Below are 57,671 nucleotides of genomic sequence, written 5' to 3'. Positions count from 1 at the left end.
CACCAGCGAGAAGCTGGGCGGTAGCAGCCCGCGGTTGGCCAGGTCGTAAATGGCGGGCATGACCTTCTTGCGCGCCAAATCGCCGGTGACACCGAAAATGACCATCCCGCACGGCCCCGCGATGCGCGGCAGCCGCTTGTCGCGCTTGTCCCGTAACGGGTTATGCCATTGTTGCGCGGTGCGGGCTGGGCTCATTTGGAGGCGGAACCCAGCTGCTTCTGCGTTTCCTCCAGCAGCTCGGTCCACGAATCCACGAACTTCTCCACGCCCTCGTCCTCCAACACCCTGAAGACGTCGGTCAAGTCGATGCCGATCTGGTCCAGCTTGTCGAACACCGCCTGGGCATCCCCGGCGGTGCCGGTGACCGTGTCGCCCTTGATGTCGCCGTGGTCGGCGACCGCGTCAATCGTCTTCTCCGGCATGGTGTTCACCGTGTTGGGCGCCACCAGCTCGGTGACATAGAGGGTGTCGGAGTAGTCGGGGTTCTTGACTCCGGTCGACGCCCAGAGCGGGCGCTGCACCCGGGCCCCGTCGGCCTTGAGCGCCTGGTAACGCTCGCCGCCCTCGAACACCTCCCGGTAGGCCGCGTAGGCCAAGCGGGCGTTAGCGACCCCGGCCTTGCCGAGCAGCGCCTTGGCATCGTCGGACCCGATCTTTTCCAGCCGCTTGTCGACCTCGGTGTCCACCCGGGACACGAAAAACGATGCGACGGAATGGATCTTGGACAGATCATGTCCCGCCTCACGCGCCTTCTCCAGGCCGGCCAGGTAGGCGTCCATCACCTGGCGGTGCCGCTCGACGGAGAAGATCAATGTGACGTTGACCGAAATGCCTTCCGCCAGAACGGCGGTGATCGCCGGAATGCCGGCCTTGGTCGCCGGAATCTTGATGAACAGGTTCGGCCGGTCGACGATCTTCCACAGCTCGACGGCCTGCGCGGTGGTCTTCTCGGTCTCGGCGGCCAGCCGCGGGTCGACCTCGATGGACACCCGTCCGTCGACGCCGTCGGAGGCCTCCCACTCCCGCTTGAGCACGTCGCACGCGTTGCGGACGTCGTCGGTGGTGACGGTGCGGATGGTGGCATCGACGTCGGCGCCGCGCTCGGCCAGTTCGGCGATCTGGCCTTCGTAGGAATCGCCCTCCGCCAACGCCTTCTGGAAGATCGACGGGTTGGTGGTCACGCCGACGACGCTCTTGGTGTCGATCAGCTCCTGCAGGTTGCCCGACTCCAGTCGCTGACGCGACAGGTCATCGAGCCAGACGGATACGCCGGCGGCGGACAGCGCCGCCAGATTCGGGTTCTGAGCGGTCATGTGAATTACCCTTTCCTCAGTTATCCACTACTTGTTCCGCGGCGGCAGCGACGGCTTCGGCAGTGAAGCCGAATTCACGGAATAAGGTCTTGTAGTCGGCGGATTCGCCGTAGTGCTCGATCGAAACGATCTTCCCGGTGTCACCGACCAGCTTGTGCCAGCTCTGCGCGACGCCGGCCTCGACGGCCACCCGGGCCGACACCGACGGGGGCAGCACGCTGTCGCGGTAGTCGTCGGGCTGGGACTCGAACCATTCGACGCACGGCATGGAGACCACCCGCGCGACAATGTCCTTGTCCGCCAACAACTTCTGCGCCTCGACGGCGAGCTGGACCTCCGAGCCGGTCGCGATCAGAACCACGTCGGGGTCCTGGCCGGCCTCCTCACCGTCGGAGGCCAGGATGTAACCGCCTCGGGCGACACCGTCGGCGCTGGTGCCCTCGAGCACCGGCACGCCCTGGCGGGTCAGGATCAGCCCCACCGGGCCGCTGCCGTTGCCTCGGGCCAGGATCGTGCGCCAGGCATGCGCGGTCTCGTTGGCGTCGGCCGGGCGCACCACCGACAGCTTGGGGATGGCGCGCAACGCCGCGAGGTGCTCGATCGGTTGGTGGGTGGGCCCGTCCTCGCCGAGCCCGATGGAATCGTGCGTCCACACGTAGATGGTGTCGATGTCCATCAGTGAGGCCAGCCGCACCGCGGGGCGCATGTAGTCGGAGAACTGCAGGAACGTGCCGCCGTACGCGCGGGTGGGGCCGTGCAGCACGATGCCGGACAGGATCGCGCCCATCGCGTGCTCGCGAACACCGAAGTGCAGTGTGCGCCCATACCAGTCGGCGGTGTAGTCCTTCGTCGAAATGGACGGCGGGCCAAAGGATTTGACGTCATCCATGGTGGTGTTGTTGCTGCCCGCCAGGTCGGCCGAGCCGCCCCACAGCTCGGGCAGTTTCGGCCCCAGCGCGGAGAGCACCTTGCCGGAGGCCGCGCGGGTGGCCAGGTCCTTGGAGCCCGGCTCCCAGTGCGGGATGTCGGCATCCCAGCCGTCGGGCAGTTCCTCGGCGGTCAACCGGTCCAGCAGCGCTTTGCGGTCGGGCTCGCGCTGCACCCAGGCGTCGAAATCCGCCTGCCACTTCTCGTGCGCCTCCTTGCCGCGGTCGACCAGCTTGCGGGCGTGGGCGATCACCTCGTCGCGCACCTCGAAGTTCTTGTCCGGGTCGAAGCCGAGGATCTTCTTGACGGCGGCGACCTCCTCGTCGCCCAGCGCCGCGCCGTGCGCCTTGCCGGTGTTCATCAGCTTCGGCGCGGGATAGCCGATGATGGTGCGCAACTCGATGAACGACGGCCGGTCGGTGACGGCCTTGGCGGCCGCGATGGCCTCCTCGATGGCGACGACGTTCTCGCCGCCCTCGACCTTCTGCACGTGCCAGCCGTAGGCCTCGTAGCGCGCGGCGGTGTCCTCGCACAACGCGATGTTGGTGTCGTCCTCGATCGAAATCTGGTTGTGGTCGTAGAAAACGATCAGGTTGCCCAGTTGCTGGACGGCCGCCAGCGACGAGGCTTCCGAGGTGACGCCCTCTTCGATGTCGCCGTCGGAGGCGATCACGTAGATGAAGTGGTCGAACGGGCTGTTGCCCGGGGCGGCGTCGGGGTCGAACAGGCCGCGTTCGTAGCGGGCGGCCATCGCCATGCCCACCGCGGATGCCAGGCCCTGCCCGAGCGGGCCGGTGGTGATCTCGACGCCCTTGGTGTGCCGGAACTCCGGGTGCCCGGGGGTCTTGGATCCCCAGGTGCGCAGCGACTCGATGTCGGAGAGCTCCAAGCCGAAGCCGCCCAGGTACAGCTGCAGGTACAGCGTCAGGCTGCTGTGCCCGCAGGACAGGACGAACCGGTCGCGGCCCAGCCAGTGGGCGTCGCTGGGGTCGTGGCGCATGGTCCGCTGGAACAGCGTGTACGCCAGGGGGGCCAGGCTCATCGCCGTCCCGGGGTGGCCGTTGCCGACCTTCTGCACCGCGTCGGCGGCCAGCACCCGAACAGTGTCGACGGCAGCCGAGTCGAGTTCGGACCAGTCGTCCGGGAGATGCGGTTGGGTCAGCGTGGAGATCTCTTCGAGTGTCGTCACAGACTCAGTCCTTGGGTCATCGAGCTGATCAATCCCACCCTAGTGCGGGAGGGCCGGCTCTTGCAGAGCAGGATTTCGGGTACCCGCGGCCGGCAGGTGTGAAAATTACGCGTCCGTCGAAAGCCATTAACATTCAGTTCGGAAATCTGGGAAAAGTCTGCGGGAACCGACCCACGGGCGAGGCATCGCCGCTACTCGGTCTACCATCGTCTGTAGTAGATGCTGCGCGCCGCTGCGACCCCGAGGAGTTATTGCGTGAGCGTTCGCGGGCGCGCCGCGCCGAGCCGATTGCCAAGCCGGGTACAAGGCACGGTGCTGGCTTATCTGGCGCTGACCAAGCCGCGGGTCGTCGAGCTGCTGCTCGTGACCGCGATCCCGGCGATGCTGCTCGCCCAGCGCGGGACGGTCAATCCGCTGCTGATCGTGAACACGCTGATCGGCGGAATGCTGGCCGCCGGCGGCGCGAACACGCTGAACTGTGTGGCCGACGCGGATATCGACAAGGTGATGAAGCGCACCGCGCGCCGGCCGCTGGCGCGGGCCGCGGTGCCCACCCGCAACGCCCTGGTGTTCGGGCTGGTGCTGACGGTCGGGTCGTTCTTCTGGCTGTGGTGGACGACGAACCTGCTGTCGGGGCTGCTGGCCCTGGCGACGATCGCGTTCTATGTGTTCGTCTACACCCTGCTGCTCAAGCGCCGCACCTCGCAGAACGTCGTCTGGGGCGGCGCGGCCGGCTGCATGCCGGTGATGATCGGCTGGTCGGCAGTGACGAACACCATCGGCTGGCCGGCCCTGGTGATGTTCGCCATCATTTTCTTCTGGACGCCGCCGCACACCTGGGCGCTGGCGATGCGCTACAAGGACGACTACAAAGCGGCGGGCGTCCCGATGCTGCCGGCCGTTGCGACCGAGCGCCAGGTGACCAAGCAGATCCTGATCTACACCTGGCTGACGGTGCTGGCCACCCTGGCGCTGGCGCTGGCGACCGGCTGGCTGTACGCGGCGGTCGCCGCGGTCGCCGGGGTGTGGTTCCTGGCCATGGCGCATCAGCTGTACGCGGGGGTGCGCGCCGGTGAGCCGGTCAAGCCGCTGCGGCTGTTCCTGCAATCGAACAACTACCTGGCGGTGGTGTTCTGTGCATTGGCGATCGACTCGGCCATCGGGCTGCCGCACCTGTTCTAGCCGCCAGGCGAGTTACGGCACCAGCACGATCGAGCCCGTCGTCTTGCGGCCCTGCAGATCCCGGTGGGCGCGGGCCGCGTCGGCCAGCGGGTAGCGCCCGCCGACCTCGACGGTGATGTCGCCGCCGGCGATCGCGGCGAACAATTCCTCCGCCCGCCAGCTGAATTCCTGCCCGGTGCGGACGAAATGCGCCAGCGACGGCCGGGTCAAAAACACCGAGCCGGCCGGATTGAGGCGCTGCGGATCGAACGGCGGGACGGGCCCGCTGGCCGCGCCGAACAACGCGAGCGTGCCCCGCACGGCCAGGCTGGCCAAGCTGGCGTCGAACGTGGTCGCGCCCACGCCGTCGTACACCGCGGCCACCCCGGCGCCGTCGGTCAACGCGCGGATCCGCTCGCCGAACTCGTCGGCGTCGTCGGGGTAGGACAGCACCTCGTCGGCGCCGGCGTTCGCCGACATTCGCGCCTTCTCCGGGGTCGAGACCGTCGTGATCACCCGCGCGCCGAGCAGGCGCGCCCACTGCGTCAGGATCAGGCCGACCCCGCCCGCGCCCGCATGCACCAGCACCGTGTCGCCCGCCTGCACCGGATACACCGACTTCAACAGGTAGTGGGCGGTCAGGCCCTTCAGCAGCGCCGAGGCCGCCACGTCGGCGGGGACGCCGTCGGGCACCGGGGCGGTGAAAGAGGCTGGGGCGGTGGCATATTCGGCGTAACCGCCGGACGCCGCGGCGGTCACCACCCGGTCGCCCGCGGTGACACCGTCGACGCCCTCGCCGGTGTCTACCACCGTGCCGCTCATCTCCTGGCCGAGGATGAACGGCACCTGGCGCGGATACTGCCCCGAGCGGAAATACGTGTCGATGTAGTTGACGCCGATGGCCTCGGCCTTGATCAGCACCTCACCCGGGCCGGGCGAGGGTTGTGGAGTATCGACGTAGCGCAGTACCTCGGGGCCGCCGGTTTCGCCGACTTCGATTGCGTGCATGTGCTTATCATGCCCGGGCATGAAGCTCGCTCGTCCGGACGTCTTCCATCCCCGCATCGTGCTGGCGGGGCGCGGCGGCGACCCCGACGACGCCGGGCTGGTGCCCGCCCTGCGCCGCCGGGGCCTGCACGCGCGCTGGCTGCCCTGGGACGATCCGGAAACCGCCCAGGCCGACCTGGTCATCCTGCGGGCCATCCCGGTCGAGCCGGACCGGCGTGACGAATTCCTGGCCTGGACCCGGCGGACGCGCCACCTGCTCAACCCGCCCGACGCGGTCGCCTGGAATATCGATGAGCGGTATTTGCGCGACCTCGAGGACGACGGGGTCCCGACGGACCCCGGCGCGACGGCGCGGTCGGCCTTGATCTTTCTGGGCGGGGAGCAATCGCACGCCTGGCCGGGCGAGCCGGAGTTCGAATCCTGGGATCTCGGCTACGCGGCGCTCGCGGCGGCCGCCCGCCGCGCCGGGATCGGCGCCCGGGAGCTGCTGTACGCGCGCGCCGACGTAGCCGGTACCCGGCTGGTGGGACTGGATCTCGTTGCGCCGCAGCTGGGTTGGCGCCGCCTGGACGCCGCCACCCGCGAGCTCGCCCAGCGCCGGTTCGCCGTGGAGGTCGAATCAGGCTGCGAGCGGCTCGGGCTCGGCCCGTTCTCGCATGGAGGCCCATAGCGCCGCGGTGGCCGCGGTGCATGCGGCCGCCCCCGCGACGTGCAGGGCGACCAGCGCGGCGGGGACACCGGTGTAGTACTGGGCGGTGCCGACGGCGGCCTGCGCGCACAGCAGGACGAGCAGCACCCCGAGCCGCCGCAGCACCGGGCGGGTGGCGCGCACCGCCAGCAGCCCGAAGCCCAGCCCCACGACCAGCGCCAGGTAGGCGACCAGCAGCGACGAGTGCACGTGCACCAGGGTGGCGACTTCGACCTTGAGTCGCGGCACGGTCCGGGTGGCGCTGCGGTCACCCGCATGCGGGCCGGCGGCCGTCACCAGCGTGCCGGTGACCAGCACCGCGGCCAGGTTCACGCCGGAGAGCGCGGTCAATGCGCGCAGCGGCGTAGGGATCAGCACGCGCACGGCTGCCTCGTCGGGCTCGCCGATCTTGACGTAGAGCAGCACCGCGAGCCACACCATCGTCATCGACGTCAGCAGGTGGATGGCCACCGTCCACCACAGCAGCCCGGTGCGCACGGTGATCCCGCCGATGACCGCCTGCACGACGGTCGACACCGGCATCAGCCACGCATAGACCAGGACCTCGCGGCGACGCCGGGCCCGGGTCACCGCGAGCACGGCCAGCGCCGCGGTGATCACCACGGCGAAGGTGACCATCCGGTTGCCGAATTCGACGGCCTGGTGGATGCGTGGCACCTCGGCGTGGGCCACCGGGACGAAGCTGCCCGGAAAGCACTGCGGCCAGGTGGGGCAGCCCAGCCCCGAGGCGGTGACGCGCACGATCGCGCCGGTGATGGCGATGCCGCCCTGGGTCAGGATGACGGCCATGGCGATCAGCCGCTGGACGCCCAGACTGGGATTGGGGAGCAGGTCCACCAGCCGCAATAGCGTTCGTCCGAGCACGGCCCGATCCTAAGGCACCGACAACTACATGCCGTAGTACGCCCGGCGTCGCCGAGCACCCGTCAGGTGAACCGGAACCAGCGCAGCGCGCTCAGCGCGCCCAGCGCGCCCCACGCCGCCAGGACGATCACCCCGAACCAGTCCACCGACATCGTCATCGCCTGCGACAGCGCCTCGGTGAGCGCGCCCGACGGGGTCAGCCGGGCCGCCCATTTCACCGCCGTCGGAATCATGTCGGTTTCCACGGTCAGCGCGCCCAGGCCGGCGAAGACGAACCACATCAGGTTGGCGACCGCGAGCACGATCTCGGCCCGCAGCGTCCCGCCGAGCAGCAGGCCGAGGGCCGCGAACACCGCGGTGCCCAACGCGATGACCCCCGCGCCCAACGCCAACGCGATCAGGGCGGGTCGCCAACCGAGCGCAAAACCGATGGCGCCCAACAGGATTGCCTGCAAGAACACCACCGTGACGACGGCCAGGGACTTGCCCGCGATGATGCCCCACACCGGAAGCGGGGTGGCCCCGAGCCGCTTGAGCGCGCCGTAGCGACGATCGAAGGCGACGGCGATCGCCTGCCCGGTGAACGCGGTCGAGATCACCGCCAGCGCCATGATGACCGGGGTGAAGGTGGCGGCGCGGTGCTGGCCGAACGAGCCGAGCGGCAGCAGCGTGAGCCCGACCAGCAGCGTGATCGGGATGAACATGGTCAGCAGCAGCTGTTCGCCGTTGCGCAGCAGCAGCTTGAGCTCCAGGCCGAACTGCGCGGCGAGCATTCTCGGCACCGCGCTGGGCCGCGGGTCGGGGGCGAAAGTGCCCGCGGGGAACGGTGATTCGCTCATGGCCGCAACTTCCTGCCGGTGAGGTCGAGGAACACGTCCTCGAGGCTGCGTTGCTCGACGCGCATGTCGGTGGCCAGCACGTCGATCCGGGCACACCACGCCGTGACCGTCGCCAGCACCTGCGGGTCGACCGGGCCCTCGACCAGGTACTCGCCCGGCGTCACCTCCGTGGCCTTGTAATCCTCGGGCAGCGCGGCGGACAACAGCGACAGGTCGAGCCGCGGCGGCGCGCTGAACCGCAACTGGTCCTTGGCCCCGCTGCGCATCAGCTCCGTGGGCGTGCCCGAGGCCACCGTCGCCCCGCGGTCGATGATCACGATCCGGTCGGCGAGCTCCTCGGCCTCCTTGAGCTGGTGGGTGGTCAGCAGCACCGTCACGCCGTCGCGGCGCAGCGCGTCGATCAGCTCCCACACCAGCAGCCGGGCGTGGGCGTCCATGCCCGCGGTGGGCTCGTCGAGGAACACCAGTTCGGGCCGCCCGACCAGCGCGCACGCCAGCGCGAGCCGTTGCTGCTGCCCGCCGGAGAGCCGCCGGTAGGTGGTGCGCGCCGCGTCGGTGAGGCCCAGCGTGTCCAGCAGCCACGCCGGGTCCAGCGGGTCGGCGGCGTAGGCGGCCACCAGGTCGAGCATCTCGCCGGCGCGGGCCGCGGGGTAGCCGCCGCCGCCCTGCAGCATCACGCCGATCCGCGCGCGCAGCCGCGCGTTGTCCGCGATCGGGTCCAGGCCGAGCACCTCGATGGTGCCGGCGTCCGAGCGCACGAAGCCCTCGCACATCTCGACCGTCGTGGTCTTACCGGCGCCGTTGGGGCCGAGCAGGGCCAGCACCTCGGCGGCGTGCACTTCCAGGTCGAGATCGGAGACGGCCTCCACGACAGCCCCGCCGGATCCGTAGTGCTTGCTCACGCCGCGCAGTCGCACGACTACTTCAGGAACGTCCGAGCTCACGGGCGCCGCTCCTGCTCATAGGCGCCGCTCATGCGGCGCGCGGCTGGGTCGTCGGCGCGGCTCACGTGGAATCAGCGTAGGCGTCATGCGCCGGCGCCGGCCGCGGGGTCTCGGCAGGCTGCGCGGGCGACGCCGGGTCGACGGGTTCGGCGCCGGCGGGTTCCCGCGGCTGCGCCGGCGGGCTCCGCCACGGCAACCGGGTGTAGGTCACCGCGATGAGCAGCACCACGATGACGGTGCTGGCCAACGTGGCGTCCACGATCTGGAACAGCGCGAACCGGTCGCCGTTCGCGGTCGGGCCGAAGATGCCGACGACGAGGCTGATGACGATCGCCGCCAGCCGGAAGCCGGTGCGGGTGGCCCAGCAGGCCAGCGGGATGATCGCCCACAGCAGATACCAGGGCTGCACGACGGGAAACAGCAGCACGCAGATGCCCAGCGCGACGCCGAGGCCGCCGATCGGGTGCAGCCTGCCGCGGAAGACGGCCAGCAGCAGCCACGCCACCATGACCGTGATGATCAGCACGCCGATCGCACGGGTCAGCCCCAGCACCGCGGTGGTGTGATCGCCCAGGCCCAGCAGGATGCCCACCTGCCCGGTGCCGAGCGCCAGCAGCGTCGGCGGCGACATCCAGCTGCGCACCACGTTGGCGGTGCCCAGCGTGTAGATCCAGCCGAAGCCGAGCCCGCTGGCCCAGCCGACGACGGCCATCACCGCCAGCGACAGCGCCGCCATGCCCCCGCCCGTCAACAGCAGGGCACGCAGGTTTCCTCCCCGCCGGTAGGCCAGCGCGACCGTGACGAAGCCCAGCGCCAGCAGCGACGGCAGCTTCACCTGCGACGACAGCGTGATCAGGACGGCGCCGACCAGCAGCATGCCCAGCGATTCCCAGTCGGGACCCGGCTTGAAGGAGTGGGGCAGCAGGCGTGGGGCTTTGACGTCTGAGACACCGCGCAGCGCGAATTCGGCGCCGGCCAGCATCAGGCCCAGCATCAGCGCTTCGTTGTGTACGCCGGCCACCAGATGCATGATCAGCAGCGGGTTGGCCGCGCCCAGCCACAGCGCGCTGACCTCGGCGACGCCGCAGCGCCGGGCCAGCCGCGGTGTCGCCCACACGATCAGTCCGACGCCGAGCAGCTCCACCAGCCGGTGACACAGCACCGCGGCGACGATGTTCTCCCCGGTGATCGCCGAAATGCCGCGCCCCATCCACAGAAACAGCGGGCCGTAGGGGGCGGGCGTCTCGCGCCACAGGGTCGGCACCGAGAGGGTGAAGATGTGGGACAGGCCCAGGCCCGAGGCCGGGCCGACCCGGTACGGGTCGAGTCCCTCCAGGGAGATCTGGCTCTGCGCCAGATAGGAGTAGACGTCCTTGCTGTACATCGGGGGGGCGATCAGCAGCGGCAGCACCCACAGCAGCAGGGTGCGGTCCAGGTCGCCGCGCGACATCCGCCGGTTGCCCAGCGCGAATCGGCCGAGCATCAGCCAGGCCAGCGCCATCATGACCGCGCCCGTCGTCGTCATCGTCAACGACACCGTCTGGATGCGCGACGGCAGGTTGAGCAGCCGCACCCCGAACGTCGGGTCCTGCACGACGGGCCGGGCGCCGGCGCCCAGCGCGCCGATCGCCATCAGCATCGTGCCGCTGGCGCCGAACAGGCGGATGCGTCGCAGCGCGCTGAGCTCGGTATCGTTCAGCGGCGAACCCACCGCTTGCTCGTCGCCGTGCAGACTCGCGATCGACGAGCTCAGCGTGTGGTGGCGGGCTGACATCTTCAGCAGCGTAGCCGCCGGGTCCGAACCCGCGGCGATCGCTCGTGTGACCAGCACGACCCTAAGACAGGGGACCCTTGCTAGACCGATCGTCGGAATTGCGTCACACTGGTGTTGTGAAAATCCGAACCAGCCCCGATGGTGCCGCCGCGCCCGACGTCGGCGCTGCCACGGGTCTCACAGCGGATCGTCACACCCGCCGCGCCATCGTGCGCCTGCTGCTGGAATCCGGAACGATCACCGCCGGCGAGATCGGTGACCGGCTGGGCCTGGCGGCCGCCGGGGTGCGCCGGCACCTCGACGCCCTGATCGAGGCGGGCGATGCCGAGGCCACGGCGCCCGCGGCATGGCAGCAGTCGGGACGCGGGCGTCCCGCGAAGCGGTACCGGTTGACCGCCGGCGGGCGGGCCAAGCTCGACCACGCCTACGACGACTTGGCGGCGGCGGCGATGCGGCAGCTTCGCGAGATCGGCGGCGAAGAGGCGGTTCAGGCGTTCGCCCGGCAGCGGATCGACGCCATCTTGACCGAAGTCACCGCGGCCGACAGCACGGCGGACGACGACGTCGAGGCGGCCGCGGAACGGATCGCCACCGCGTTGACCAAGGCCGGCTACGTCGCCAGCACCACACAGGTCGGCGGGCCGATTCACGGCGTGCAGATCTGCCAGCACCACTGCCCGGTCTCCCACGTCGCCGAGGAATTCCCCGAGTTGTGCGAGGCCGAACAGCAGGCGATGGCCGAGGTGCTGGGCACCCATGTCCAGCGTTTGGCGACGATCGTCAACGGCGACTGCGCCTGCACCACGCACGTCCCCCTGACGCAGAGCCAGGCTTCAAGCACGGCGCCCAGCCCGCGCCACATGACCGACACCACGAGCATCAAAGGAGCGTCTCGATGACACTCACACCCGAGGCCAGCAAGACGGCTACCGCGCCGCTGACCCAGGAAGAGGCGATCGCCTCCCTGGGGCGGTACGGCTACGGCTGGGCCGACTCCGACGTCGCAGGCGCCAGCGCCCAGCGCGGGCTGTCCGAGGCGGTGGTCCGCGACATCTCCGCGAAGAAGAGCGAGCCCGAGTGGATGCTGCAGGCCCGGCTCAAGGCGCTGCGCATCTTCGAGCGCAAGCCGATGCCGACGTGGGGCTCGAACCTCGACGGCATCGACTTCGAGAACATCAAGTACTTCGTGCGCTCCACCGAAAAGCAGGCCGCGACGTGGGACGACCTGCCCGAGGACATCCGCAACACCTACGACCGGCTGGGCATCCCCGAGGCGGAGAAGCAGCGCCTGGTCGGCGGCGTGGCGGCGCAGTACGAGTCCGAGGTCGTCTACCACCAGATCCGCGAAGACCTCGAGGCCCAGGGCGTCATCTTCGTCGACACCGACACCGGTCTGCGCGAGCACCCCGAGATCTTCCAGGAGTACTTCGGCACCGTGATCCCGGCGGGGGACAACAAGTTCTCCGCACTCAACACCGCGGTGTGGAGCGGCGGCTCGTTCATCTACGTCCCGCCGGGCGTGCACGTCGACATCCCGCTGCAGGCCTACTTCCGCATCAACACCGAGAACATGGGCCAGTTCGAGCGGACGCTGATCATCGCCGACGAAGGTTCGTACGTGCACTACGTCGAGGGCTGCACCGCGCCGATCTACAAATCGGACTCGCTGCACTCGGCCGTCGTCGAGATCGTCGTGAAACCGCATGCGCGCGTTCGCTACACCACCATCCAGAACTGGTCGAACAACGTGTACAACCTGGTCACCAAGCGCGCCCGCGCCGAGGCCGGCGCCACCATGGAGTGGGTCGACGGCAACATCGGATCCAAGGTCACCATGAAGTACCCGGCGGTCTGGATGACCGGCGAGTACGCCAAGGGCGAGGTGCTCTCGGTGGCGTTCGCCGGCGAAGACCAGCACCAGGACACCGGCGCCAAGATGCTGCACCTGGCGCCCAACACGTCGAGCAACATTGTGTCCAAGTCGGTCGCCCGCGGCGGGGGCCGCGCCTCGTACCGCGGCCTCGTGCAGGTGAACAAGGGCGCCCACGGATCGCGTTCGAGCGTGAAATGCGATGCGCTGCTGGTCGATACGATCAGCCGCAGCGATACCTACCCGTACGTCGACATCCGCGAGGACGACGTCACGATGGGGCACGAGGCCACCGTGTCCAAGGTCAGCGAGGACCAGCTCTTCTACCTGATGAGCCGCGGCCTGACCGAGGACGAGGCGATGGCGATGGTGGTGCGCGGCTTCGTCGAACCGATCGCCAAAGAGCTGCCGATGGAGTACGCGCTGGAGCTCAACCGCCTGATCGAACTCCAGATGGAAGGCGCGGTCGGCTAGTGACGAATCTGACCGAAGCGGTTGAGGGATCGACCCTTACCGCCTTGAACAAGGGGGAGCTGTTCTCCTCCTTCGACGTGGACGCGTTCGAGGTCCCGCACGGCCGCGACGAAATCTGGCGCTTCACCCCGTTGCGCCGGCTGCGCGGCCTGCACGACGGTTCGGCACATGCCACCGGCAAGGCGCAGATCACCGTCACCGACCAGCCGGGTGTACGCACCGAAACCGCCGGCCGGGGCGACGAGCGGCTGGGCCAGGGCGGAGTTCCCGCCGATCGCGTTGCGGCCCAGGCCTTCTCGTCGTTCAACTCCGCGACGGTGGTGACCGTGGCGCGTGACACCGAGGTCGCCAAGCCCATCGAGATCGTCGTGAACGGGCCGGGCGAGGGCGCGGTCGCCTACGGGCATCTGCAGATCCGCGTCGAAGAACTCGCGCGGGCCATCGTGGTCGTCGACCTGCGCGGCAGCGGGACGTACGCCGACAACGTCGAGATCATCGTTTCAGATTCGGCGGCGCTCGGAGTCATCTGGATCGCCGACTGGGCCGACGACATGGTCAACGTCAGCGCGCATCACGCACGGCTGGGCAAGGATTCGGTGCTCGGCCACGTCAACGTGACGCTCGGGGGAGACCTGGTCCGCACGTCGACGACGGTGCGGTTCACCGCCGCCGGCGGCGACGCTCAACTGCTCGGCACCTATTTCGCCGACGACGGCCAGCACATCGAATCCCGGCTGCTCGTCGACCACGCGCACCCCAATTGCCGCTCGGACGTGCTGTACAAGGGTGCGCTGCAAGCGGATCCGGAATCCGACCGTCCGGACGCACACGCCGTCTGGGTGGGCGACGTGCTGATCCGCGCCGAGGCGACCGGCACCGACACCTTCGAAACCAACCGCAATCTGATCCTCACCGACGGCGCCCGCGCCGATTCGGTGCCCAACCTCGAGATCGAGACCGGTGAGATCGTCGGCGCCGGACACGCCAGTGCCACAGGGCGATTCGACGACGAGCAGGTGTTCTACCTACGAGCCCGCGGCATCCCCGAAGACCAGGCCCGACGGTTGATCGTGCGCGGCTTCTTCGCCGAGATCATCCAGAAGATCGCCGTGCCCGCCGTGCGTGAGCGCCTGGCCGAGGCTATCGAACACGAGCTTGAGCTGACCGAAGGAAACAAGAACTGATGACCACACTCGAAATCAAGGACTTACACGTCAGCGTCGCGCGCACCAACGAAGCCGACGCCATCGGAATCCTCAAGGGCGTCGACCTCACGGTGAAGTCCGGGGAGACGCACGCGTTGATGGGTCCCAACGGGTCTGGCAAGTCCACCCTGTCCTATGCCATCGCCGGGCACCCGAAGTACGAGGTGACGTCCGGATCGATCACGCTGGACGGCCAGGACGTGCTGGCGATGAGCGTCGACGAACGCGCCCGGGCCGGCCTGTTCCTCGCGATGCAGTACCCGATCGAGGTCACCGGGGTGTCCATGTCGAACTTCCTGCGCTCGGCCGCCACCGCCGTGCGCGGTGAGGCGCCGAAGCTGCGGCACTGGGTCAAGGAAGTCAAGGCCGCGATGGACGACCTGGGGATCGATCCGGCGTTCTCCGAACGCAGTGTGAACGAAGGCTTTTCCGGTGGTGAGAAGAAGCGCCACGAGATTCTTCAGCTGTCGCTGCTCAAGCCCAAGATCGCCATCCTGGACGAGACCGACTCCGGCCTGGACGTCGACGCGCTGCGGGTGGTCAGTGAGGGGGTGAACCGCTACGCCGAAGCCGAGCATGGCGGCGTCCTGCTGATCACGCACTACACCCGCATCCTGCGCTACATCCAGCCGCAGTTCGTCCACGTGTTCGTCGGCGGGCGCATCGTCGAAGCCGGCGGCCCCGAATTGGCCGACCAGCTCGAGGAGCACGGATACGAGCGCTTCGTGCAGGCGGCGTCTGCGAAGGCCTGACATGACTCGGCGTGATGCGGCGGCTTCCGCTCTCGATCTCGCGGCGATCCGCGCCGACTTCCCGATCCTCAAGCGCGTCATGCGCGGCGGAAATCAGTTGGCGTATCTGGATTCCGGGGCGACGGCCCAGCGTCCGCTGCAGGTGCTCGACGCCGAACGCGAGTTCCTGCTCACGTCCAACGGCGGCGTGCATCGCGGGGCGCATCAGCTGATGGAGGAGGCGACCGACGCCTACGAGCAGGGCCGCGCCGATGTCGCGGCTTTCGTCGGCGCCGGCTCCGAGGAGCTGATTTTCACCAAGAACGCCACCGAGGCGCTCAACCTGGTCTCCTATGTGCTGGGCGACAACCGGTTCGAGCGTGCGGTCGGCCCCGGCGACGTCATCGTCACCACCGAGCTCGAGCACCACGCCAACCTGGTGCCCTGGCAGGAACTGGCCCGCCGCACCGGTGCCACGCTGCAATGGTACGGGATCTCCGGCGGAGAAAGAGATGCGGGCCGCATCGACCTGGACTCGCTGAAGCTCGACGAACGCGTCAAAGTGGTTGCCTTCAGCCACCACTCGAACGTCACCGGAGCGCTCGCGCCGGTGGGCGAACTGGTCTCCCGCGCCAAAGCCGTCGGCGCGCTCACCGTGCTGGACGCCTGCCAGTCGGTGCCGCACCGCCCGGTCGACTTCCACGAGCTCGACGTCGACTTCGCCGCCTTCTCCGGGCATAAAATGCTGGGTCCCAACGGGATTGGCGTGCTGTACGGACGCGGGGAGCTGTTGTCGGCGATGCCGCCATTCCTCACCGGCGGCTCCATGATCGAGAACGTGGCCATGGACGCCTCGACTTACGCCGCGCCCCCGCAGCGTTTCGAGGCCGGCACCCCGATGACCTCCCAGGTGGTCGGGCTGGCCGCGGCCGCCCGTTATCTGGACGGCATCGGCATGGACGCCGTCGAGGCACACGAACGTGAGCTGGTCGCCGCCGCCATCGAGGGCCTGTCCGGGATCGAGGGCGTGCGGATCATCGGGCCCACCACACTGGAAAACCGTGGTTCTCCGGTGTCATTCGTCGTCGACGGCGTGCACGCGCACGACGTCGGGCAGGTGCTCGACGATGACGGCGTCGCGGTGCGCGTGGGACACCACTGCGCGCTGCCGCTGCATCGCCGGTTCGGTCTGGCGGCCACCGCCCGGGCGTCCTTCGCGGTGTACAACACCGCCGAGGAGGTCGAGCGGTTGGTGACGGGCGTGCGCCGCGCGCTGGATTTCTTCGTCGGCGATCGCAAGCGCGGCGAAGCCGGGCGCAGCGGGTCGTCGCCATGGGTTGGGAGAGAATGACCTTGCGCCTCGAACAGATGTATCAGGACGTGATCCTCGATCACTACAAGCACCCGCAGCACCGCGGGCTGCGGGAGCCGTTCGGCGCCGAGGTCTTTCACGTCAACCCGGTCTGCGGTGACGAAATCACCTTGCGCGTTGCGCTGTCCGACGACGGCGAAACCGTCACCGACGTGTCGTATGACGGGCAGGGCTGCTCGATCAGCCAGGCGGCCACCTCGGTCCTCACCCAGCAGGTAATCGGTCAAAGTGTCGGCGATGCGCTCAAGACCATCACCGCGTTCACCGAGATGGTGTCCTCCCGCGGCACCGTCGAGGGCGACGAGGACGTGCTGGGCGACGGGATCGCGTTCGCCGGAGTGGCCAAATACCCCGCCCGGGTGAAATGCGCGCTGCTGGGCTGGATGGCGTGCAAAGACGCACTGGCACAGGCGTACTCGGAAAAATATGCAGCCCTCGAGGAGGTTACAGATGAGCGAGACCACCACACCGCATGACGAGTTGCTCGCCGACGTCGAGGAGGCGATGCATGACGTCGTCGACCCCGAACTCGGCATCAACGTCATGGATTTGGGCCTGGTGTACGGCTTGGAGGTCGAGCACGGTGAGATGGGTCCGGTGGCGCTGATCGACATGACGCTCACCTCGGCGGCCTGCCCGTTGCAAGACGTCATCGAAGACCAGTCGCGCAGCGCGCTGGTCGGTGCCGGCTTGGTCGACGAGCTGAAGATCAACTGGGTGTGGAACCCGCCGTGGGGTCCGGACAAGATCACCGACGACGGGCGCGAGCAACTGCGCGCCTTGGGCTTCACGGTCTAGCCGGCCTTTTCGCACGCCGCGCCGACGCGCGGCCACCCCCGGGAATCAACTCGACCGCTATGGCGTTCGGCTAGCCGTGGCGCACACGAAGAGATGCCTTAATATCGGCCCATCGAGCATTCCGAATCGGGGGGCACGGTGATGAGGCTTCTCAAGCGGGCATGGGTTCCGCTGGTCGTGGCGGTGGCGCTGATCATCGGCGGCGTTGCGGTCATCCGCCTCAATGGCATTTTCCCAGGACCCGGTCTGCCCAAGCCCGATCCCCGGGATGCCACCCCGCCGTATGCGGCCAAGACCGCGATCTACGAAATCCTGGGGCCGCCCGGCACTACCGGCGTCGTCAACTGGATGGATGCGGAGTCACTACCGCAGAAGGCCAGCTTCACCACGTTGCCGTGGTCGAAGACGATCGTCGCCGAGATGCCCGGCATCTTCGCTTACGTCGTCGCCCAAGGTGACAGTCCCTCCATCGGCTGTCGCATCACCGTCGACGGAAAGTTGGTCGATCAACAACAGGCCAACAACCGGAACGCGCAGGTTTCCTGCTTGGACAAGTCCGCGTGACCGACGACACGAGCGACGCTGACGACACAGCCGAAATCCCCGTCGCGCAGCGCACCCCAGTCGAGCGCAAACCACGTCTGGCCCGCACCATCCGCGTCCTGGCGCTGCCGATCATCGTGGTCTGGCTGCTGATCGCGATCGGCGTCAACATCTTCGTCCCACAGCTGGAAAAGGTCGCCGAGGAAGTCTCGGTGCCGCTTTCGCCATCCGACGCGCCTTCGGTGACCGGGATGAAGCACATCGGGGAGAAATTCAAGGAGTACGACTCCGACAACCTCGTCCTGGTGACCCTGGTCGGTGACAAACCCCTCGGCGAGGATGCTCACCGGTATTACGACGATCTGGTCAAGAAGCTGCAGCAGGACCACGAACACGTCGAGCATGCGCTGAACTTCTGGGGGCAGCGATTCACGTCGTCGGGCGTCGAGAGCTACGACCACAAGGCCGCCTACGTCCAGGTCAACCTGCGCGGCGACCAGGGCGGAGCCATCGGCGACAAATCGGTTGCGGCGGTTCGCAAAATCGTCGCGGACTCGAAGCCGCCGGCGGGGGTGAAGGCCTACGTCGCCGGTCAGGGTGCCCTGACCGCCGACACGATCGTCGTCGGCGACGCGAGCCTGGCCAAGATGACGATCATCACCATCATCATCATCGCGATCATGCTGATGTTCGTTTATCGATCCATCGGCACGGTGCTGCTGACGATGGTCATCCTGTTCGTCGGACTGGCCACCGGCCGCGGCGTCGTAGCGCTGTTGGGCGAAACCGGCATCATGGGGCTCTCGACGTTCGCCGTCAACTTGCTGACGGCGTTGGCCATCGCGGCGGGAACCGATTACGCGATATTCATGGTCGGCCGCTACCAGGAGGGCCGCGAGCGGGGGCTGGACCGCGAAGCCGCCTACTACGACACCTTCGCCGGTGTCACCAAGGTGGTGCTGGGCTCGGGTTTGACGATCGTCGGGGCGCTGGCCTGTCTGAAATTCACCCGGCTGCCGTACTTCAGTTCGCTGGCGTTTCCGTGCGCGGTGGGTCTGCTGGTGGTGGTGGCCGCGGGGGTCACGCTGACGCCGGCGCTGATCGCCTTCGCAAGCGGCTTCGGCCTTTTCGACCCGAAGCGCGAGTTCAACTACACGCGGTGGCGCCGCTTGGCGACGGCCATCGTGCGGTGGCCGGCGCCCATCCTCGCCACCTCCGTCATCCTGGCGATCGTCGGCGCAATTGGCTTGATGGGTTTCACTCCGCGCTACAACGACCTGTACTACCTGCCGCCGAGCGCTTCGTCGGTGAAGGCGTACACCGCGGCCGACCAACACTTCACCCAGGCCCGTTTGAACCCAGACCTGCTGATGATCGAATCGGACCACGATCTGCGCAATCCCAGAGACATGCTGGTGCTGGACAAGATCGCCGGCGCCATCTTCCGGGTGCCGGGCATCGAACGGGTGCAGAGCATCACCAGACCCCTCGGCCCGCCGATCCAAGACGGATCCATTCCGTTCCAGCTCAGCGTGCAAAGCGCGCCGATCCGCAGCAATCTGAACTATCTGAAGGACCGCGTCGCCGACATCAAGAAGATCACCGGTTTCCTCGACACTCAGATCGCGCTGTTGGAGCGCCAGTACGCGGTGACCCAGAAGCTCGCGAACGCCGCGGATGACAGCTCGAAAACCACGGGGGAGACGGCGGCCATCACGGACGAGATCCGCAACCATCTCGCGGATTTCGACGACTTCTGGAGACCGATTCGCAGTTACTTCTATTGGGAGAAGCACTGTTTCGACATCCCGATCTGCTGGTCGCTACGGTCGCTCTTCGACGCGCTGGACGGGTTCGATCAGCTGGCCGAAAAGTTCCACGCCCTCACCAGCGACCTCACCAACACGGCCAAGGCCACGCGCGAACTGCTGGCGATCATCCCCGAGAACATCGCCGTCTCGAAGTCGATCCGGGATACGACGCTGACCATCTACAGCTCGTTCGACAGTCTGATCGACCAGTTCGACAGGCTGACCGACACGAACGCCGTGATGGGCAAGTCCTTCAACGACGCCCAGGTGGAGAGCCTGTTCTACCTGCCACCCGAGATCTTCCAGAACTCAGACTTCCAGTTGGGGTTGAGCCTGATGGTGTCGCCGGACGGCAAGGCCGCGCGCTTCATCATCACTCACACCGTGGATCCGGCAACGTCGCAGGGAATCGCGTCCGTCGATCAGGAGCGCCAAGCTGCCAAGGAGGCGCTGAAACTCACCTCCCTGGAGAATGCCGACATCTACCTCGGCGGTACGGCCGCAACGTTTTACGACATCGCCAATGGCGCCAAGTACGACCTGATGATCGCCGGCGTGGCCTCGATCGTGCTCATCTTCATCATCATGGTGATAGTCACCCGCGCTCTGGTCGCCGCGGGCGTCATCGTCGGCACCATCGTGATGTCGCTAGGGGCCGCCTTCGGATTCTCGACACTGATCTGGCAGCACCTCGGTAATTTCCAGCTGCACTGGGTGGCAACAGAATTCGCGTTGATCGTGCTCTTGGCGGTCGGATCCGATTACAACCTGATGCTGGTGTCGAGAATCGAGGAGGAGATCGGAGCCGGCCTGAAAACGGGACTCATCCGCGGCATGGGTGTGACCGGTCCGGTGGTGACTGCCGCAGGTGTGGTGTTCGCCGTCACGATGGGCACGATGATCACCAGCGATCTCCGGGCGATCGGCCAATTCGGAACGACGATCGGCATCGGCCTGTTGTTCGACACGTTCGTCGTCCGATCGCTCATCACGCCGTCGATCATGACGGTGATGGGACGCTGGTTCTGGTGGCCGAAGCGGGTACGGGTCCGCCCGGCCAGCCAGATGCTTCGGTCCGTCGGTCCCCGCCCGTTGGTTCGTGCACTGCTGTATCACCCGCAGCGCGGGGTCCCGTCGGATCCGCAGACCTAGCATGCGGCGCAGCACACGCCGCCCAGGGTCGCGGGTTCGGTCAGGACGCCGGATGAATTGGGCGGGAAGGTGATGGTTTACGGCCGAGGCTCGGTCTACGTTTGGCGGTGCGCCGCCATGGCGGATTCGCGCTGAGCCTTCTCTTTCGCGTGGGTCGAGCAGCAATGGCCAATATCGCAATGGTAGCGGTCACTGCATTCATGCGAACAATAGACCGATGCGGCCGGAAGCCATTCCGGATCAGATAGGTCACGCCATCGGGCCTTCGGATCGAACGTATGGCCACAATGTACGCAGGTCTTGGTCTTGACCATACGGGTCAGGATACGCGCCTCGGCCCCAAATCGGTGCTGGTTTTAGATCGCTAACGACCAATCTCCGTTTTCGCAAAACGGGCGGCGGGCTAATTCAGAGTAACTTTATTTCGCTAACGAATTAACTGCCGCCTGAAGCCAACTCGGTCGCTTTCGATTCCGCCGTCACCGCCGTTCAGCAAACCGGGCGGGTCGGACGGTCGACGCCGCCAGTGCAGCTCAACCGCTAAAGGTGGAACGGGAGGTGCGGCAGATGCAGGTGGTGGTGCGGGTGCCCCATGGGCGGGCACGTCTCCAAGCTGATCATCGCCGCGTGCAGCACGCCGCCGTCTTGAGTTCCGTTCGCCCCCAAGCACTTACCGTTGGTGATCGCTTGGGCATCCGACGGCGTCTGCCGTTGATATGAGGTCGAGTCCGCGACGGTCACGGTGGTCGGGCCGCCGGGGCCCAGCCCGGTGACGGCAATGGTGTTGCCCGACACCGACGCGACTGTCCCGTAGAACCCGGCCGGCGGTGGGCACTTGCCGTCCGCGGACGCGGTGACCGTCACCGATTGCGCGGTGATCGCGCCGGGGGACGGCGCGCTCTGCGGGGTGGCGCGGACGTTCACGCAGCTGCCGGGCGTCACGTCGGCCAGCTTCGCCGGGGTGACCTGTACGACCCTCGTCTCGGGCGTGTAATCCACGGTCGCGGAGCCGGTTCGCGTCCGCAGCGCGATCGTGCCGCCCGACACCGACTGCACCATGCCCTCGACGTAATCCTTGCCGACCGGCGGCGGCGGGGGCGGCGCCGGTGGTGGCACCGCGCTCGGTGCGGCGCTGGGTGGGACGGCTGTGACGGTGGGCGGCGCGTTACTGCTCGACGTGTTGCGCGGGGAGTCGCACATGGCCACGCACAACGCGATGAAAGCGATCACCGCGGCGATCGCGATGTGCGTCGGCCGGGGTTTCAACGAAGCGGCACGCACAGACTCTTCTCCATCACATGTTCGCCGTCGTGGCCAATCACCCCCGGCGGGCGCGGTTTTCGCTCGCGCCCGCCGGCGGTGACGGCAATCTCAGCTAGCTCGAGCCGGGGTCATCCACCCTGGCCGGGCTGCTTGGGCTTGCCGCATTTGCCGTCGACAGCCTGTCGTAGGTTGATGCTCGTCGCCTGCAGCGCGCCGCCGCTGTCCGTGGTGCCGCGCGCGGACAGGCATTTACCCGGTGCGATCGCGTCGGTGTTCGCGGTCGTCTGCTTGGTGTATTTGGTCTTGTCGTCGACCGTCACGGTCGTCTGCGTGGTGTTGCCGCTGGCATCCGTGCCGGTCAGGTTGATGGTGTTACCCGAGACCGAGGCCACCGAGCCCCGCATCCAGGCCGGCTTGGCGGGTGCCGGCGACGGCGAGCCGGGCGGTGGCGTGCTGCTGGACCCGCCGGGGGCGGTCTCGTGCGGTTTGGGGCAGGTGCCGTTGACGGACTCGCTGATCTTGACCTTCGCCGCGGTGACCGGCTGCCCGGGCGCGGATCCCTCGGTGGGCTTCACGCTGACGCAGCTGCCCTGGGTGACGTCGGGCAGGCCGGCCGGAACGGCCTCGGTGATCTTGGTGGTCGAGGTGAAGTTCACCGCGGCCGTGGCGTTGTCCTGCTTGGTGACCTGGATGGAGTTGCCTGCCACCGACGCGATCAGGCCGCTGACCTTCGCTTCGGCGTTAGGTGTGGACGAGGGGGCCGCCGAGGTGACGGTCGCCGTCGAGGTCGACGTCGAGGTCGAGGTGGAGCTGGATTTGTTCGACGAGCCGCAGGCGGACAGGGACAGGGCGGTGGCCCCCGCGACCGCGAATACCGCGAAGCGCGTGAGCCGGGGCACGGCACAGCTGGCAGACATCAACGTTTCTCCATTCGTCGGTGAGAGCGAACGTCATGGTTTACCCGTTGGAGCTGTCTGTAACCTGTAAGTTCTCAGAACGCCTCTTCGGGCACCTTCATGATCTCGTCGTCGATCGCTTCGATGACGCCGCGCAGGGCCGTCAGCTTCGGCAACATGTTCTTGGCGAAGAACGTCGCGGTCGCGACCTTGCCCTGATAGAACGGTTCGTCATCTCCCGCCGCGCCGTCGGTCAGCGCGCGGTGCGCGACGCCGGCCTGCACCAGCAACCTCCAGCCGATCAGCAGATCGCCCACCGCGAGCAGAAACCGCACCGACGCCAGCCCCACCTTGTAGATGTCGGTGGGCTGTTGGGCGGCGGACATCAGGTAGCCGGTCAGCGCGCCCGTCATCGCCGTCACGTCGTCGTACGCGGTCTGCAGGAGTTGGGCGACCGGCTTGAGGGCCTCGTCGCACTCGTCGATGGTCGCCACGATCTGAGTCGTCAGGAACTGCAGGGCCTGGCCGCGATCACGCACGATCTTGCGGAAGAAGAAATCGAGCGCCTGGATGGCGGTGGTGCCCTCGTAGAGCGAGTCGATCTTGGAATCACGGATGTACTGCTCGAGCGGGTAGTCGGCCAGGAACCCCGAGCCGCCCAGCGTCTGCAGCGCCTCGGTCAGCACCTCATAGGCCCGCTCCGAGCTCACCCCCTTGACGATCGGCAGCAGCAGATCGTCGATCCGGTGCGCCATGTCGTGATCGGCGCCCGAAACACGTTGGGCCACTGCGTCATCCTGGTGAGCGGCGGCATACATGTAGAGCGCCCGCAAGCCCTCGGCGTAGGCCTTCTGGGTCATCAGGCTGCGGCGCACGTCGGGGTGGTGGATGATCGTGACCCGCGGCGCGGTCTTGTCGGACATCTGCGTCAGGTCCGCGCCCTGCACCCGCTCCTTGGCGAAAGCCAGCGCGTTCAGGTAACCCGTGGACAACGTGCCGGCGGCTTTGACGCCAATCGTCATGCGCGCGTGCTCGATCACGGTGAACATCTGCGCGATACCCCGGTGCACGTCGCCCACCAAGTAGCCGACGGCGGGCTCATCCGTTGCGCCAAAGGTCAATTCGCATGTCGGCGAGGACTTGATGCCCATCTTGTGTTCCAGGCCGGTGACGAAAACCCCGTTGCGCGCACCGAGTTCGAAGGTGTCCGGGTCGAATAGGTAGTTGGGCACATAGAACAGGCTCAGGCCCTTGGTGCCCGGACCGGCGCCCTCGGGGCGGGCCAGCACCAGGTGGAAGATGTTCTCGGCGGTGTCGCCCACGTCGCCGCCGGAGATGAAGCGCTTGACGCCCTCGATGTGCCAGGTGCCGTCGGGTTGTTCGAAGGCCTTGGCGCGCCCGGCGCCGACGTCGGAACCCGCGTCGGGCTCGGTGAGCACCATCGTGGCCGCCCAGCCGCGCTCGACGCCCTCGGCGGCCCAGTGCCGCTGCTGCTCGTTGCCCTCGATGTACAGCGCCTGGGCCATCAACGGGCCGAGGCAGAAGAAGTTCGCCGACGGGTTGGCGCAGATGATCATCTCGTTGACCCCCCACGCCAGCGGCGGGGGCGCGGCCATGCCGCCGATCTCTTCGGCCAGCATCAGCCGCCACCAACCGGCCTCCTTGATCGCCTGCACCGTCTTGGCCAGCTCTTCGGGGACGCTGATGGTGTGCTCGGCGGGATCGAATTCCGGCGGGTTGCGGTCGGCGAAGGCAAAGGATTCGGCGACGGGGCCTTCGGCGAGGCGGGCTGCTTCGGCCAATATTGTGCGGACCGTTTCCTCGTCGAGTTCGCTGTAGCCTCCGGTCCCCAGGACGGCGCCGATGTCGAGGACTTCGAAGAGGTTGAACTCGAGGTCACGGACGTTTGCGATGTAGTGGCCCAACGCGATTCCCTCGCTGGTTCATTGAGGCGGCGGATGGTCAGGCCCAGTCTGTCGGACGCGGGAAAACGTACGCAACCGTAACCAGGGCGGGGTGCGGTGCCGCGGGGCGGGAACACCGCGTCGGCGCCGGGCGTTACGGCAAATGTGACAACACTCGATCTCACCGCTGAGAAGTTCAACGAAACCATCGAGGGCAACGACATCGTGCTCGTCGACTTCTGGGCGTCCTGGTGTGGTCCATGCCGGCAGTTCGGCCCCACTTTCCAGGCCTCATCGGACAAACACCCCGACATCGTGCACGCCAAGGTCGATACCGAGGCCGAACAACAGCTGGCCGCGGCCGCCCAGATCCGGTCCATCCCCACGCTGATGGCCTTCAAGAAGGGCAAACTGCTGTTCAACCAGCCCGGGGCGCTGCCGCCGGCGGCCCTGGAGGACCTGGTCCAGCAGGTGCGGGCGTTTGACGTGGACGCGGCCGAAGCCGGGCCGGCCGAATAAGCGCGACACGGCGCGGCCGACGGCCACGCGCTAGGTTGCTTGGGTGAGTTTGGTACTGGTAGACCACCCGCGGCCCGGCGTCGCGCTGATAACCCTCAACCGGCCCGAGCGGATGAATTCCATGGCGTTCGACGTCATGGTGCCGCTCAAGGAGGCGCTGGAGAAGGTCCGCTACGACAACTCGGTGCGCGTGGTCGTGCTGACCGGGGCCGGCCGGGGCTTTTCCTCGGGCGCCGATCACAAGTCCGCGGGCTCGGTGCCCCACGTCGAGGGGCTGACCCGCCCCACCTATGCGCTGCGGTCGATGGAGATTCTCGACGAGGTCATCCTGGGTTTGCGCCGGCTGCACCAGCCGGTGATCGCCGCGGTCAACGGCCCCGCCATCGGCGGCGGCCTGTGCCTGGCGCTGGCCGCCGACATCCGCGTGGCCTCCACCAGCGCGTACTTCCGCGCCGCCGGCATCAACAACGGGCTGACGGCCAGCGAACTGGGCCTGTCGTACCTGCTGCCGCGGGCCATCGGGTCGTCGCGGGCGTTCGAGATCATGCTGACCGGCCGCGACATCACCGCCGAGGAGGCCGAGCGCATCGGGCTGGTGTCCTGCCAGGTGCCCGACAAGCAGCTGCTGGACACGTGCTACGCGATCGCCGCGCGGATCGCGGCGTTCTCGCGGCCGGGCGTCGAGTTGACCAAGCGCACGCTGTGGAGTGGACTGGACGCCGGTAGCCTGGAAGGGCACATGCAAGCCGAAGGCTTGGGACAGCTTTTCGTCCGCCTGCTCACCGCCAACTTCGAAGAAGCGGTTGCCGCGCGCGCAGAACGACGACCAGCGGTGTTCACCGACGACAAATAGGCGTCTTTTCAACTCAGGAGAGCGATCGTGATCACGGCCACGGACCTCGAGGTCCGCGCTGGCGCGCGCATCCTGCTCTCATCCGACGGCCCCGACCTGCGGGTGCAGCCCGGCGACCGCATCGGCCTGGTCGGCCGCAACGGCGCGGGTAAGACCACCACCCTGCGCATCCTGGCGGGGGAGACCGAGCCCTATGCCGGGTCGATCGCCCGCACGGGCGAAATCGGTTATCTGCCACAGGATCCCAAAGAGGGCGACCTCGATGTGCTGGCCCGCGACCGGGTGCTGTCGGCCCGCGGGTTGGACGCGTTGCTCACCGATTTGGAAAAGCAGCAGGCGTTGATGGCCGAGGTCGCCGACGACGACGCGCGCGACCGCGCGATCCGTCGGTACGGGCAGCTCGAGGAGCGTTTCGTGGCCCTGGGTGGCTACGGCGCGGAAAGTGAAGCCAGTCGCATCTGCGCCAGCCTCGGCCTGCCGGAACGGGTGCTGACGCAGCAGCTGCGCACCCTGTCCGGTGGGCAGCGCCGCCGGGTGGAGTTGGCGCGCATCCTGTTCGCCGCCTCGGAGGGCGGAGCGGGGACCTCGGGCTCGGAGACCACGCTGCTCCTCGACGAGCCCACCAACCACCTGGACGCCGATTCCATCGGCTGGTTGCGGGATTTCCTGCGGGCCCACACCGGCGGGCTGGTGATCATCAGCCACAACGTCGAACTGCTCGCCGACGTCGTCAACCGGGTGTGGTTCCTGGACGCCGTGCGCGGCGAGGCCGACGTCTACAACATGGGCTGGCAGAAGTACCTCGACGCCCGCTCCACCGACGAGCAGCGTCGTCGCCGGGAGCGCACCAACGCGGAACGCAAGGCCGCCGCGCTGCGCACCCAGGCCGCGAAGCTCGGCGCCAAGGCCACCAAAGCCGTTGCCGCCCAGAACATGTTGCGCCGCGCCGACCGGATGATGGCCGCGCTCGACGCCGAGCGCGTCGCCGACAAGGTGGCCCGCATCAAGTTCCCGACGCCGGCGGCGTGCGGGCGCACCCCGCTGGTCGCCAAGGGGCTGAGCAAGTCGTACGGGTCGCTGGAGGTGTTCACCGGTGTCGACCTGGCGATCGACCGCGGCTCGCGGGTGGTGGTGCTCGGGCTCAACGGCGCCGGCAAGACCACACTGCTGAGACTGCTGGCCGGCACCGAGGCCCCCGACACCGGAGGGCTCGAGCCCGGACACGGCCTGCGGATCGGCTACTTCGCGCAGGAGCACGACACCCTCGACAACGATGCGAGCGTCTGGGAGAACATCCGGCACGCCGCACCGGATTCCGGCGAGCAGGACCTGCGCGGCCTGCTGGGCGCGTTCATGTTCAGCGGTCCGCAGCTCGACCAGTTGGCGGGCACGCTGTCCGGCGGTGAGAAAACCCGCCTCGCGCTGGCCGGTTTGGTGGCGTCGACCGCCAACGTCTTGTTGCTCGACGAACCGACGAACAACCTCGACCCGGCATCGCGCGAGCAAGTGCTCGACGCGCTGCGCAGTTACCAGGGTGCGGTGGTGCTGGTGACGCATGACCCCGGCGCCGCCGAGGCCCTCGACCCGCAACGGGTGGTGCTGCTGCCCGACGGCACCGAGGACTACTGGTCCGACGAATACCGGGATCTCATCGAGCTCGCCTGACTTTGATGGTGGCGACCCGCTGGCGATTTGGCGAAATCCGCCCGCGGCCGACAACGGCTTCTTACTCTAAGTTCTTGCGGTCGTGTCCCGGCGTCGGAGGAGCCATGAGAAGAACAATGCATAGGTCGACCAAGGCGCGCGACCAGTTGTTGGACGAGCTACGCCACGCCTACGAAGGCGGGGCCAGTATCCGCAGCCTGGTTGCCACGACCGGCAGGTCGTACGGGTCGATCCACAGCCTGCTGCGGGAGTCGGGCACCACGATGCGCAGCCGCGGCGGGCCCAACCGGACCGCGAAGGTCGCGCACGCGCGGTGAATCCGCCGAGCGTGAACCCCGCGACAATGAATCGGCGTGTCGCGTCGTGAGATTCACATTCGGCGCGGCTTAAGTGCGCCGCATCGAGTTCTCCACCAGGTCGAGCACCGAGGCCAGGCGTTGCGGATCCTCGCCGGACGCCAACCGGGCCACCAGGCCGTCGAGCACCAACTCCAGATAGCACCGCAGCACGTCGCCGGGCACGTCGTCGCGCACCCGGTGTGCCTCCGTCTGCCTGCGCAACCGATCGCTGGTCGCCGCCGCCACCTCGGCCGAACGCTCGGCCCACCCGCGGCTGAACTCGGGATCGTTGCGCAGCTTGCGGGCGATCTCCAATCTGGTGGCCAGCCAATCGAACTGGTCGGGCGCGGCGAGCATGTCTCGCATCACCTGAATCAGTCCGGCGCGGGAGGCCACGTCGGCCATCCGCTCGGCGTCCTCGTGGGCGAGGGCGAAAAACAGCGCGTCCTTGTCCCGGAAATGGTGGAAGATCGCGCCGCGCGACATCCCGATCGCCTTCTCCAGCCGGCGCACCGTGGCCTTGTCGTAGCCGAATTCGGCAAAGCAGCGGCGGGCGCCGTCGAGGATCTGGCGGCGGCGGGCCGCCAGATGGTCCTCGCTGACCTTGGGCACGAGTGGCTGGGCCGGCTCGCGCTAGTCGGACTTCTGGCCCGACTTGAGCATGTTGCGCAGCACGTACTGCAAGATGCCGCCGTTGCGGTAGTAGTCGGCCTCACCCGGGGTGTCGATGCGCACCACCGCGTCGAATTCGACTGCCTTGTCGCCATCTTTGGCGGCCTTGACCTTCACCGTCTTGGGCGTCTTGCCGTTGTTCAGCTCTTCGATGCCGGTGATGTCGAACACCTCGGTGCCATCCAGGCCCAGGTCCTTGGCCGACTTGCCGTCCGGGAACTGCAACGGGATCACGCCCATGCCGATGAGGTTGGAGCGGTGAATCCGTTCGAACGACTCGGCGATCACCGCGCGCACTCCCAGCAGCCGGGTTCCCTTGGCCGCCCAGTCCCGTGACGACCCTGACCCGTACTCCTTGCCGCCCAGCACCACCAGCGGAATGTCTTGCGCCGCATAGTTTTGCGCCGCGTCGTAGATGAACGCCTGCGGGGCCTTCCCATCTACGGGGTCCTGGGTGAAGTCGCGGGTGTAGCCGCCGGACACGTCGTCGAGCAACAGGTTGCGCAGCCGGATGTTGGCGAAGGTGCCGCGAATCATCACCTCGTGGTTGCCGCGCCGCGAGCCGAAGGAGTTGTAGTCCTTGCGCTCCACGCCGTGCTCGTCGAGATACTGCGCCGCCGGGGTGCCCGGCTTGATGCTGCTGGCGGGGGAGATGTGGTCGGTGGTCACCGAATCACCGAGCAGCGCCAGCACCCGCGCGCCGGTGATGTCGGCGACCGGCTCGGGCTCGGCGGGCATCCCGTCGAAGTACGGGGGCTTGCGCACGTACGTCGAATCCGAGTTCCACTCAAAGGTGTTGCCGCTCGGCGTGGGCAGGTTGCGCCAGCGCTCGTCGCCCTTGAAGACGTCGGCGTAGTTTTTGGTGAACATCTCCTGGTTGATCGCCGAGGCGATGGTGTCGGAGACGTCCTTCTGCGACGGCCAGATGTCTTTGAGGAAGACGTCATTGCCGTCCTTGTCCTTGCCGAGCGGCTGCTCGTCGAAGTCGAAGTCCATGGTGCCGGCGAGCGCGTAGGCGATCACCAGCGGCGGCGACGCCAGGTAGTTCATCTTCACGTCGGGGTTGATGCGGCCCTCGAAGTTGCGGTTGCCCGACAGGACGGCGGCCACCGAAAGGTCGTTGTCGTTGATCGCCTTCGAAATGTCCTCGGGCAGCGGGCCGGAGTTACCGATGCACGTGGTGCAGCCGTAGCCGACCAGATAGAAGCCCAGCTTCTCCAGATACGGCCACAGGCCGGCCTTGTCGTAATAGTCGTGGACCACCTGGGAGCCCGGGGCCATGGTGGTTTTCACCCATGGCTTCGAGACCAAGCCCTTTTCGACGGCGTTGCGCGCCAGCAGCGCCGCGCCCAGCATCACCTCGGGGTTGGAGGTGTTGGTGCACGACGTGACGGCGGCGATCACCACCGCGCCGTGGTCGAGCACGAACTCGCCGAGTTCGTCGGACTTCACCGTCACCGGGCTGCTCACGCGGCCCTTGGAGTGCGCGGCGGCCGACTGCACCTTGTGGTCGTCGGCGTGGCCGTTGGTCGCCTGCCCCGGGTCACTGGCCGGGAACGACTCATCGACGACCTCGTCGAGCTTGGAGTATTCCTTCTTGTCGGGGTCGTCACCGACGTAGTCGCAAATCTGCTCGCGGAACGTGGATTTCGCGTCGGACAGCGCGATCCGGTCCTGCGGACGCTTGGGGCCGGCGATGGACGGCACCACGTCGGACAGGTCGAGTTCGATGTATTCGGAGTACTCGGGCTCGTGCTTCGGGTTGTGCCACATGCCCTGTTCCTTGGCGTAGGCCTCGACCAGCGCCAGCTGCTCGTCGTTGCGGCCGGTGAACTTCAGATAAGAGATCGTCTCCTCATCGACCGGGAAAATGGCTGCGGTGGAACCGAATTCGGGGCTCATGTTGCCCAGGGTCGCGCGGTTGGCCAGCGGCACCTCGGCCACGCCCTCGCCGTAGAACTCGACGAACTTGCCGACCACTCCGTGCTTGCGCAGCATCTCGGTCACGGTCAGCACGACGTCGGTCGCCGTCACGCCGGGCTGGATCTCGCCGGTCAGCTTGAAGCCGACCACGCGGGGGATCAGCATCGACACCGGCTGACCGAGCATCGCGGCCTCGGCCTCGATGCCTCCCACGCCCCAGCCGAGCACGCCGAGGCCGTTGACCATCGTGGTGTGCGAGTCGGTCCCCACGCAGGTGTCGGGGTAGGCCACGCCGTCGCGTTCCATCACGACGCTGGCCAGGTATTCGATGTTGACCTGATGCACGATGCCGGTGCCCGGGGGCACCACCTTGAAGTCCTGGAATGCGCCTTGCCCCCAGCGCAGGAACTGGTAGCGCTCCCCGTTGCGCTCGTACTCGATCTCGACGTTGCGCTCGAACGCGTTGGCCGTGCCGAACAGGTCGGCGATCACGGAGTGGTCGATCACCAGGTCGGCCGGCGCGAGCGGGTTGACCTTTTCCGGGTTGCCGCCGAGCTCGCCGATGGCCTCGCGCATGGTGGCCAGGTCGACGATGCACGGCACGCCGGTGAAGTCCTGCATCACGACGCGGGCCGGGGTGTACTGGATCTCAATGCTGGGCTCCGCCTTGGGATCCCAGTTCGCGATGGCCTCGATGTGGTCTTTGGTGATGTTGCTGCCGTCCTCGTTGCGCAGCAGGTTCTCGGCCAGCACTTTGAGGCTGTAGGGGAGCTTCTCGGTATTGGGGACGGCGTCGAGGCGATAGATCTGGTAACTCTTGTCGCCGACCTCGAGGGTGTTGCGGGCTCCGAACGAGTTCACAGAATCAGTCACTTCAACTCCCAAGGATTTAGTTCTCCCGCCGACGGGCTGGTGTCGGCGGATCGTCCAAAACGATCATGCAACTTTAACAGTACGCTTGTCCTGCATTACGACGGCAGTCCTGATTGCAGTCTTATCGCGGTGGCCACCGGTTTAAACCTCCGCGAACGCGCCAATCTCGTCGAGTTGGATCGCGGGGCGGCGCCGCCGGGCGCGAAGCGGCACCCTCGCGTCGCGTACGGTGCCTCTAGCACTACGGCAGGAGGCGCAGATGACCGGGCAAGACTCTCTCGGACCGCTGCCGCAAACGGTTCCGGTCCTCCCGACCTATATTCCGGTGGACGTCGACATGACGATGGTCAAGGCCCAGGTCGCCGCCACCGGGGTCAGCGCGCCGCCGGCGGCCATGCCCGGACTCCTCGAGGTGGTCAACCAGGCGCACGCCGAGGGCATCAACCTCAAGATCGTGCTGCTCGACCACAACCCCCCGAACGACACCCCGCTGCGCGACATCTCGACGGTGGTCGGCGCCGACTACCACGACGCCACCGTCCTGACGCTGAGCCCGAGTTACGTCGGCAGCTACAGCACGCAGTTCCCGCGCGTCACCCTGGAGGCCGGCGAGGACATCGCCAAGACGGGCAACCCGGTGGTCTCGGCGCAGCATTTCCTGCACGAGCTGGACACGCCCGAGTTTCCCTGGACCGGCCTGACGATCTTCCTGCTGATCGCGGTCTTCGCCGCCGCCGTCGGCACCCGCTTGCTGCAGGTGCGCAGCACGCGCTCAGCAACCTCGGACGACACCGCGACCGCTGAGGACGTCGAGGCCAATACCGGGTCCTGACGACTCGCGGCTAATTCGGCAAACGGGGCAGGTCACCGTTCGGTCACATTAAACGCACGTAGAGAGTGCGATTTCGGTGGAGCGTTTGCGCGCCCACCCATGTGACGTACGGTGCAAATGATGCTGGTGTTGTCTTTGGCGCCTTACGAGAATGCTGTGGCCGGCGCCGCCCGTCGCGTCGAGCCGTAGGAGACCTGAGTCGAATGAGACGCACACGCTGGGGGTCTTCCGCGCGACCGGCCGCAAGGCTGATGCGGCCTCTCGTTCCATCGGTGCTGAGCGTGGCCTTCTTGGTGTGCACCCCGGGACTGGCGCAGGCCGATCCCACCGCCGACAACCTGGCCTCGCTGATCGCGAACGTCGCCAAGGCCAACCAGCGCCTGCAGAACCTGAGTGCCGAAATCCAGACCGAGCAGGAAAGCGTCAACAAGGCCCTGGTCGACGTGGAGACCGCGCGGGACAATGCGGCCACCGCCCAACACGATCTGGAGAGCAGCCAGCAGGCGGTCAAGGACGCCAACGCGGCGATCGCCGGGGCGCAGCAGCGCTTCAACACCTTCGCCGCGGCCACCTATATGAATGGACCGTCGAGCAGCTACCTGACCGCCAGCAGCCCCGACGACATCATCGCCACCGAAGCCGCCGCCAAGAACCTGACCGCCAGTTCGCAGACCGTGATGGCCAAGCTGCAGCAGGCCCGCACCGAGCAGCTGAACAAGGAATCGGCGGCGCGGCTGGCCAAGCAGAACGCCGACAAAGCCGCCGCCGACGCCAAGTCCAGCCAGGATGCCGCCGTCGCGGCGCTGACCAACTCCAGGCAGAAGTTCGACGAGCAGCGCGAGGACATGATGCGGCTGGCCGCCGAGCGGAACCAGGCGCAGGCCAAGCTCGAGGCGGCCAAGCGCGAGGCCGCCGCCCGGCAAGGGTCGACCGGCCCGGGCGCGTCGGGCGATCGGTGGGAGACGGGAACGCCCGGCGCGGCGGCGCCGTCGGGCGGGGCCCGCAAGTGGGACGGCGCCTGGGACCCCACGTTGCCGATGGTCCCGAGCGCCAACATCCCCGGCGACCCGATCGCGGTGATCAACCAGGTGCTGGGCATCTCGGCCACCTCGACACAGGTCACCGCCGGCCTCGGCCGCAATTTCCTGCAGCAGATGGGCATCCTCAAGCCCGACGACACCGGCATCACCAACGCGACGCCGGGCGGGGTCGGGGGGCGGATCCCCCGGGTCTACGGGCGGCAGGCGACCGAGTACGTGATCCGGCGCGGCATGTCGCAGATCGGTGTGCCCTACTCCTGGGGTGGCGGCAACGCGGCCGGCCCGAGCAAGGGAATCGACTCCGGCGCCGGCATCACCGGCTTCGACTGTTCGGGTCTGGTTCTGTATTCGTTCGCCGGGGTGGGCATCAAGCTGCCGCACTACTCGGGCTCGCAGTACAACCTGGGCCGCAAGATCCCGTCCTCGCAGATGCGCCGCGGCGACGTCATCTTCTACGGCCCGGGCGGCAGCCAGCACGTGACGATCTACCTCGGCGACGGCCAGATGCTCGAGGCTCCCGACATCGGGTTGAAGGTTCGCGTCGCTCCGGTCCGCACCAGCGGCATGACCCCCTACGTGGTCCGCTACATCGAATGGTGATCGAGTGAGAACTGAACGGGAAGTCATGCGCCGCAAGCGGTTTCGTCTCATCAACTTCGCCTGGATCACCGCCGCGGTGACCGGGCTGTTGCTTTCTGTGGCCGCCCCGGCCCCGCTGGCCACGGCCGACCCCGGCGCGTGGGATCCCACCCTGCCGGCCCAGATCAGCGCCGGCGCCCCGGGCGATCCGCTCGCCGTCGCCAACGCCTCGCTGCAGGCCACCGCCCAGGCCACCCAGACCACGTTCAACTTGGGCAAGCAGTTCCTTGGCGGGCTCGGGATCAACATCGGCGGCGATCCCCCTCCCAGCGCGGCGACCCCGTCGAACCCCGGCGGCAAGATCCCGCGCGTCTACGGCCGGCAGGCGATCGAGTACGTGATCAAGCGCATGGGGTCACAGATGGGCGTGCCCTACTCGTGGGGCGGCGGCTCGCTGGACGGCCCCAGCAAGGGCGTCGGCGACGGCGCCAACATCACCGGCTTCGACTGCTCGGGGCTGATGCGCTACGGCTTCGCCGGCGTCGGGGTGCTGATCCCGCGGTTCTCCGGTGACCAGTACAACGCCGGGCGCCACATCCCGCCGGATCAGGCCCGGCGCGGCGACCTGATCTTCTACGGCCCGAACGGCGGCCAGCACGTGACCATGTACCTGGGCAACGGCCAGATGCTGGAGGCCTCCGGCAGCGCCGGAAAGGTGACGGTCAGCCCCGTTCGTAAGCCCGGTATGACGCCGTTTTTGACCAGGATCATCGAGTACTGATCGCAGGCCGGCGAACCCGCGCCGTCGACGGAATTCGGCGGGCCTGGAATAGTTGGACGAGGGCACGTCGCTGCCCGGCAGTCGTGTCCGTATGAGCGTGGAGGGTTCTTGATGACAGCAGCAGGTGGGCCGCCGCCAGGCGCCAGTGGTTACTCGGGCCCGGGCGGGCAATCAGGTTCGCCGGCTCACGAAGCGCCGACGGGTGGGGGTAACGGGCTCGCCGCCGAGGTCCAGACCCTGGAGCGGGCCATCTTCGAGGTCAAGCGCATCATCGTCGGCCAGGACCAGCTGGTGGAGCGGATGCTGGTCGGGCTGTTGTCCAAGGGCCACGTGCTGCTCGAGGGCGTGCCCGGCGTGGCCAAGACGCTGGCCGTCGAGACGTTCGCCAAGGTGGTCGGCGGGACGTTCGCGCGCATCCAGTTCACGCCCGACCTGGTGCCCACCGACATCATCGGTACCCGCATCTACCGTCAGGGCAAGGAGGAGTTCGACACCGAGCTCGGCCCGGTGGTGGTCAACTTCCTGCTCGCCGACGAGATCAACCGCGCGCCCGCCAAGGTGCAGTCGGCGCTGCTGGAGGTCATGCAGGAACGCCACGTGTCCATCGGCGGCAAGACCTTCTCGCTGCCCACCCCGTTCCTGGTGATGGCCACCCAGAACCCGATCGAGCACGAGGGCGTGTACCCGCTGCCCGAGGCGCAGCGCGACCGCTTCCTGTTCAAGATCAACGTCGGCTACCCGTCGCCGGAAGAGGAGCGCGAGATCATCTACCGGATGGGCGTGCGGCCGCCGGAGCCCAAGCAGATCCTCAACACCGGGGACCTGCTGCGGCTGCAGGACATCGCGGCCAACGTCTTCGTACACCACGCGCTGGTGGACTACGTGGTGCGCGTGGTGACCGCCACCCGTCATCCCGAACAGCTCGGCATGAACGACGTCAAGACGTGGATCTCTTTCGGTGCGTCCCCGCGCGCCTCGCTGGGCATCATCGCCGCCTCCCGGTCGCTGGCGCTGGTCCGCGGCCGCGACTACGTGATTCCGCAAGATGTCGTCGACGTCATTCCCGACGTCCTGCGGCACCGGCTGGTGCTGACCTATGACGCGCTGGCCGACGAGATCTCGCCGGAGATCGTCATCAACCGGGTGCTGCAGACGGTTGCCCTGCCTCAGGTGAATGCCGTTCCGCAGCAAGGGCATTCGGTGCCCCCGGTGATGCAACCCGCCGGCGCGGCCAGCGGTCGGTGACGGACCCCAAGCGCCCGGCGGTGGTCCATCCGCCGTCGATGCAGCGCGGGCAGATCGATGACCCGAAGCTGTCGGCGGCGCTGCGCACCCTCGAGCTCACCGTCAAGCGCAAGCTCGACGGCGTGCTGCACGGCGATCACCTCGGGCTGATCCCGGGCCCGGGCTCCGAGCCGGGGGAGTCGCGCGAGTATCAGCCCGGCGACGACGTCCGCCGCATGGACTGGGCCGTCACCGCGCGCACCACCCATCCCCACGTTCGGCAGATGATCGCCGACCGCGAGCTGGAAACCTGGTTGGTGGTGGACATGTCGGCCAGCCTGGACTTCGGCACCACCGTGTGCGAGAAGCGGGACCTGGCGGTGGCGGCCGCGGCCGCGATCACCTTCCTCAACAGCGGCGGCGGCAACCGGCTCGGCGCGATCGTCTCGACCGGCGCGAACATCACCCGGGTGCCCGCCCGCTCGGGGCGCCAGCATGAACAGACCCTGTTGCGCACCATCGCCACCACGCCCCGCGCGCCGGTGGGGGTGCGCGGCGACCTGGCGACGGCGATCGACGCGCTGCGCCGCCCGGAACGCCGCCGCGGCATGGCGGTGATCATCAGCGACTTCCTGGGGCCGATCAACTGGATGCGCCCGTTGCGCGCGGTCGCGGCCCGGCACGAGGTGCTGGCCATCGAGGTGCTCGACCCCCGCGACGTCGAACTGCCCGACATCGGCGACGTGGTGCTGCAGGACGCCGAGTCGGGCGTCACCCGCGAGTTCACCATCGACGCCCAGCTGCGCGACGACTTCGCCAAGGCCGCCGCGGCGCACCGCGCCGACGTGGCGCGCACCATCCGCAGCTGCGGCGCTCCGGTCCTGACGCTGCGCACCGACCGCGACTGGATCGCCGACATCGTGCGGTTCGTGGAATCCCGCCGGCGCGGGGCAATGGCGGGGCGGCAGTGACTCGGATATGAGCTTGCCGCTCCTGGGCCCGATGTCGTTGTCGGGCTTCGAACATTCGTGGTTCTTCCTGTTCCTGTTGGTCGTCTTCGGGCTGGCCGCGCTCTACATCCTGATGCAGTTGGCGCGGCAGCGGCGCATGCTGCGGTTCGCCAACATGGAGCTGCTGGAAAGCGTTGCGCCCAAACGGCCGTCGACGTGGCGGCATGTGCCGGCGATCCTGCTCGTCGCGTCGCTGGTGTTGTTCACGATCGCGATGGCGGGCCCGACGAACGACGTCCGCATTCCCCGCAACCGTGCGGTCGTGATGCTGGTGATCGACGTGTCGCAGTCGATGCGCGCCACCGACGTGCAACCCAACCGGATGGCGGCCGCGCAAGAGGCCGCCAAGCAGTTCGCCGACGAGCTGACCCCGGGCATCAACCTGGGGCTGATCGCCTATGCCGGGACCGCGACGGTGCTGGTGTCGCCGACGACCAACCGGGACTCGACCAAGGCTGCGCTGGACAAGCTGCAGTTCGCCGACCGCACCGCCACCGGGGAGGGCATCTTCACCGCGCTGCAGGCCATCGCGACGGTGGGCGCGGTGATCGGCGGCGGCGACAAGCCGCCGCCGGCGCGCATCGTGTTGTTCTCCGACGGCAAGGAGACGATGCCGACCAACCCGGACAACCCGAAGGGTGCCTTCACCGCCGCGCGCACCGCCAAGGACCAGGGCGTGCCGATCTCGACGATCTCGTTCGGCACCCCGTACGGCTTCGTCGAGATCAACGACCAGCGCCAGCCGGTGCCGGTCGACGACGAGACGCTCAAGAAGGTGGCCCAGCTCTCGGGCGGAAACGCCTACAACGCAGCGTCGTTGCAGGAGCTGAAATCCGTCTACGCGACACTGCAGCAGCAGATCGGCTACGAGACGATCAAGGGCGACGCGAGCGTGGGCTGGGTGCGGCTCGGAGCGCTGGTGTTGGCGTTGGCCGCGCTGGCGGCGCTGCTCATCAACCGCAGGCTGCCGACGTAGTTTTCGCCCGCGACCCAAGCCCGCGCCCGCGCTGCAAACCCTCGCCCGTAACGCCACGGCGGAATTCCGCTGGCAGATTCATACGGTCAATGCAATTTCCATGTTTAGGGAGGTTGCAGGTGCCAGGTGCTTATCCGCGTTCGATGCGGCGAGAGTTCTTTGATCGGGTGTGTGCCGGGGAATCATTGCGTGAAGCCGGCCGTCAGGTCGGTGTGTCGATCCAGACCGGATGGAGCTGGTGGCATGACGCTGGATCAATGCAATTACGAAGTGGTACGGGCTCTGATACCGGCCTGGCCGAACCGGGTGATCTGACCCGGCCTGGCGCGCGGGGACATCGGCTCGGTTTCGAAGAACGCCTGGTCATTATGCGGGGTCTGGACAAGGGCCTCACTCAGGTTGAGATCGCCGGTCAGCTCGACCGCAATGCCAGCGTCATCTCCCGTGAGCTCAAGCGCAATCGCAATCTCGACGGGGATTATCACGCTGGTCTGGCCCATGCCCGTGCCGCCCAGAAAGCCAAGCGTCCCAAAGCATTCAAGCTCGAAGACCGCGCGCTATGCGAGGCCATCGAGGACTGGATGGATCAGGGATGGAGTCCAAAACTGATCGCCGATGTCTTGGCGCGCGGTCACCCCGGTGACAGGCTGGCACGGGTGAGCCACGAAACCATCTACCAGTGCCTCTACGTCCAAACTCGTGGTCAACTGCGGGCCGATCTGAGCAAGCGCTTGTCGACGAAACGCACGGCCCGCAAATCCCGGGGCCACACCGAACGGCGGGGGAAATTCCACGATGTGTTCACCATCAGTGACCGGCCCGCCGAGGCCGCCGACCGCGCTGTGCCCGGCCATTGGGAGGGTGACCTGATCGTCGGCCCGAACAGCGCGATCGGCACCCTGGTCGAGCGGTCCACCCGCTTTACGATGCTGTTGCATTTGCCCAGCGATCACACCGCCGAGACGGTGGCCAGCGCGATGATCGAAGCCATGCGCCAGTTACCCGAACACCTTCGGCGATCGATTACCTGGGACCGGGGCAGTGAAATGGCCCGCTGGCGCGACATTCAGCTGCAGCTCAACACCCCGGTCTATTTCTGCAATCCGCACTCGCCCTGGCAACGCGGTACCAACGAAAACACCAACCGCCTCCTGCGGTTCTGGTTCGAGAAGGGCAGCGACCTCAGCGGTCACACTCCGGCTGACCTCAAACGCATCCAAGACACCCTCAACCGACGACCCCGCCCAACCCTTGACCTCGACACCCCCGCCCAACGCCTGGCCGCTCTCCTCGACCAAGCCGCCTAACAAAAATGCATTAGCCACTTGACTTTGAGGCTCGATTCTTCGCCCTGGCGTTACAAGCGGCGGGCTCGGGCGTCGCGCACCCGGCGAATGATGTCGGCGGGATGGTGCTCGGCAATGACGCGGACGACGATCCATCCGTAACGTTCGAGCATCTCGAGCCGGGCGATGTCCTTGGCGTATTGGGAGCGAAGAGACCGGTGGTGGTCGCCGTCATACTCGACGGCGACCTTGATGTCCTCCCACCCCAAGTCCAGATACGCCTCGGCCCAACCCCATTCGTTGCGTACGGCGATCTGCGTCTGCGGCCGCGGGAAGCCGGCATCGATCAGCAACAGACGCAGCCACGTTTCCTTCGGGGACTGGGCACCGCCGTCGACCAGTTCGAGAACCGCCCTGGCGGCCCTCATACCGTGACGGCCGCGGTAGCGGTCCGTGAGCACCTCGACGTCGGCCATCTTCAGCTCAGTCGCTTGCACCAGCGCATCGATCGCGGCGACCGCGGTGCGCTTGGGGTACCGCCTCGCGAGGTCGAGCGCCGTCCGCGCCGGCGTGGTGACGCGCATGTGATTCACGACCGCGATCTCGTCCGGTTCGATGCGTTCCTCCCAGACGTGCACGCCCGAGGCCGGACGTCGATTGGTATCGATGATCTCGGCGGGTCGGGACGGGTCGATCCACCGAGCACCATGCACGGCGGAGGCGGAGAACCCCGCCAGGATGCCCCGTCGGCGCGATCGCAGCCAGCACGCCTTGGCCCGCAGCACCGCCGTCAGTTCGGCATCCTTCGGCAGGTACACATCGCGATGCAGGGCGACGTAACGACTTCGCAGCTCATGCCGCGACATCAGTCGCGCGGCCAGGGCTTCGCTGCCCAGGAACGGGTCGGTCATGACGAGAGTGTGCTGAGTCACACCGACACTGGACCGCGCGTGTAACGCCACGGCGGAATTCGGCTCGATTCTTCGCCCTGGCGTTACGTCCGGTCGGCAAAAGGAGGATGTGGGAAATGGGGGAGGTTTCGGCCAGCGTGAGCCGAAGCGATAGGTTGACGGGGTGACTGACACGGCCACCGAGAACACCACCGAAAGTGCTGCCGACTACGGCAGACCCGCATTCGTAGCCCGCTCCGTCCTGGTTACCGGAGGAAACCGGGGCATCGGTCTGGCGATCGCGCAGCGGCTGGCCGCCGACGGGCACAAGGTGGCAATCACGCACCGCGGATCCGGGGCGCCCGAGGGGTTGTTCGGCGTCGTGTGCGACGTCACCGACAACGAGGCCGTCGACCGCGCGTTCAAGGAGGTCGAGGAGCACCAGGGCCCGGTCGAGGTGCTGGTGTCCAATGCCGGCATATCCAAGGATGCATTCCTCATCCGGATGACCGAGGAGCGGTTCGAGGAGGTCATCAACGCCAACCTCACGGGGGCGTTCCGGGTGACCCAGCGCGCCGCGCGCAGCATGCAGAAAAAGCGGTTCGGCCGCATCATCTTCATCGGCTCGGTCTCCGGCAGCTGGGGCATCGGCAACCAGTCCAACTACGCCGCCGCCAAGGCCGGCCTGATCGGCATGGCCCGCTCGATCTCCCGGGAGCTGTCCAAGGCCAACGTGACCGCGAATGTGGTGGCGCCGGGCTACATCGACACCGAGATGACCCGCGCCTTGGACGAGCGCATCCAGGAGGGTGCGCTGGACTTCATCCCGGCCAAGCGGGTCGGCACCGCCGCCGAGGTCGCCGGGGTGGTCAGCTTCCTGGCGTCCGAGGACGCCAGCTACATCGCCGGCGCGGTCATCCCGGTCGACGGTGGCATGGGCATGGGCCACTGAGTTCAACGACGGCACAACGACTTTAAGGACGGACATGGCTGGACTGCTCGACGGCAAAAGGATTCTGATCTCGGGGATCATCACCGACTCGTCGATTGCGTTTCACATCGCCAAGGCGGCCCAGGAGGCCGGGGCGCAGTTGGTGCTGACCGGTTTCGACCGGTTGCGCCTCATTCAGCGCATCGCCGACCGGCTGCCGGAGAAGGCGCCGCTGATCGAGCTCGACGTGCAGAACGAGGAGCACCTGAACTCCCTCGCCGAGCGGGTGACCGCCGAGATCGGCGAGGGCAACAAGCTCGACGGCGTGGTGCACTCGATCGGCTTCATGCCGCAGACGGGAATGGGCGTCAACCCGTTCTTCGACGCGCCCTACGAGGACGTCTCGAAAGGCATTCACATCTCGGCGTATTCGTACGCCTCGCTGGCCAAGGCGGCCCTGCCCATCATGAACCCGGGTGGTTCCATCGTCGGCATGGACTTCGACCCGAGCCGCGCGATGCCCGCCTACAACTGGATGACGGTCGCCAAGAGCGCGCTGGAATCGGTGAACCGGTTTGTCGCGCGTGAGGCGGGCAAGTTCGGCGTGCGCTCCAATCTCGTTGCCGCGGGCCCGATCCGGACCCTGGCCATGAGCGCGATCGTCGGTGGCGCGCTCGGCGAGGAGGCCGGCGCGCAGATGCAGCTGCTCGAGGAGGGCTGGGACCAGCGCGCCCCGATCGGCTGGAACATGAAGGACCCGACGCCGGTCGCCAAGACGGTGTGCGCGCTGCTGTCGGACTGGCTGCCGGCGACGACGGGGACGATCATCTACGCCGACGGTGGCGCAAGCACCCAATTGCTTTAAAGCCTAATGGAATTCGACGCCGTCCTGCTGCTGTCCTTCGGTGGGCCGGAGGGTCCCGAGCAGGTTCGGCCGTTCTTGGAGAACGTCACCCGGGGCCGAAACGTGCCGCCGGAACGGCTCGACGACGTCGCCGAGCACTACCTGCATTTCGGCGGGGTGTCGCCGATCAATCGGATCAACCTGGCGCTGATCGAGCAGTTGCGCGCCGAACTGGCCAACCGCGGCCTGGACGTGCCGGTCTATTTCGGCAACCGCAACTGGGAGCCCTACGTCGAGGACACCGTCGTGAGCATGCGCGACAACGGGATTCGCCGGGCGGCGGTGTTCACCACGTCGGCGTGGAGCGGCTATTCCAGCTGCACCCAATACGTCGAGGACATCGCCCGCGCGCGGCGGGCCGCCGGGCCGGGCGCGCCCGAATTGGTCAAGCTGCGCCCGTATTTCGACCATCCGCTGTTCGTCGAGATGTTCGCCGGGGCGATCGGCGCCGCGGCCAAAAAGGCTCCCGGCGCGCGGCTGGTGTTCACCGCGCATTCGATCCCGGTCGCCGCCGACGAGCGGCTGGGCCCGCGACTGTACAGCCGCCAAGTCGACTACGCCGCAAGGCTTGTGGCGACCGCCGCCGGATACGCCGACTACGACCTGGTGTGGCAGTCGCGGTCGGGGCCGCCCCAGGTTCCGTGGCTTGAGCCCGACGTCGCCGATCACCTGGCGAACCTGGCCCAGGCGGGCACCACGGCCGTCCTCGTGTGCCCGATCGGGTTTGTGGCCGACCACATCGAAGTGGTGTGGGACCTCGACCACGAGTTGGCGTTGCAGGCCGAGGCGGCGGGGATGACCATGGTGCGGGCGTCAACGCCCAACGCGCACCCGCGTTTTGCGCAAATGGTCGTCGACCTGATCGACGAATTGCGTTACGGCCGGGCGCCGGAACGGGTGACTGGTCCCGATCCGGTACCCGGGTGCCTCGCGAGCGTCGACGGCGCGCCATGCGGGCCGCCGCACTGCGCGGCCCGCTATCAGAACTAGTCGGCCCAGGCCGAGTGCAGGATCGCGGTCACGGCGGCCATCCGCGCCGAGCGCACCACGGCGGTCAGCGGTCGCAGCGCGTCGCTGGCGATGCGGGCCTCCGAAGACGATTGCGTGCCGAGCGGTTCGAGGCCGGCCGCGATGGGCGCGGCGAAACGGTCCGGTGAGTCGGACCGGCTCAACCCCGAGCTGACCGCGATGATGGCGTCGACATGCGCGGCGTTTTCCAGCACCCGCAACGCGCGTGAGGGTGCGTGATCCGGAATGCGGTGTTGCCGTGCCGATTCCAGCAATTGCTCGACCAGTCCCCGCGGATCGTCGACGTCGGCCGCGGCCGATCCCAGCCCGATGGTGCCCAGCGCGTCGGCGGCCGAGCGCACGGCGGACCGCAGCGTGTACTCGGCGTCGCCGAGTTCGTAGTGGTCGAGTATCGGCGCGCCGGGTAGCGAGTACACCGTCCACGTCAGCGCGCACAGTTCCGCCAGGCCCGTCTCGTAGTCGTCGGGCGCGTCGTCGTCGTCCTGATAGGAGAATTCGGGGACCAGGCCGATGGCAGTCGCGGGGTTGCGGGGATTGGCGATGATGATCGCCTCACCGGCGGCCAGCGCGTCGCGCTCGAACTGCGTCCCCGGGGTCAGACCGCGCACATCGCCCGGTACCGGCAAAACCACGTTGATCGTCCCGCGCATCGGCGGAGGCAGCCCCGGCGTCGACGTCGGGCGACCCACCGCGGCGCGCAGAGTCTGCAGCAGCGTGACCGTCCCGGCGTCGTTCACATCGGGCCATGGCAGCCCGGTATGACCCGCCGCGACGGCATCATACGCGGTCACCGATTGCTTTGGCGCCCAAACGGATAACGCGTCCAGGACGTCGTCGGGCGCGGCCTTTCCCGCGAGCCAGGCATTGGCCCACAGGGACAGCGAAACACTGGGACACCACACCAGACGCAGTGTAGTTGTTTTGCCCCGCAAAGGCCGATCACGCGTATCCTTGCCGCATGCACGCCGCGCTGCTTTGGCTAATATTCGCGCTGGTGCTGGCCGGTGCGGAGGCGCTCACCGGTCATATGTTTTTGGTGATGCTCGGTGGCGGCGCGCTGGCCGCGGCGCTCACCAGTTGGTTGCTGGATTCTCCGGTGTGGGTGGACGGCGCGGTGTTCCTGGTCGTCTCGGTGCTGCTGCTGGTGCTGGTTCGCCCGCCGCTGCGGCGACGGCTGACACCGTCGAACGTGCCGCGCTTGGGAATCGAGGCGCTGGAGGGCAAAACCGCGCTGGTGCTCGAGCGCGTGGCCCGGGACAACGGCCAGGTGAAGCTCGACGGCCAGGTGTGGACCGCGCGTCCGCTCGACGAGAACGACGTCTACGAACCGGGCGAGCCGGTCACCGTGATGCAGATCGACGGCGCCACCGCGGTGGTCTTCAGGGCCGGCCTGTAGGGCCGCGAGAACGGCTGCGAAAGAAGGGAACTCCCATGCAGGGTGCGGTTGCTGGTCTGGTGCTGCTGGCGGTGCTGGTGATTTTCGCCATCGTCGTGGTGGCCAAGTCGGTGGCGCTGATACCGCAGGCCGAGGCGGCGGTGATCGAGCGGCTGGGCCGCTACAGCCGTACCGTCAGCGGGCAACTGACGTTGTTGGTGCCGTTCATCGACCGCATCCGGGCCCGGGTGGACCTGCGTGAGCGGGTGGTGTCGTTCCCGCCGCAGCCGGTGATCACCGAGGACAACCTGACCCTCAACATCGACACCGTCGTCTACTTCCAGGTCACGGTTCCCCAGGCGGCCGTCTACGAGATCAGCAACTACATCGTCGGCGTCGAGCAGCTCACCACCACCACGCTGCGCAACGTGGTCGGCGGCATGACGCTGGAGCAGACGCTGACGTCGCGCGACCAGATCAACGGGCAGCTGCGCGGCGTGCTCGACGAGGCCACCAACCGCTGGGGGCTGCGGGTCGCCCGGGTCGAGTTGCGCAGCATCGACCCGCCGCCGTCGATCCAGGCGTCGATGGAAAAGCAGATGAAGGCCGACCGCGAGAAGCGGGCGATGATCCTGACCGCCGAAGGCATGCGCGAGGCGGCGATCAAGGAGGCCGAGGGTCAGAAGCAGGCGCAGATCCTGGCCGCCGAGGGCGCCAAGCAGGCGGCGATCCTGGGCGCCGAGGCGGAGCGGCAGTCCCGGATGCTGCGCGCCCAGGGGGAGCGCGCCGCGGCCTACCTGCAGGCGCAGGGGCAGGCCAAGGCCATCGAGAAGACCTTCGCCGCGATCAAGGCGGGCCGCCCCACCCCGGAGATGCTCGCCTACCAGTACCTGCAGACGCTGCCGGAGATGGCCCGCGGCGACGCCAACAAGGTGTGGGTGGTGCCCAGCGACTTCAACGCGGCGTTGCAGGGATTCACCAAACTCCTGGGAACCCCGGGCCAGGACGGGGTGTTCCGCTTCGAGCCCTCGCCCGTCGAGGACGCGCCCAAACACAGCGCCGACGACGACGCCGACGTCGCGGACTGGTTCTCCACCGAAACCGACCCCGCGATCGCGCAGGCGGTGGCCAAGGCGGAGGCGATCGCCCGTCAGCCGGCGGAAGGCCCCGGCGAGCTGACTCAATAGGATTGCCACATGAGTGCGTTGACTTCACCGAAGACCTACGCGGCGCTCGCCGCGTTCCACGCCGTCGACGCGGTGGCGTGCGGCCTGCAGGTGGCTCCCATCAGGAAGACCCTCGACGACGTGGGCGTCCCGGAGAACATCCGGCCCGTGCTGCCGGTGGTCAAGGCCGCCGCCGCCGTCGGCCTGCTGTCGGTCACCCGTTTCCCCGTTCTGGCGAGGTTGACGACGGCGATGCTGACGCTGTACTTCGTGTTGGCGGTCGGCGCGCACGTCCGAGTGCGCGACAAGGTCGTCAACGGCCTTCCGGCGGCGCTGTTTTTGGCCTTGTTCGCGGCGATGACGGTCAAGGGCCCGGACCGCGGTTAGTCCAGCGTCAACTCGACCAGCGGCAGCGGGGTGTTCGTGTCGGTGATCGGCGCACCGAGCGTGTCCTCGAGCACCGGGCGCATCCGCTCCCACGTTTTGGGGTGGCGGGTTCGGTAGTCGGCCAGCGTGCGGTCGGCCTCTTGTTGGTCGAGGACGCGCGCGGCGGCGGGCCTGGGCCCGTGGCTGCCGGCGTACACCCGCACCCGCGGGTTGGCCGCAATGTTGCGGAACCACTGGGCTTTTCGGCCAAATCCGGAGGCCACGACGTAGGTGCCGGGGGACGGATGGTCGATGACCTCCAGCACCGCGTAGCGCGGCGCTCCGGATTTGCGGCCGATGTGTTCGAGCAACAGGATGCGCGAGCCGAACAGCGCGCCCGCCCGGGCCTTGTAGATCCAGATCGGTGCGCGCATCAGGTGGCGCGACCGCAGCAGCCGTGCGGCGAGCTTGGCGGGGAGCGGAGACGATTGATCGCGTGGCACGCTCCCCATCCTGCACTCAGGGGCGCGGCGGCTGCGCCGGGGACGGGGGTGGCGGGGGCGGCGCCGGGAAACCCTCGTGTGGCGGTCCCGGCGGGGCGGCGTGCGGCGGCCCCGGCGGGCCCGGCGGGCCGGGCGGCGGCGCGAATCCAGCACCGGCCATCGGCGGCGCGTGGAACAGCATCGGCGGCGGCCCGGGGGGAGGCGGCGGCCCGGGCGGGCCGACGCTGACGATCCAGGCGAAGGCGATGGCCGCGATCGTGCCGAACGCGCCCACCAGCGCGCCCGCCACCCCGGCGCCGATCACCACGCCGGTGGAGTGACGGCGTCGCTCGTGCGGTCGCTGGGCGGGAGGCGGCTGTGGCGGATTGGGGGGCGGGGTCTCGATGTCGTCGTTCGTGGTCATGCCACGGACGCTAGGAGCCGGATCTGAAGTGGGCCTGAAGAACCGGCGCCCAGGAGTCCCATTTGCCCCTGCCGTCACCAGCGGAAGGACGTGGTGTTGTGCCCACCTCTGCGCGACAACGCGAGACCGAGATTGTCGCTCGGAGGTGGGCAACAAACACATCGCCGGCCTGCGGTGACGAAACGAGGCTGCCTTGACGGAAGCGACCAGGCCCGCGCCTTCAGGTTGGTTTCAGCACCGGCGCCGACAATGGTGATCATGACCGATTGCCTCCGCCCGGCCGCCGGTCACGGCGGCCACTTCAGCGTCGGCACGCCGCGGGTGCTGGTCGTCGAAGACTCCGAGACCATCCGGGAGATGGTCAGCGAGGCGCTCACCGAGGTCGGCTACCACACCGACGCCCGCTGCGACGGCGACGGCCTCGAAGAGATTCTCGACGGCATGCGCCCCGACCTGGTGGTGCTCGACGTGATGCTGCCCGGCCGCGACGGGTTCGCGCTCATCGACGTCATCCGCGAATGGGGCGACGTCGGGATCGTCATGATCACCGCTCGCGACGGGCTGCCGGACCGGCTGCGCGGCCTCGACGGCGGGGCCGACGACTACGTCATCAAGCCGTTCGAGTTGGCCGAGCTGGTCTCGCGGGTCGGCGCGGTGCTGCGCCGGCGCGGGCGCCTGCCGCAGGTGGTTCAGGTCGGCGACGTGACGCTGGACCTCGGCGCCGGAGTCGCCGCGCGCGACGGCCACCGGCTCGACCTGACCGCCACCGAGCTGCGCGTGCTGGCCTATCTCGTGGAGCAGCGGGGCCGCATCGTCAGCGCCGGCCAGATCCTGAACGGGGTGTGGGGCTATGACGCCTACGACCCCAACCTGGTGCAGGTGCACGTCAGCGGGTTGCGGCGCAAGCTCGAGGCGCACGGGCCGCGGATCCTGCACACCGTTCGCGGCATCGGCTACCGCCTGCAACCCGAGCGGTCATGACGGGCGCATCGACGACGCCGACTCCGTCGCTGCAACGGCGAGTGACGCTCGTGGTGCTGGCGCTGCTGGCGGTCCTGCTGGTGGTGCTCGGGGTGACCATCGACGTCACGATGGGCGTCCTCACCCGCCGCAACCTGCACGACCGGCTGCTCGCCGCGACATCGCGCGCCGACGCGCTGAGCGCCGCGCACACCTCACCCGGTCTGATCGCGGCCGAACTCAACGGCGGCGGGATTCGCGCGCTCGTCGTCACCGCCGACGGCGCCGCCTACGGGGACCGCGGGATCGCCCCCGACCTGACCGCCGGGCCGGTCGAGCCACCGCCGCCCGTTCCGCCACCGTATCCGCCGCCCGTTCCGCCTCCGCCATATCCGCGGCCGCCCCCGGCGCCTCCGCTCCCGCCGTATCCGCCTCCGCCCCATGCATTTCCGCCGCCATGGCCCGGCCCTCCGCCGGATGCCACCGCGACGGCCGTGGTGCACCCGTTGCCCGCCGGCTCCCGGGTAATCCTCGTCGCCGACACCACGCAGACGACGCAGGTCACTCACCAGCTGCGTGGGCTGCTGATCGCGGCGGGCCTGGTGACCCTACTGATCGCGGCGCTGTTGCTGATCGCGGTCAGCCGGGCGGCGCTGCGGCCGCTGGATCGGCTCACGGCGCTGGCCAACGCCATCACCACCGGGGACCGCGGCCGTCGCCTGCATCCCGAGCGCACCGATACCGAACTCGGCCGCGCCGCAAGCGCTTTCGACGGGATGCTGGACGCGTTGGAAACGTCCGAGCGCCGGGCCCGGAACGCCGCCGACACCGCACAGCGCGCGGAGACGGCGACCCGGCGATTCCTCGTCGACGCCGCCCACGAGCTGCGCACCCCGATCGCCGGCATCCAGGTTGCCGCCGAACAACTCGCCAACAGCGCCTCCGAACAGCACGACGAGGGCCAGTATCGCCGGGCGACGCTGCTGTTCTCCGACGCGCGCCGCGCCGGCCGGCTCGTGTCCGACATGCTGGACCTGAGCCGCATCGACGCCGGGCTTGCGCTCGAGCGCGATGACGTCGACGTGGCCGCCGTGCTGGATGGCGAAGGCGACCGAGCCGCCATGCTGGCACCGCAGATCACGGTGCGCCGCACCGGATTACCGACGCTGACGCTCCAGGCCGACGCGACCCGCCTGTCGCAGATCGTGTCCAACCTGCTCGACAACGCCCGCCGGTACACGCCGGTCGGCGGCGCCATCACCGTCGACCTGCGCGCCGACGAGGACGCCGCGGAGGTCACCGTCACCGACACCGGCCCGGGCATCCCGGCGGGGGAGCGGGATCGCGTCTTCGAGCGACTGGTGCGCCTCGACGCCGGGCGCGCCCGCGATCACGGCGGTGCCGGGCTGGGGCTGGCGATCGCGCGGGCGCTGGCCCGCGCCCACGGCGGCGAACTGGTGTGCCTGCCCCACGAGGGCGGCGCTCAATTCCGGCTCAGCCTGCCGATCAACGCCCGGCGCTCGGGATAGCTGGTCAGGGCTTGTCGATGCCGGGAGCAAATCGTCCCGCACGGACGGTCATGATTGCTCCTTCACATCTGCGGTCATGGCCACCAGCACGCGCTTGAACCGTTCGACCAGCGTTTCGATTTTGTCCGCGGTGAACACGTCGGTATCGAATTCGACGCGAAGACCCAGTTCGTGGCCTGGCGCGACTTGCACCGAAAGCGGGTAGTGGTTGTATTCGCGGTTCGTAAAGCCATTGATCTTCAACTCGGCGACGGCCGACAGCGCGGCGGTGTCGATCGGATAGTTCTCGTACACGAACATCGTGTCGAACAACTGGTCGTGTCCCGTTATGCGGTGTATTTCGCTAAGGGCCAGGTGCTGGTGGTCAAGGGTCTTGGTGTAGGCGCTTTGCAGCTGCTCGAGCAGGTTGGCGGTGGTCGTCTCCGCGCCGATGGTCGCCCGGACCGGGACCGTGTTGATCAACAGACCGACCATCGATTCCGCGCCGGCCAGGTCGGTCGGCCGCCCGGACACCGCGGTGCCGAACACCACGTCGTGCTGGCCGGTCAGCCACGTCAGCAGCAGCGCCCACGCGGCCTGCAAGACGGTGCTGACCGTGGTGTGGAACGAGCGCGCCAGCTCGCCCAACGCCTTCGTGGTCTCCGCGGACACTTGGAACGACTCCGCACCGCGCGCACCGAGCGCTGGGCGCCCCGGGGGTCCCACCAGGCTGGGAGCGCCGAACCCGTCGAGAACCTCACGCCATGCTGTCTGAGCCGCGCCACGATCCTGTTCGGACAGCCAGGTGACGAAGCTGCGATACGACGGGGCGGCGGGCAACCGCACGCCGTAATAGCCGGCGAAGATTTCCTGCAGCAGGATCGGCTTCGACCAACCGTCGAGCACGATGTGGTGGTTGGTGAGCACGAACCTATACAGATCGTCTGCGGTGCGGATCAAGGCAGCCCGGAAGGGTGGCTGGCCGGCCAGATCGCAGACCGCGATGCGTTCGGCGGTACACAGCTGCTGGACCTGTTCCTCGACATCGGTACCTGCCGAGCTCAGCTCGACGTACTGCCAGGCCAGCTCCGGATCGGCGGGCAGGACCTGCACCGGTTCGCCGAAGTCTTCGCGGAAACCGGCCACCAGGTTCGGGTGGCGGGCGACGACGGCCTGCACCGCCTCGCGCAAGCGCTGCGGATCAAGGGCACCACTGACGGTGATATCGAGCTGCACCGCATACAAGACGTCACTGCCCTGCTCGCTGCCGGCGTAGTACAGCAGGCCCTGCTGCAGCGGGGTTAGCGGCAACACATCGCCGATCCGGTACCGCTGCGCCAGCTTGTCGATGTCCCGCTGGGTGAGACGGGCTGGCGCGATGTCGGACGGGGTCAAGCCGCTCCCACCGCCGCGCACGTGCGCGCAGATGCCGGCCAGCGCGTCGAACCACAGCTCGGCGAGCCGGCTGACCTGCTTGTCATGCAGCGCCGAACGCGCCCAGGTCCAGTTGGCCTGCAGCTGCGGGCCGGCCTCGGTGTCCATCGTGAAGGCGTTGAGCTCCACGGTGTGCGCCAGCGGCATCTCCACTGCGCCCACGGCGCCGCCCAGCGAGAAACTGTTCTCGCTGAGCCGCCATAGCTCACTGGAGAGCTCGGCCGCACCACCCAGGCGACCCAGGTAGTTGAAGCCGATCACGGGGTCGGACCCACCCAGATCGACCTCGGGGGTGAGGTAGCGCAGCAGGCCGTAGGTCACGCCGTCGGGCAGGGCGCGCAGCTGCTCCTTGGCGTCCTTGATCGCAGCGCCCAGTGCATCCTCACCGGCTATCACCTGTCCCCAGGACAGGCCGCCGACCGGACCCCCGAAGTTCAGGGCCACCGGGTACTTGGCGGTGAACCAGCCCACCGCCCGCGACAAGTCGACGTGCGGGGCGAGCTCCTCCTGGCGGCCGTGGACCTCCACCTCGATGCCGATCGGGGCGGTGACGCTCAAGAATTGGGTCCACGCCAGCCCGAACGCGATCAGCAGGATGTCCTGAACCCCGGCATGAAACGCCGCCGGGGCCTCACCGAGCAGCAGGCGCGTCGTCTCGACATCCAGCGACACCGACAGTTGGCCGGCGCTGACGTAGGTGTCCTCCGCCTGTACCGGCGGCAGCGCGGCCGGGATCGCCGCCACCTGACGCCACGCCTCGGCCTGGGCCATCACGTCCGCGCTCTGCGCGTACTCAGCCAACAGCGACGACCACCGGGCAAACGACGTCCCGGTTGCCGGCAGCGCCACCGGCTGGCCACTGCGGTGCTGGGCCCACGCAATGTTGATGTCTTCCAACAGGATTCGCCACGACACGCCATCGACGGCCAGGTGGTGAATGATCAGCGCCAACTGATTGGTCGACTCGGCCCACACCGCGCGCAGCAATGCGCCGGTCTCCGGGTGCAGGCGTGACCGGGCCGCCACCAACGCCTCAGCCGACAGCGCGTCGACGGTGTCCACGCAGCCCCCGGCATCTACCGTCCCGGCTTCGGGCACCCACAACGACCAACCGCCGGCGCCGTCGTCGTCGACGCGCAGCCGCAACGTCGCATGGTGGTCCAGCAACGCCTGCAGGACCACCGTCGCGTCGGCCTGTGCGACACCCGCGGGAGCTTGCAACACCATCGTCTGGTTGAACTGTTCGACCGGACCCTCGACGCTGTGCAGCCAGCGCATGATCGGGGTGGCGACCACCGACCCGATGCCCTCGTCGACGACGCCGCCCTCGCCGTCGGCCACCACCGTGGCGACCTGCGCGAGCCGCGCCGCCGTCTGTTCGACGAAAACGTCACGCGGACGGCACATTACGCCGGCCGCGCGGGCACGCGCCACGACTTGCATCGACAGGATGCTGTCGCCGCCCAGATCGAAGAACGAGTCATCGACACCGACCCGTTGCACACCCAACACCTGGGCATAAATGCCGGCCAGGATTTCCTCGACCGCGCTGGATGGAGCCCGGTAACGGTCGACATCGGAGTATTCGGGTGCCGGCAGGGCGCCGACATCGAGTTTGCCGTTGACCGTCAAGGGCAGCGCCTCGAGCACGACGATCGCGGTCGGCACCATGTAGGTCGGCAACCGTTCACCCAATTGGCTACGGATCTCAGCCGGGTCGGCGGCCCCGGTGATGTAGCCCACCAGCCGCTTGTCGCCGGGGCGGTCCTCGCGCGCGATCACCGCCACATGACCGACCCCGTCCAAACCGGCGAGGGCCGCCCGGATCTCACCAAGCTCGATGCGGTACCCGCGGATCTTGACCTGCTCATCGGCGCGACCGATGTAACGCAGTTGACCATCGGCACCCCAGGACACCAGATCCCCGGTGCGATACATGCGGGCCCCCGGCGCCCCGAACGGGCACGCCACAAACCGCGTCGAGCTCAACCCCGGCCTGCCCACATACCCGGCGGCCAACCCGGCACCGGCCACGTACAGCTCGCCGACCACCCCGGCGGGGACCGGACGCATCCACCCGTCGAGTACGAAGAAGGCAAGGTGGGTCAACGGCAGGCCGATGGGGCTGGCATTGCTGTCGACGTCGCCGTCGACGATCTCGCGGAACGAGGCGTGCACGGTCGTCTCGGTGATGCCATACAGATTGATCAGACGCGGCAGTCCGGGATGATGGTTCAGCCACGTCTGCAGACGCTGGGGTTCGAGCGCCTCGCCACCGAACACCACCGCCTGCAACTTCAGCTGTTGACCCAGCTCCGGGGCGAGCCCATCAGCGGTCTGCAGCGCATAAAACGCGGACGGCGTCTGGCTCAACACGTTGACCTGTTCACGAACCAGCAAGGCGTGCAACTCTTCTGGCGAACGCACTACCGAATCGGGCACCATCACCAGCCGCCCGCCATACAACAGCGAACCGAAGATCTCCCACACCGCGAAGTCAAACGCCAACGAATGACACTGTGTCCACACCTGTCCCAACGTCAACTGGGCGTCCAGCGAATCCAGCAACTGGGTGACGTTGTGGTGAGGCACCGCAACACCTTTGGGTGTCCCGGTCGTGCCCGAGGTGTAAATGATGTAGGCGATATTGTCCGCGGCCGGCGCCGCCAACGGCGTCTCGGGCTGGGCGGCCACCGCAGGGTCGTCGATGTCGATGAGCGCCAGGCCCGACCCCTCCAGCCGTGACCGCATGTCCGGGTTGGTGACCACCGCGATAGGCGCAGAGTCGCCCAACACGAACTCCATCCGCGCCGCCGGCAACGTCGGATCGATCGGCACATACGCGGCACCGGTTTTGAGCACAGCCAGCATCGCCACCACCGCCTCAGGCGTGCGCGGAAGCAACAGGGCCACAGCCGTACCCGGGGCCGCACCCTGCGCAATCAGCAAGTGCGCCAACCGATTAGCGGACTTCTCCACCTCGCGGTAAGTCCATGAGCGATCCCCATAGCTGATCGCCACCGCCCCCGGGTCGCGGACCGCCGCCTGAGCGGCGAACAATTCGGGGATCGAGACCGCGGACATCTCCGGCTCGGCCAGCACCGCCCGATTTCCCCACTCGTCGAGGCGGTCGTGCTCGCTCCGGTCGAGCAGATCGATCGACGACAACCGCCGGGCGGGATCGGCGATCATCGCCACCGGCGCCCGCCGCAGCCGGTCGATCAGCGTGTCGATGGCCGCACGGCTAAATGCGTCCGTGTCGAATTCGACGCGAACACTCAGTTCGTGGCCCGGCGTCGCCACCACCGAAAGCGGATAGTGGTTGAATTCGCGGCTGTCGAACGCGGTAACGGCCAGGTCGTCGGCGCCCAACAGGGCACTGGCGTCGATCGGATAGTTCTCGTACAGGAACAGCGTGTCGAACAGCCGATCGTGGCCGGTGGCGCGGTGGATCTCGGGGAGAGCCAGATACTCGTACTCGAGGGTTTCGTTGTGGACGCGCTGCAGCTGCTCCAGCAGATCGGCGACTGTGGTCCGGGTGGTGGTGTTGGCCCGCACCGGCACCGTGTTGATCATCAGGCCCACAATGGATTCCGAGCCGATCAGCTCGGTCGGCCTACCGGAGACCGCGGTGCCGAACGCCACATCATGCTGACCGGTGAGCCACATCAGCAGCTGCGCCCATGCGCCCTGCAACACGGTGCTCACGGTGGTGTGGCACACGCGGGCCAACTCGGTCAGGGCGGCGGTGGTCTCGGCGGACATCCGGAAGGATGCAACGTCGTGGCGCCCTACCTGGCCGGGCGTGCTCACCAATGTCGGGGTCTCGAAACCCGCCATCACGTCGCGCCAAGCCGCCTGCGCCGCACTGCGATCCTGCCGATCCAGCCAGCTGACGAAGCTGCGGTACGACGGGGCCGCGGGCAGTCGCTCGCCGTAGTAGCGGCCGAACACCTCCCGCATCAGGATCGGCAGCGACCAGCCATCGGCCACGATGTGGTGAATGGTGAGCACCAACCGGTATTGGTCTTCTGCGATGCGGATCAACGCCGCGCGGAACGTCGGCTTGTCAGCCAGGTCGCAGACCGCGGCGCGCTCAGCGGCACACAGGCGTTCGACCTGCCGATCGGCGTCCCCGCCCGCGGGGTCCAGCTCGACGTCCTGCCACGCGATCACCGGGTTGGCCGGGATGACCTGCACCGGCTCACCGAAGTCTTCGCGGAACCGGGCCACCAGGTTGGGATGGCGGTTGACCACCGCCTGCACGGCCTCGCGCAGGCGGTGCGCATCGAGGGAGCCGTTGACCGTCATACCGAGCTGCACGGTGTACAGGTCGTGCAGATCCGGCGCGAAGCTGGTGTGGAACAGCAGACCCTGCTGCACCGGGGTCAGCGGCAGCACGTCCACGACATCGCCGTGCGCGCAGAGTTCGTCGATCTGCCGCTGGCTGAGGCGGGCAGGAGCGATATCGGACGGGGTAAGCCCGCCGCCCCCGGCTTTGACGTGCGCGCAAATACCGGCCAGGGCCTCAAACCACAACTGGCTCAGCCGGCTGACCTGATCGTCTTTCAGCGCCGAGCGCGCCCACGTCCAGTTCGCCTGCAGCTGGGGTCCGGCCTCGGTGTCGATGGTGCCGGCATTGAGCTCCACCGTGTGCGCCAACGGCAGGGGCACCGCCGCAGCCACACCCGCGAACGACAGACTGTCCGCGTTGACCCGCCACAACTCGCCGGGCAGGTCGGCACCACCACCGAGACGGCCCAGGTAGTTGAACCCGATCGTCGGGTCAGACCCACCGAGCTCAACCTCAGAGTTCAGGTAGCGCAGCAGACCATAGGTCAGTGGATCGGGCAGGGCGCGCAGCTGCTCCTTGGCGTCCTTGATCAGAGCGCCCAGCGCGTCCTCACCGGTGACCACCTGCGCCCACGACAGGCCACCGGCCGTCACCGCGACCGGATATTTGGTGGTGAACCAGCCCACCGTGCGCGACAGGTCGACAGAGGGTGCCAGCTCCTCCTGGCGCCCGTGACCCTCGACGTCGATACCGATCGGCACGGCCGCGCCGGTGCCGAGAAACTCCGCGAACGCCAGCCCGAAGGCGATCAGCAATATATCGCCGACCCCGGCGCGGAACGCTGCCGGCACCTCGCCCAGCAGCAGACGGGTTGTCTCGACATCCAGCGACGCCGACAGCTGGCCCGCGGACTGGTAGGTGTCCACCTCGGGTTGCACCGCCGGCAGCGCCGCCGGTATTGCCGCCACCTGTCGCCACGTCTCGGCCTGCGCCACCACCTCGGCGCGGCGCGCATGCTCGGCAAGCAGCGCCGACCACCGCGCGAACGACGTCCCGCCTGCGGGCAATGCCACGGGCCGGCCACCGTGATGCTGTGCCCAGGCGATGTTGAGGTCTTCCAACAGGATTCGCCACGACACTCCGTCCACGGCCAGGTGATGAATGATCAATGCCAGCTGGCCGGTGGACGTCGCCCACACCGCGCGGAGCATCAGTCCCGCCCCAGGGTTCAACCGCGACCGGGCCTGTGCCAGCGCCTCATTCGACAACGCATCGACGGTATGCAGGCATCCGCCCGCGTCCACCGACCCGGCTTCGGGTACCTCCAGCGACCAGCCGCCGGCGCCGTCGTCGTCGATGCGCAGCCGCAACATCGCATGCCGATCGAGCAACGCCTGAAGGACAACCGACACGTCGGCTTCGGTCACACCCGCCGGAGCGGCGACCACCATGGTCTGGTTGAACTCGTCGATCGGGCCCTCGACGCCGCGCAGGCAGCACATGATCGGGGTGGCCACCACCGGGCCGATGCCCTCGTCGACGACGCCGGCTTCGCCATTGGCCACCGTCGCGACCCGCGCCAGTCGCGCCACCGTCTGTTCGACGAAAACGTCACGCGGGCGGCACATTACGCCGGCTGCCCGCGCGCGGGCCACGACCTGCATCGACAGGATGCTGTCGCCGCCGAGGTCGAAGAACGAGTCATCGACCCCTACCCGCTGAACCCCGAGGACTTGGGCGTAGATGTCGGCCAGGATTCCTTCGACCGCGTCGGCCGGCGCCCGGTACTCACCGGCGGTGAATTCGGGTGCGGGCAAGGCGCGCTTGTCGAGTTTGCCGTTGGCCGTCAACGGGATTGCCGGCAGCACGACCACTGCGGCGGGGACCATGTAGGCGGGGAGGCGTTCGGCCAGTGCTGCGCGGATCTCGGTCGGGTCGGCGGTGCCGGTGATGTAACCCACCAGCTGCCGGATGCCGGGGCGGTCCTCGCGGGCGATGACCGCCGCCTGGTCCACTCCATCGAGCGCGGCCAGGGCGACCTGGATTTCGCCGACTTCGACGCGGTACCCGCGGATCTTGACCTGCTCGTCGGCGCGGCCCAGGTGTCGCAGCTGCCCGTCCGTACCCCAGGAGACCAGATCGCCGGTGCGATACATGCGTGTCCCGGGGGCCCCGAACGGGCACGCCACAAACCGCGACGCGGTCAAACCGGCACGCCGCACATATCCGAGTCCCACGCCGCGCCCGGCCAGGTACAGCTCACCGACCACCCCGGCCGGCACCGGCTGCAGCCACTTGTCGAGCACGAACATCGCCGCCCCGGGTATCGGCGACCCGATCGGCACCAGACCCGGTCCGGGCTTCAGCGGCGTACTCATCGACGCACACACCGTCGCCTCGGTCGGGCCGTAGGCATTGATCATCACCCGCCCGGGTGTCGCCCAACGATCCACGACGTCGGTCGGGCAGGCCTCACCGCCCACCACCAACGCCGTCGACTCCAACCCCTCCGGTGACAGCAGCGCCACTGACGACGGAATCTGCGCCAGCACGCTGACGTGTTCCGCGACCAGCAACGCGTGGAGATCTT

Annotated in this window: 47 protein-coding genes and 2 pseudogenes (2 of these 49 cut by a window edge); 30 read left to right on the top strand and 19 right to left on the bottom strand. The window is 68.0% G+C overall.

Annotated features, from left to right (window positions below):
- The 3 genes in view from zwf to tkt are tightly spaced (at most 16 nt apart) and all read right to left on the bottom strand, a layout consistent with a single transcriptional unit that may run on beyond the window.
- On the bottom strand, positions 1-195 hold the start of the coding sequence (gene zwf, locus AC0KS4_RS14710) for a glucose-6-phosphate dehydrogenase (protein ID WP_225328621.1). The gene continues 1,350 nt to the left of window position 1, outside the view; only the first 195 of its 1,545 coding nucleotides appear in the window; its start codon is at positions 193-195; its stop codon lies beyond the left edge, outside the window.
- Entirely contained in the window at positions 192-1,313 is a 1,122-nt protein-coding gene (gene tal, locus AC0KS4_RS14705) for a transaldolase (RefSeq protein WP_238956255.1), read from the bottom strand. The genes zwf and tal overlap by 4 nt, the downstream gene beginning before the upstream one ends.
- Positions 1,314-1,329: 16 nt before the next feature.
- Positions 1,330-3,429, bottom strand: coding sequence for a transketolase (gene tkt, locus AC0KS4_RS14700; protein WP_238956254.1), 2,100 nt, complete (start codon positions 3,427-3,429; stop codon positions 1,330-1,332).
- Positions 3,430-3,684: 255 nt separating this feature from the next.
- Between tkt and AC0KS4_RS14695 the strand changes: the two genes are divergently transcribed.
- On the top strand, positions 3,685-4,611 hold the full coding sequence (locus AC0KS4_RS14695; RefSeq protein ID WP_238956253.1) for a heme o synthase: 927 nt from the start codon (positions 3,685-3,687) through the stop codon (positions 4,609-4,611).
- A 12-nt stretch (positions 4,612-4,623) separates the two neighbouring features.
- On the opposite strand, the gene AC0KS4_RS14690 is transcribed toward AC0KS4_RS14695, so the two are convergent.
- On the bottom strand, positions 4,624-5,598 hold the full coding sequence (locus AC0KS4_RS14690; protein ID WP_238956252.1) for a quinone oxidoreductase family protein: 975 nt from the start codon (positions 5,596-5,598) through the stop codon (positions 4,624-4,626).
- Between the two features lie 19 nt (positions 5,599-5,617).
- On the opposite strand from AC0KS4_RS14690, the gene AC0KS4_RS14685 reads away from it, so the two are divergent.
- A complete protein-coding gene (locus tag AC0KS4_RS14685; RefSeq protein ID WP_238956251.1) occupies positions 5,618-6,268 on the top strand; it encodes an ATP-grasp domain-containing protein in 651 nt (216 codons plus the stop codon).
- Here the strand turns inward: AC0KS4_RS14685 and AC0KS4_RS14680 are convergent.
- The 4 genes from AC0KS4_RS14680 to mptB all read right to left on the bottom strand — a co-directional run bounded on the left by AC0KS4_RS14680 (position 6,218) and on the right by mptB (position 10,728).
- The gene (locus AC0KS4_RS14680) at positions 6,218-7,096 is read right to left on the bottom strand and encodes a COX15/CtaA family protein (RefSeq protein WP_238957317.1); all 879 of its coding nucleotides are present in this window, start codon (positions 7,094-7,096) and stop codon (positions 6,218-6,220) included. The two genes, AC0KS4_RS14685 and AC0KS4_RS14680, sit on opposite strands and share 51 nt — an antisense overlap.
- A 137-nt stretch (positions 7,097-7,233) precedes the next feature.
- Positions 7,234-8,010 carry an ABC transporter permease gene (locus tag AC0KS4_RS14675; RefSeq protein ID WP_238956250.1) on the bottom strand — a complete coding sequence of 259 codons (777 nt, stop codon included), beginning with the start codon at positions 8,008-8,010 and terminating at the stop codon, positions 7,234-7,236.
- Entirely contained in the window at positions 8,007-8,954 is a 948-nt protein-coding gene (locus AC0KS4_RS14670) for an ABC transporter ATP-binding protein (RefSeq protein ID WP_238956249.1), read from the bottom strand. The genes AC0KS4_RS14675 and AC0KS4_RS14670 overlap by 4 nt, the downstream gene beginning before the upstream one ends.
- Before the next feature lie 61 nt (positions 8,955-9,015).
- A complete protein-coding gene (gene mptB / locus AC0KS4_RS14665; protein WP_238956248.1) occupies positions 9,016-10,728 on the bottom strand; it encodes a polyprenol phosphomannose-dependent alpha 1,6 mannosyltransferase MptB in 1,713 nt (570 codons plus the stop codon).
- 46 nt (positions 10,729-10,774) lie between these two features.
- Here mptB and AC0KS4_RS14660 point away from each other — a divergent pair.
- The 9 genes and pseudogenes from AC0KS4_RS14660 to AC0KS4_RS14620 all read left to right on the top strand — a co-directional run bounded on the left by AC0KS4_RS14660 (position 10,775) and on the right by AC0KS4_RS14620 (position 20,684).
- Positions 10,775-11,627 (top strand): annotated as a pseudogene (locus AC0KS4_RS14660) (helix-turn-helix transcriptional regulator).
- Positions 11,624-13,072, top strand: a complete 1,449-nt coding sequence (gene sufB / locus AC0KS4_RS14655) for a Fe-S cluster assembly protein SufB (RefSeq protein WP_225328631.1) — start codon at positions 11,624-11,626, stop codon at positions 13,070-13,072. The pseudogene AC0KS4_RS14660 and the gene sufB overlap by 4 nt, the downstream one beginning before the upstream one ends.
- On the top strand, positions 13,072-14,256 hold the full coding sequence (sufD, locus tag AC0KS4_RS14650; RefSeq protein ID WP_225328632.1) for a Fe-S cluster assembly protein SufD: 1,185 nt from the start codon (positions 13,072-13,074) through the stop codon (positions 14,254-14,256). The genes sufB and sufD overlap by 1 nt, the downstream gene beginning before the upstream one ends.
- Positions 14,256-15,029 carry a Fe-S cluster assembly ATPase SufC gene (sufC, locus tag AC0KS4_RS14645; RefSeq protein WP_008258094.1) on the top strand — a complete coding sequence of 258 codons (774 nt, stop codon included), beginning with the start codon at positions 14,256-14,258 and terminating at the stop codon, positions 15,027-15,029. The genes sufD and sufC overlap by 1 nt, the downstream gene beginning before the upstream one ends.
- A 1-nt stretch (position 15,030) precedes the next feature.
- Positions 15,031-16,359, top strand: a complete 1,329-nt coding sequence (locus AC0KS4_RS14640; protein WP_225328634.1) for a cysteine desulfurase — start codon at positions 15,031-15,033, stop codon at positions 16,357-16,359.
- Complete coding sequence (sufU, locus tag AC0KS4_RS14635) at positions 16,356-16,856, top strand: Fe-S cluster assembly sulfur transfer protein SufU (RefSeq protein WP_225328635.1); 501 nt, start codon at positions 16,356-16,358, stop codon at positions 16,854-16,856. Before AC0KS4_RS14640 ends, sufU begins: the two co-directional genes overlap by 4 nt.
- Entirely contained in the window at positions 16,831-17,178 is a 348-nt protein-coding gene (locus AC0KS4_RS14630) for a metal-sulfur cluster assembly factor (protein WP_008258091.1), read from the top strand. The genes sufU and AC0KS4_RS14630 overlap by 26 nt, the downstream gene beginning before the upstream one ends.
- Positions 17,179-17,319: 141 nt before the next feature.
- Positions 17,320-17,742, top strand: a complete 423-nt coding sequence (locus AC0KS4_RS14625) for an MmpS family transport accessory protein (protein ID WP_225328636.1) — start codon at positions 17,320-17,322, stop codon at positions 17,740-17,742.
- Positions 17,739-20,684, top strand: a complete 2,946-nt coding sequence (locus tag AC0KS4_RS14620) for an MMPL/RND family transporter (protein ID WP_308193065.1) — start codon at positions 17,739-17,741, stop codon at positions 20,682-20,684. The genes AC0KS4_RS14625 and AC0KS4_RS14620 overlap by 4 nt, the downstream gene beginning before the upstream one ends.
- A 95-nt stretch (positions 20,685-20,779) precedes the next feature.
- Here the strand turns inward: AC0KS4_RS14620 and AC0KS4_RS14615 are convergent, their stop codons facing one another.
- The 4 genes from AC0KS4_RS14615 to AC0KS4_RS14600 form a co-directional block, all read right to left on the bottom strand.
- Positions 20,780-20,998: a ferric uptake regulation protein gene (locus tag AC0KS4_RS14615; RefSeq protein ID WP_238956247.1), complete on the bottom strand. Its 219-nt coding sequence runs from the start codon at positions 20,996-20,998 to the stop codon at positions 20,780-20,782.
- A 226-nt stretch (positions 20,999-21,224) separates the two neighbouring features.
- Positions 21,225-21,950: a DUF5666 domain-containing protein gene (locus tag AC0KS4_RS14610; protein ID WP_238957315.1), complete on the bottom strand. Its 726-nt coding sequence runs from the start codon at positions 21,948-21,950 to the stop codon at positions 21,225-21,227.
- Positions 21,951-22,075: 125 nt separating this feature from the next.
- The gene (locus tag AC0KS4_RS14605) at positions 22,076-22,864 is read right to left on the bottom strand and encodes a DUF5666 domain-containing protein (RefSeq protein WP_238956246.1); all 789 of its coding nucleotides are present in this window, start codon (positions 22,862-22,864) and stop codon (positions 22,076-22,078) included.
- A gap of 74 nt (positions 22,865-22,938) precedes the next feature.
- Positions 22,939-24,768, bottom strand: a complete 1,830-nt coding sequence (locus AC0KS4_RS14600) for an acyl-CoA dehydrogenase (RefSeq protein ID WP_238956245.1) — start codon at positions 24,766-24,768, stop codon at positions 22,939-22,941.
- 144 nt (positions 24,769-24,912) lie between these two features.
- Between AC0KS4_RS14600 and trxA the strand changes: the two genes are divergently transcribed.
- The 4 genes from trxA (at position 24,913) to AC0KS4_RS14580 (ending at position 28,101) form a co-directional block, all read left to right on the top strand.
- Positions 24,913-25,266, top strand: coding sequence for a thioredoxin (gene trxA / locus AC0KS4_RS14595; RefSeq protein WP_225328639.1), 354 nt, complete (start codon positions 24,913-24,915; stop codon positions 25,264-25,266).
- A gap of 43 nt (positions 25,267-25,309) precedes the next feature.
- Positions 25,310-26,119, top strand: coding sequence for an enoyl-CoA hydratase (locus tag AC0KS4_RS14590; RefSeq protein ID WP_238956244.1), 810 nt, complete (start codon positions 25,310-25,312; stop codon positions 26,117-26,119).
- A 27-nt stretch (positions 26,120-26,146) separates the two neighbouring features.
- Positions 26,147-27,784: an ABC-F family ATP-binding cassette domain-containing protein gene (locus tag AC0KS4_RS14585; protein WP_238956243.1), complete on the top strand. Its 1,638-nt coding sequence runs from the start codon at positions 26,147-26,149 to the stop codon at positions 27,782-27,784.
- Between the two features lie 116 nt (positions 27,785-27,900).
- Complete coding sequence (locus AC0KS4_RS14580) at positions 27,901-28,101, top strand: helix-turn-helix domain-containing protein (protein ID WP_225328642.1); 201 nt, start codon at positions 27,901-27,903, stop codon at positions 28,099-28,101.
- A 69-nt stretch (positions 28,102-28,170) separates the two neighbouring features.
- Here the strand turns inward: AC0KS4_RS14580 and AC0KS4_RS14575 are convergent, their stop codons facing one another.
- Both AC0KS4_RS14575 and acnA read right to left on the bottom strand, forming a co-directional pair.
- Positions 28,171-28,734 carry a TetR/AcrR family transcriptional regulator gene (locus tag AC0KS4_RS14575; RefSeq protein ID WP_238956242.1) on the bottom strand — a complete coding sequence of 188 codons (564 nt, stop codon included), beginning with the start codon at positions 28,732-28,734 and terminating at the stop codon, positions 28,171-28,173.
- A gap of 21 nt (positions 28,735-28,755) precedes the next feature.
- Positions 28,756-31,590: an aconitate hydratase AcnA gene (gene acnA / locus AC0KS4_RS14570; protein WP_238956241.1), complete on the bottom strand. Its 2,835-nt coding sequence runs from the start codon at positions 31,588-31,590 to the stop codon at positions 28,756-28,758.
- Between the two features lie 259 nt (positions 31,591-31,849).
- Here acnA and AC0KS4_RS14565 point away from each other — a divergent pair, with 259 nt between their 5' ends.
- From AC0KS4_RS14565 to AC0KS4_RS14535, 7 genes are all read left to right on the top strand, one after another.
- On the top strand, positions 31,850-32,422 hold the full coding sequence (locus AC0KS4_RS14565) for an Rv1476 family membrane protein (RefSeq protein ID WP_225328645.1): 573 nt from the start codon (positions 31,850-31,852) through the stop codon (positions 32,420-32,422).
- 203 nt (positions 32,423-32,625) lie between these two features.
- Positions 32,626-34,062 (top strand): NlpC/P60 family peptidoglycan endopeptidase RipA, encoded by a 1,437-nt coding sequence (ripA, locus tag AC0KS4_RS14560; RefSeq protein ID WP_238956240.1) that lies wholly within the window; start codon positions 32,626-32,628, stop codon positions 34,060-34,062.
- A 25-nt stretch (positions 34,063-34,087) separates the two neighbouring features.
- Positions 34,088-34,822 (top strand): NlpC/P60 family peptidoglycan endopeptidase RipB, encoded by a 735-nt coding sequence (gene ripB, locus AC0KS4_RS14555; RefSeq protein ID WP_238957314.1) that lies wholly within the window; start codon positions 34,088-34,090, stop codon positions 34,820-34,822.
- A gap of 111 nt (positions 34,823-34,933) precedes the next feature.
- A complete protein-coding gene (gene moxR1 / locus AC0KS4_RS14550; protein WP_238956239.1) occupies positions 34,934-36,067 on the top strand; it encodes a chaperone MoxR1 in 1,134 nt (377 codons plus the stop codon).
- Positions 36,064-37,017, top strand: a complete 954-nt coding sequence (locus AC0KS4_RS14545) for a DUF58 domain-containing protein (protein WP_225328648.1) — start codon at positions 36,064-36,066, stop codon at positions 37,015-37,017. The genes moxR1 and AC0KS4_RS14545 overlap by 4 nt, the downstream gene beginning before the upstream one ends.
- Before the next feature lie 7 nt (positions 37,018-37,024).
- Positions 37,025-38,032 carry a VWA domain-containing protein gene (locus AC0KS4_RS14540; RefSeq protein ID WP_225328649.1) on the top strand — a complete coding sequence of 336 codons (1,008 nt, stop codon included), beginning with the start codon at positions 37,025-37,027 and terminating at the stop codon, positions 38,030-38,032.
- A gap of 119 nt (positions 38,033-38,151) precedes the next feature.
- The gene (locus tag AC0KS4_RS14535; RefSeq protein WP_425326320.1) at positions 38,152-39,339 is read left to right on the top strand and encodes an IS30 family transposase; all 1,188 of its coding nucleotides are present in this window, start codon (positions 38,152-38,154) and stop codon (positions 39,337-39,339) included.
- 50 nt (positions 39,340-39,389) lie between these two features.
- Here AC0KS4_RS14535 and AC0KS4_RS14530 read toward each other — a convergent pair whose 3' ends face one another.
- Positions 39,390-40,229 carry a hypothetical protein gene (locus AC0KS4_RS14530; RefSeq protein WP_238956237.1) on the bottom strand — a complete coding sequence of 280 codons (840 nt, stop codon included), beginning with the start codon at positions 40,227-40,229 and terminating at the stop codon, positions 39,390-39,392.
- A gap of 163 nt (positions 40,230-40,392) precedes the next feature.
- Between AC0KS4_RS14530 and fabG1 the strand changes: the two genes are divergently transcribed.
- From fabG1 to AC0KS4_RS14515, 3 genes and pseudogenes are all read left to right on the top strand, one after another.
- On the top strand, positions 40,393-41,160 hold the full coding sequence (gene fabG1, locus AC0KS4_RS14525) for a 3-oxoacyl-ACP reductase FabG1 (RefSeq protein ID WP_225328650.1): 768 nt from the start codon (positions 40,393-40,395) through the stop codon (positions 41,158-41,160).
- 34 nt (positions 41,161-41,194) lie between these two features.
- Complete coding sequence (gene inhA, locus AC0KS4_RS14520) at positions 41,195-42,004, top strand: NADH-dependent enoyl-ACP reductase InhA (RefSeq protein ID WP_225328651.1); 810 nt, start codon at positions 41,195-41,197, stop codon at positions 42,002-42,004.
- Between the two features lie 6 nt (positions 42,005-42,010).
- Positions 42,011-43,061, top strand: a pseudogene (locus tag AC0KS4_RS14515) (ferrochelatase); the annotation flags it as partial.
- On the opposite strand, the gene AC0KS4_RS14510 reads toward AC0KS4_RS14515, so the two are convergent.
- On the bottom strand, positions 43,030-43,974 hold the full coding sequence (locus tag AC0KS4_RS14510) for a hypothetical protein (RefSeq protein WP_225328652.1): 945 nt from the start codon (positions 43,972-43,974) through the stop codon (positions 43,030-43,032). The pseudogene AC0KS4_RS14515 and the gene AC0KS4_RS14510 overlap by 32 nt on opposite strands.
- Positions 43,975-44,030: 56 nt before the next feature.
- Between AC0KS4_RS14510 and AC0KS4_RS14505 the strand changes: the two genes are divergently transcribed.
- From AC0KS4_RS14505 to AC0KS4_RS14495, 3 genes are read left to right on the top strand one after another with little or no spacing between them, the layout of a single operon-like run.
- Positions 44,031-44,468, top strand: coding sequence for an NfeD family protein (locus AC0KS4_RS14505; protein WP_225328653.1), 438 nt, complete (start codon positions 44,031-44,033; stop codon positions 44,466-44,468).
- Between the two features lie 35 nt (positions 44,469-44,503).
- Positions 44,504-45,634 carry an SPFH domain-containing protein gene (locus AC0KS4_RS14500; protein WP_225328654.1) on the top strand — a complete coding sequence of 377 codons (1,131 nt, stop codon included), beginning with the start codon at positions 44,504-44,506 and terminating at the stop codon, positions 45,632-45,634.
- Positions 45,635-45,643: 9 nt separating this feature from the next.
- A complete protein-coding gene (locus AC0KS4_RS14495; protein WP_238956236.1) occupies positions 45,644-46,000 on the top strand; it encodes a DoxX family protein in 357 nt (118 codons plus the stop codon).
- On the opposite strand, the gene AC0KS4_RS14490 is transcribed toward AC0KS4_RS14495, so the two are convergent.
- The gene (locus tag AC0KS4_RS14490) at positions 45,997-46,491 is read right to left on the bottom strand and encodes a nitroreductase family deazaflavin-dependent oxidoreductase (protein WP_238956235.1); all 495 of its coding nucleotides are present in this window, start codon (positions 46,489-46,491) and stop codon (positions 45,997-45,999) included. The two genes, AC0KS4_RS14495 and AC0KS4_RS14490, sit on opposite strands and share 4 nt — an antisense overlap.
- A 7-nt stretch (positions 46,492-46,498) precedes the next feature.
- Complete coding sequence (locus tag AC0KS4_RS14485; RefSeq protein WP_238956234.1) at positions 46,499-46,885, bottom strand: hypothetical protein; 387 nt, start codon at positions 46,883-46,885, stop codon at positions 46,499-46,501.
- 249 nt (positions 46,886-47,134) lie between these two features.
- Here AC0KS4_RS14485 and AC0KS4_RS14480 point away from each other — a divergent pair, with 249 nt between their 5' ends.
- Together AC0KS4_RS14480 and AC0KS4_RS14475 are read left to right on the top strand one after the other, a co-directional pair.
- Entirely contained in the window at positions 47,135-47,866 is a 732-nt protein-coding gene (locus AC0KS4_RS14480) for a response regulator transcription factor (RefSeq protein WP_238956233.1), read from the top strand.
- The gene (locus AC0KS4_RS14475; protein ID WP_238956232.1) at positions 47,863-49,374 is read left to right on the top strand and encodes a sensor histidine kinase; all 1,512 of its coding nucleotides are present in this window, start codon (positions 47,863-47,865) and stop codon (positions 49,372-49,374) included. The genes AC0KS4_RS14480 and AC0KS4_RS14475 overlap by 4 nt, the downstream gene beginning before the upstream one ends.
- A 48-nt stretch (positions 49,375-49,422) precedes the next feature.
- Here AC0KS4_RS14475 and AC0KS4_RS14470 read toward each other — a convergent pair whose 3' ends face one another.
- Positions 49,423-57,671, bottom strand: the 3' portion of a protein-coding gene (locus AC0KS4_RS14470; protein ID WP_472408545.1) for an amino acid adenylation domain-containing protein. It continues 2,032 nt past the right edge of the window; only the last 8,249 of its 10,281 coding nucleotides appear in the window; its start codon lies beyond the right edge, outside the window; it ends in the stop codon at positions 49,423-49,425.

Source organism: Mycobacterium sp. NTMscope_MAC_12, from assembly GCF_976985675.1.
Note: the sequence above shows the minus strand (reverse complement) of the source record. Positions and strands in the feature narration are given on the sequence as shown.

Excerpts from the sequence above, each read along its gene's own strand:
- tal (WP_238956255.1), bottom strand. The coding sequence starts at position 1,313 with ATGACCGCTCAGAACCCGAATCTGGCGGCGCTGTCCGCCGCCGGCGTA.
- AC0KS4_RS14690 (WP_238956252.1), bottom strand. The coding sequence starts at position 5,598 with ATGCACGCAATCGAAGTCGGCGAAACCGGCGGCCCCGAGGTACTGCGC.
- AC0KS4_RS14685 (WP_238956251.1), top strand. The coding sequence starts at position 5,618 with ATGAAGCTCGCTCGTCCGGACGTCTTCCATCCCCGCATCGTGCTGGCG.
- AC0KS4_RS14680 (WP_238957317.1), bottom strand. The coding sequence starts at position 7,096 with ATGGCCGTCATCCTGACCCAGGGCGGCATCGCCATCACCGGCGCGATC.
- AC0KS4_RS14675 (WP_238956250.1), bottom strand. The coding sequence starts at position 8,010 with ATGAGCGAATCACCGTTCCCCGCGGGCACTTTCGCCCCCGACCCGCGG.
- mptB (WP_238956248.1), bottom strand. The coding sequence starts at position 10,728 with ATGTCAGCCCGCCACCACACGCTGAGCTCGTCGATCGCGAGTCTGCAC.
- sufB (WP_225328631.1), top strand. The coding sequence starts at position 11,624 with ATGACACTCACACCCGAGGCCAGCAAGACGGCTACCGCGCCGCTGACC.
- sufC (WP_008258094.1), top strand. The coding sequence starts at position 14,256 with ATGACCACACTCGAAATCAAGGACTTACACGTCAGCGTCGCGCGCACC.
- AC0KS4_RS14640 (WP_225328634.1), top strand. The coding sequence starts at position 15,031 with ATGACTCGGCGTGATGCGGCGGCTTCCGCTCTCGATCTCGCGGCGATC.
- sufU (WP_225328635.1), top strand. The coding sequence starts at position 16,356 with ATGACCTTGCGCCTCGAACAGATGTATCAGGACGTGATCCTCGATCAC.
- AC0KS4_RS14630 (WP_008258091.1), top strand. The coding sequence starts at position 16,831 with ATGAGCGAGACCACCACACCGCATGACGAGTTGCTCGCCGACGTCGAG.
- AC0KS4_RS14625 (WP_225328636.1), top strand. The coding sequence starts at position 17,320 with ATGAGGCTTCTCAAGCGGGCATGGGTTCCGCTGGTCGTGGCGGTGGCG.
- AC0KS4_RS14615 (WP_238956247.1), bottom strand. The coding sequence starts at position 20,998 with ATGGTCAAGACCAAGACCTGCGTACATTGTGGCCATACGTTCGATCCG.
- AC0KS4_RS14605 (WP_238956246.1), bottom strand. The coding sequence starts at position 22,864 with ATGTCTGCCAGCTGTGCCGTGCCCCGGCTCACGCGCTTCGCGGTATTC.
- AC0KS4_RS14580 (WP_225328642.1), top strand. The coding sequence starts at position 27,901 with ATGCATAGGTCGACCAAGGCGCGCGACCAGTTGTTGGACGAGCTACGC.
- AC0KS4_RS14565 (WP_225328645.1), top strand. The coding sequence starts at position 31,850 with ATGACCGGGCAAGACTCTCTCGGACCGCTGCCGCAAACGGTTCCGGTC.
- ripA (WP_238956240.1), top strand. The coding sequence starts at position 32,626 with ATGAGACGCACACGCTGGGGGTCTTCCGCGCGACCGGCCGCAAGGCTG.
- ripB (WP_238957314.1), top strand. The coding sequence starts at position 34,088 with ATGCGCCGCAAGCGGTTTCGTCTCATCAACTTCGCCTGGATCACCGCC.
- moxR1 (WP_238956239.1), top strand. The coding sequence starts at position 34,934 with ATGACAGCAGCAGGTGGGCCGCCGCCAGGCGCCAGTGGTTACTCGGGC.
- AC0KS4_RS14540 (WP_225328649.1), top strand. The coding sequence starts at position 37,025 with ATGAGCTTGCCGCTCCTGGGCCCGATGTCGTTGTCGGGCTTCGAACAT.
- AC0KS4_RS14530 (WP_238956237.1), bottom strand. The coding sequence starts at position 40,229 with ATGACCGACCCGTTCCTGGGCAGCGAAGCCCTGGCCGCGCGACTGATG.
- inhA (WP_225328651.1), top strand. The coding sequence starts at position 41,195 with ATGGCTGGACTGCTCGACGGCAAAAGGATTCTGATCTCGGGGATCATC.
- AC0KS4_RS14505 (WP_225328653.1), top strand. The coding sequence starts at position 44,031 with ATGCACGCCGCGCTGCTTTGGCTAATATTCGCGCTGGTGCTGGCCGGT.
- AC0KS4_RS14500 (WP_225328654.1), top strand. The coding sequence starts at position 44,504 with ATGCAGGGTGCGGTTGCTGGTCTGGTGCTGCTGGCGGTGCTGGTGATT.
- AC0KS4_RS14495 (WP_238956236.1), top strand. The coding sequence starts at position 45,644 with ATGAGTGCGTTGACTTCACCGAAGACCTACGCGGCGCTCGCCGCGTTC.
- AC0KS4_RS14490 (WP_238956235.1), bottom strand. The coding sequence starts at position 46,491 with ATGGGGAGCGTGCCACGCGATCAATCGTCTCCGCTCCCCGCCAAGCTC.
- AC0KS4_RS14485 (WP_238956234.1), bottom strand. The coding sequence starts at position 46,885 with ATGACCACGAACGACGACATCGAGACCCCGCCCCCCAATCCGCCACAG.
- AC0KS4_RS14480 (WP_238956233.1), top strand. The coding sequence starts at position 47,135 with ATGGTGATCATGACCGATTGCCTCCGCCCGGCCGCCGGTCACGGCGGC.
- AC0KS4_RS14475 (WP_238956232.1), top strand. The coding sequence starts at position 47,863 with ATGACGGGCGCATCGACGACGCCGACTCCGTCGCTGCAACGGCGAGTG.